48 protein-coding genes (2 of these 48 running past the window's edge) are annotated in these 57,671 nt (G+C 68.4%); 22 read left to right on the plus strand and 26 right to left on the minus strand.

The window, feature by feature from the left end; all coding sequences use genetic code 11:
- Positions 1–246: the 3' portion of a MarR family winged helix-turn-helix transcriptional regulator gene (locus tag ACGFIF_RS33115; RefSeq protein ID WP_393160020.1), read on the plus strand. Its footprint begins 171 nt before the window's first position; the window shows 246 of its 417 coding nt (coding positions 172–417); its start codon lies off the left edge, out of view; the stop codon is at positions 244–246.
- Here ACGFIF_RS33115 and ACGFIF_RS33120 read toward each other — a convergent pair whose 3' ends face one another.
- The gene (locus ACGFIF_RS33120) at positions 247–1,209 is read right to left on the minus strand and encodes a superoxide dismutase (RefSeq protein WP_393160021.1); all 963 of its coding nucleotides are present in this window, start codon (positions 1,207–1,209) and stop codon (positions 247–249) included. It lies immediately after the preceding gene.
- Positions 1,210–1,306: 97 nt separating this feature from the next.
- On the opposite strand from ACGFIF_RS33120, the gene ACGFIF_RS33125 reads away from it, so the two are divergent.
- Entirely contained in the window at positions 1,307–2,467 is a 1,161-nt protein-coding gene (locus ACGFIF_RS33125) for an ArsR/SmtB family transcription factor (protein WP_393160022.1), read from the plus strand.
- 221 nt (positions 2,468–2,688) lie between these two features.
- On the plus strand, positions 2,689–3,096 hold the full coding sequence (locus ACGFIF_RS33130) for a hypothetical protein (protein ID WP_393160023.1): 408 nt from the start codon (positions 2,689–2,691) through the stop codon (positions 3,094–3,096).
- A 453-nt stretch (positions 3,097–3,549) separates the two neighbouring features.
- On the opposite strand, the gene ACGFIF_RS33135 is transcribed toward ACGFIF_RS33130, so the two are convergent.
- From ACGFIF_RS33135 to ACGFIF_RS33185, 11 genes are all read right to left on the minus strand, one after another.
- On the minus strand, positions 3,550–7,161 hold the full coding sequence (locus ACGFIF_RS33135; RefSeq protein WP_393160024.1) for a discoidin domain-containing protein: 3,612 nt from the start codon (positions 7,159–7,161) through the stop codon (positions 3,550–3,552).
- Between the two features lie 412 nt (positions 7,162–7,573).
- Positions 7,574–9,229, minus strand: coding sequence for a cation acetate symporter (locus ACGFIF_RS33140; RefSeq protein WP_393160226.1), 1,656 nt, complete (start codon positions 9,227–9,229; stop codon positions 7,574–7,576).
- A gap of 5 nt (positions 9,230–9,234) precedes the next feature.
- A complete protein-coding gene (locus ACGFIF_RS33145) occupies positions 9,235–9,576 on the minus strand; it encodes a DUF485 domain-containing protein (protein ID WP_393160025.1) in 342 nt (113 codons plus the stop codon).
- A gap of 120 nt (positions 9,577–9,696) precedes the next feature.
- Positions 9,697–10,560, minus strand: coding sequence for a class I SAM-dependent methyltransferase (locus ACGFIF_RS33150; RefSeq protein WP_393160026.1), 864 nt, complete (start codon positions 10,558–10,560; stop codon positions 9,697–9,699).
- A 38-nt stretch (positions 10,561–10,598) separates the two neighbouring features.
- Positions 10,599–11,336 carry a cytidylyltransferase domain-containing protein gene (locus tag ACGFIF_RS33155; protein WP_393160027.1) on the minus strand — a complete coding sequence of 246 codons (738 nt, stop codon included), beginning with the start codon at positions 11,334–11,336 and terminating at the stop codon, positions 10,599–10,601.
- Positions 11,324–12,139 carry a hypothetical protein gene (locus ACGFIF_RS33160; RefSeq protein ID WP_393160028.1) on the minus strand — a complete coding sequence of 272 codons (816 nt, stop codon included), beginning with the start codon at positions 12,137–12,139 and terminating at the stop codon, positions 11,324–11,326. Before ACGFIF_RS33160 ends, ACGFIF_RS33155 begins: the two co-directional genes overlap by 13 nt.
- The gene (locus ACGFIF_RS33165) at positions 12,139–13,521 is read right to left on the minus strand and encodes a hypothetical protein (RefSeq protein ID WP_393160029.1); all 1,383 of its coding nucleotides are present in this window, start codon (positions 13,519–13,521) and stop codon (positions 12,139–12,141) included. Before ACGFIF_RS33165 ends, ACGFIF_RS33160 begins: the two co-directional genes overlap by 1 nt.
- Positions 13,522–13,531: 10 nt before the next feature.
- The gene (pseC, locus tag ACGFIF_RS33170; protein ID WP_393160030.1) at positions 13,532–14,668 is read right to left on the minus strand and encodes a UDP-4-amino-4,6-dideoxy-N-acetyl-beta-L-altrosamine transaminase; all 1,137 of its coding nucleotides are present in this window, start codon (positions 14,666–14,668) and stop codon (positions 13,532–13,534) included.
- On the minus strand, positions 14,661–15,641 hold the full coding sequence (gene pseB / locus ACGFIF_RS33175; RefSeq protein WP_393160031.1) for a UDP-N-acetylglucosamine 4,6-dehydratase (inverting): 981 nt from the start codon (positions 15,639–15,641) through the stop codon (positions 14,661–14,663). The genes pseC and pseB overlap by 8 nt, the downstream gene beginning before the upstream one ends.
- 109 nt (positions 15,642–15,750) lie before the next feature.
- Positions 15,751–16,182 (minus strand): type II toxin-antitoxin system VapC family toxin, encoded by a 432-nt coding sequence (locus ACGFIF_RS33180; RefSeq protein WP_393160032.1) that lies wholly within the window; start codon positions 16,180–16,182, stop codon positions 15,751–15,753.
- Complete coding sequence (locus tag ACGFIF_RS33185; protein ID WP_393160033.1) at positions 16,172–16,399, minus strand: AbrB/MazE/SpoVT family DNA-binding domain-containing protein; 228 nt, start codon at positions 16,397–16,399, stop codon at positions 16,172–16,174. The genes ACGFIF_RS33180 and ACGFIF_RS33185 overlap by 11 nt, the downstream gene beginning before the upstream one ends.
- 320 nt (positions 16,400–16,719) lie before the next feature.
- On the opposite strand from ACGFIF_RS33185, the gene ACGFIF_RS33190 reads away from it, so the two are divergent.
- Positions 16,720–17,787, plus strand: coding sequence for an IS110 family transposase (locus ACGFIF_RS33190; protein WP_393160034.1), 1,068 nt, complete (start codon positions 16,720–16,722; stop codon positions 17,785–17,787).
- A gap of 14 nt (positions 17,788–17,801) precedes the next feature.
- Positions 17,802–18,824 carry a PseG/SpsG family protein gene (locus ACGFIF_RS33195; protein ID WP_393160035.1) on the plus strand — a complete coding sequence of 341 codons (1,023 nt, stop codon included), beginning with the start codon at positions 17,802–17,804 and terminating at the stop codon, positions 18,822–18,824.
- Here ACGFIF_RS33195 and ACGFIF_RS33200 read toward each other — a convergent pair.
- Positions 18,817–21,060 (minus strand): hypothetical protein, encoded by a 2,244-nt coding sequence (locus ACGFIF_RS33200; protein ID WP_393160036.1) that lies wholly within the window; start codon positions 21,058–21,060, stop codon positions 18,817–18,819. The two genes, ACGFIF_RS33195 and ACGFIF_RS33200, sit on opposite strands and share 8 nt — an antisense overlap.
- Positions 21,061–21,140: 80 nt before the next feature.
- On the opposite strand from ACGFIF_RS33200, the gene ACGFIF_RS33205 reads away from it, so the two are divergent.
- The 6 genes from ACGFIF_RS33205 to ACGFIF_RS33230 are packed head-to-tail and all read left to right on the plus strand — an operon-like array spanning position 21,141 to position 30,188.
- Complete coding sequence (locus ACGFIF_RS33205; protein ID WP_393160037.1) at positions 21,141–22,115, plus strand: glycosyltransferase family 2 protein; 975 nt, start codon at positions 21,141–21,143, stop codon at positions 22,113–22,115.
- 12 nt (positions 22,116–22,127) lie between these two features.
- Positions 22,128–22,880, plus strand: coding sequence for an N-acetyltransferase (locus tag ACGFIF_RS33210; RefSeq protein ID WP_393160038.1), 753 nt, complete (start codon positions 22,128–22,130; stop codon positions 22,878–22,880).
- A gap of 52 nt (positions 22,881–22,932) precedes the next feature.
- Positions 22,933–25,215: a glycosyltransferase family 2 protein gene (locus ACGFIF_RS33215; protein ID WP_393160039.1), complete on the plus strand. Its 2,283-nt coding sequence runs from the start codon at positions 22,933–22,935 to the stop codon at positions 25,213–25,215.
- Positions 25,215–26,036: a hypothetical protein gene (locus tag ACGFIF_RS33220; RefSeq protein ID WP_393160040.1), complete on the plus strand. Its 822-nt coding sequence runs from the start codon at positions 25,215–25,217 to the stop codon at positions 26,034–26,036. Before ACGFIF_RS33215 ends, ACGFIF_RS33220 begins: the two co-directional genes overlap by 1 nt.
- Entirely contained in the window at positions 26,029–27,948 is a 1,920-nt protein-coding gene (locus ACGFIF_RS33225) for a hypothetical protein (protein WP_393160041.1), read from the plus strand. The genes ACGFIF_RS33220 and ACGFIF_RS33225 overlap by 8 nt, the downstream gene beginning before the upstream one ends.
- Positions 27,948–30,188 carry a glycosyltransferase gene (locus ACGFIF_RS33230; protein WP_393160042.1) on the plus strand — a complete coding sequence of 747 codons (2,241 nt, stop codon included), beginning with the start codon at positions 27,948–27,950 and terminating at the stop codon, positions 30,186–30,188. Before ACGFIF_RS33225 ends, ACGFIF_RS33230 begins: the two co-directional genes overlap by 1 nt.
- Here the strand turns inward: ACGFIF_RS33230 and ACGFIF_RS33235 are convergent.
- Genes ACGFIF_RS33235 through ACGFIF_RS33245 form a run of 3 tightly spaced genes read right to left on the minus strand, consistent with a single transcriptional unit; the run spans position 30,185 to position 33,248 of the window.
- The gene (locus tag ACGFIF_RS33235) at positions 30,185–31,675 is read right to left on the minus strand and encodes a class I SAM-dependent methyltransferase (RefSeq protein ID WP_393160043.1); all 1,491 of its coding nucleotides are present in this window, start codon (positions 31,673–31,675) and stop codon (positions 30,185–30,187) included. The two genes, ACGFIF_RS33230 and ACGFIF_RS33235, sit on opposite strands and share 4 nt — an antisense overlap.
- 20 nt (positions 31,676–31,695) lie before the next feature.
- A complete protein-coding gene (pseI, locus tag ACGFIF_RS33240; RefSeq protein ID WP_393160044.1) occupies positions 31,696–32,745 on the minus strand; it encodes a pseudaminic acid synthase in 1,050 nt (349 codons plus the stop codon).
- Positions 32,742–33,248, minus strand: coding sequence for a GNAT family N-acetyltransferase (locus ACGFIF_RS33245; protein ID WP_393160045.1), 507 nt, complete (start codon positions 33,246–33,248; stop codon positions 32,742–32,744). Before ACGFIF_RS33245 ends, pseI begins: the two co-directional genes overlap by 4 nt.
- Positions 33,249–33,332: 84 nt before the next feature.
- On the opposite strand from ACGFIF_RS33245, the gene ACGFIF_RS33250 reads away from it, so the two are divergent.
- Positions 33,333–34,901 carry a glycoside hydrolase family 10 protein gene (locus tag ACGFIF_RS33250; RefSeq protein ID WP_393160046.1) on the plus strand — a complete coding sequence of 523 codons (1,569 nt, stop codon included), beginning with the start codon at positions 33,333–33,335 and terminating at the stop codon, positions 34,899–34,901.
- 3 nt (positions 34,902–34,904) lie between these two features.
- On the opposite strand, the gene ACGFIF_RS33255 is transcribed toward ACGFIF_RS33250, so the two are convergent.
- Positions 34,905–37,262, minus strand: coding sequence for a hypothetical protein (locus ACGFIF_RS33255; protein WP_393160047.1), 2,358 nt, complete (start codon positions 37,260–37,262; stop codon positions 34,905–34,907).
- 108 nt (positions 37,263–37,370) lie between these two features.
- On the opposite strand from ACGFIF_RS33255, the gene ACGFIF_RS33260 reads away from it, so the two are divergent.
- Genes ACGFIF_RS33260 through ACGFIF_RS33275 form a run of 4 tightly spaced genes read left to right on the plus strand, consistent with a single transcriptional unit; the run spans position 37,371 to position 39,813 of the window.
- The gene (locus tag ACGFIF_RS33260) at positions 37,371–37,541 is read left to right on the plus strand and encodes a hypothetical protein (protein ID WP_393160048.1); all 171 of its coding nucleotides are present in this window, start codon (positions 37,371–37,373) and stop codon (positions 37,539–37,541) included.
- A gap of 32 nt (positions 37,542–37,573) precedes the next feature.
- Positions 37,574–37,825, plus strand: a complete 252-nt coding sequence (locus ACGFIF_RS33265; protein WP_393160049.1) for an acyl carrier protein — start codon at positions 37,574–37,576, stop codon at positions 37,823–37,825.
- A gap of 13 nt (positions 37,826–37,838) precedes the next feature.
- A complete protein-coding gene (locus ACGFIF_RS33270; RefSeq protein WP_393160050.1) occupies positions 37,839–39,074 on the plus strand; it encodes an AMP-binding protein in 1,236 nt (411 codons plus the stop codon).
- On the plus strand, positions 39,064–39,813 hold the full coding sequence (locus ACGFIF_RS33275) for an SDR family NAD(P)-dependent oxidoreductase (protein WP_393160051.1): 750 nt from the start codon (positions 39,064–39,066) through the stop codon (positions 39,811–39,813). The genes ACGFIF_RS33270 and ACGFIF_RS33275 overlap by 11 nt, the downstream gene beginning before the upstream one ends.
- A 42-nt stretch (positions 39,814–39,855) precedes the next feature.
- Here the strand turns inward: ACGFIF_RS33275 and ACGFIF_RS33280 are convergent, their stop codons facing one another.
- The gene (locus ACGFIF_RS33280; protein ID WP_393160052.1) at positions 39,856–41,247 is read right to left on the minus strand and encodes an FAD-binding oxidoreductase; all 1,392 of its coding nucleotides are present in this window, start codon (positions 41,245–41,247) and stop codon (positions 39,856–39,858) included.
- A gap of 178 nt (positions 41,248–41,425) precedes the next feature.
- Between ACGFIF_RS33280 and ACGFIF_RS33285 the strand changes: the two genes are divergently transcribed.
- Together ACGFIF_RS33285 and ACGFIF_RS33290 are read left to right on the plus strand one after the other, a co-directional pair.
- Complete coding sequence (locus tag ACGFIF_RS33285) at positions 41,426–42,640, plus strand: DUF2786 domain-containing protein (protein ID WP_393160053.1); 1,215 nt, start codon at positions 41,426–41,428, stop codon at positions 42,638–42,640.
- A complete protein-coding gene (locus ACGFIF_RS33290) occupies positions 42,637–43,173 on the plus strand; it encodes a dTDP-4-dehydrorhamnose 3,5-epimerase family protein (protein ID WP_393160054.1) in 537 nt (178 codons plus the stop codon). Before ACGFIF_RS33285 ends, ACGFIF_RS33290 begins: the two co-directional genes overlap by 4 nt.
- Here ACGFIF_RS33290 and ACGFIF_RS33295 read toward each other — a convergent pair.
- Positions 43,154–43,729 carry a TetR/AcrR family transcriptional regulator gene (locus ACGFIF_RS33295; protein ID WP_393160055.1) on the minus strand — a complete coding sequence of 192 codons (576 nt, stop codon included), beginning with the start codon at positions 43,727–43,729 and terminating at the stop codon, positions 43,154–43,156. The genes ACGFIF_RS33290 and ACGFIF_RS33295 overlap by 20 nt on opposite strands.
- A gap of 176 nt (positions 43,730–43,905) precedes the next feature.
- Here ACGFIF_RS33295 and ACGFIF_RS33300 point away from each other — a divergent pair, with 176 nt between their 5' ends.
- On the plus strand, positions 43,906–45,390 hold the full coding sequence (locus tag ACGFIF_RS33300; RefSeq protein ID WP_393160056.1) for an MFS transporter: 1,485 nt from the start codon (positions 43,906–43,908) through the stop codon (positions 45,388–45,390).
- 45 nt (positions 45,391–45,435) lie between these two features.
- On the opposite strand, the gene ACGFIF_RS33305 is transcribed toward ACGFIF_RS33300, so the two are convergent.
- The 4 genes from ACGFIF_RS33305 to ACGFIF_RS33320 form a co-directional block, all read right to left on the minus strand.
- Positions 45,436–46,404 carry a GNAT family N-acetyltransferase gene (locus ACGFIF_RS33305; RefSeq protein WP_393160057.1) on the minus strand — a complete coding sequence of 323 codons (969 nt, stop codon included), beginning with the start codon at positions 46,402–46,404 and terminating at the stop codon, positions 45,436–45,438.
- A gap of 42 nt (positions 46,405–46,446) precedes the next feature.
- Complete coding sequence (locus tag ACGFIF_RS33310; RefSeq protein ID WP_393160058.1) at positions 46,447–47,478, minus strand: alpha/beta hydrolase-fold protein; 1,032 nt, start codon at positions 47,476–47,478, stop codon at positions 46,447–46,449.
- A gap of 10 nt (positions 47,479–47,488) precedes the next feature.
- Entirely contained in the window at positions 47,489–49,171 is a 1,683-nt protein-coding gene (argS, locus tag ACGFIF_RS33315; RefSeq protein ID WP_393160227.1) for an arginine--tRNA ligase, read from the minus strand.
- 126 nt (positions 49,172–49,297) lie between these two features.
- Positions 49,298–51,520, minus strand: coding sequence for a CDP-glycerol glycerophosphotransferase family protein (locus ACGFIF_RS33320; RefSeq protein WP_393160059.1), 2,223 nt, complete (start codon positions 51,518–51,520; stop codon positions 49,298–49,300).
- A 24-nt stretch (positions 51,521–51,544) separates the two neighbouring features.
- Here ACGFIF_RS33320 and ACGFIF_RS33325 point away from each other — a divergent pair, with 24 nt between their 5' ends.
- Positions 51,545–52,324, plus strand: coding sequence for a cell filamentation protein Fic (locus ACGFIF_RS33325; protein ID WP_393160060.1), 780 nt, complete (start codon positions 51,545–51,547; stop codon positions 52,322–52,324).
- Between the two features lie 295 nt (positions 52,325–52,619).
- Here ACGFIF_RS33325 and ACGFIF_RS33330 read toward each other — a convergent pair whose 3' ends face one another.
- Positions 52,620–53,432, minus strand: coding sequence for an HAD family hydrolase (locus ACGFIF_RS33330; RefSeq protein WP_393160061.1), 813 nt, complete (start codon positions 53,430–53,432; stop codon positions 52,620–52,622).
- Between the two features lie 455 nt (positions 53,433–53,887).
- Here ACGFIF_RS33330 and ACGFIF_RS33335 point away from each other — a divergent pair, with 455 nt between their 5' ends.
- Together ACGFIF_RS33335 and ACGFIF_RS33340 are read left to right on the plus strand one after the other, a co-directional pair.
- Entirely contained in the window at positions 53,888–55,366 is a 1,479-nt protein-coding gene (locus ACGFIF_RS33335) for a chitinase (protein ID WP_393160062.1), read from the plus strand.
- 10 nt (positions 55,367–55,376) lie between these two features.
- On the plus strand, positions 55,377–56,291 hold the full coding sequence (locus tag ACGFIF_RS33340; RefSeq protein WP_393160063.1) for a helix-turn-helix domain-containing protein: 915 nt from the start codon (positions 55,377–55,379) through the stop codon (positions 56,289–56,291).
- A 36-nt stretch (positions 56,292–56,327) separates the two neighbouring features.
- Here ACGFIF_RS33340 and ACGFIF_RS33345 read toward each other — a convergent pair whose 3' ends face one another.
- Together ACGFIF_RS33345 and ACGFIF_RS33350 are read right to left on the minus strand one after the other, a co-directional pair.
- On the minus strand, positions 56,328–56,777 hold the full coding sequence (locus ACGFIF_RS33345; RefSeq protein WP_393160064.1) for an aminoacyl-tRNA deacylase: 450 nt from the start codon (positions 56,775–56,777) through the stop codon (positions 56,328–56,330).
- Positions 56,778–56,781: 4 nt separating this feature from the next.
- Positions 56,782–57,671, minus strand: partial view of an MFS transporter gene (locus ACGFIF_RS33350; RefSeq protein ID WP_393160065.1) — the 3' portion only. 334 nt of this gene lie beyond the right edge of the window; only the last 890 of its 1,224 coding nucleotides appear in the window; the start codon falls outside the window, past its right edge; it ends in the stop codon at positions 56,782–56,784.

Raw genomic sequence — 57,671 nt, forward strand, 5'->3', positions numbered from 1 at the left:
CAGCCCACCGCGACCACCACTGTCGCCGGCCTCGAGGACGCGGGTCTGGTCCGCCGCGAACAGGACCCGGTCGACGGCCGCGCGACCGCCGTCGTACTCACCGCGGCCGGTGCGGAGATGGTCGAGGCCTCCGGACGGCAGGCCGCGGAGGAACTGAGCAAGCTCCTCCGCCGCCTCGACGACGCCGACCGTGAGCTGGTGCTGCGGGCCGGCACCGTCCTCGCCCAGATCGCCGACGATCTCTGATCAGCGGTTGCGTTGCTCGGCGTCGTGATTGCGTTCCTCTGCGTCCATTTGGCGCAGACCAGGGACGACGGAGACGGTGTACGGCGGGGTGCCCGGAGCGACGTCCAATTGGCTGTTGACCCAGAGCAGCCGGCCGCGGTCCCGGGCGATCGTGGTCGGGGTCGAGTTGGGTGCGCCCGGTTCTGAGTCGGCGATGATGGTCGCCTTGGTCAGCTCCCGGTTGAGCACGGCCAGCCTGGTGACGTACTTGCCGCCGCCCGCGTTGTAGACCGCGTACAGGCGACGTCCTTCGAGCAGGTATCCGTCGCCGGACAGGATCCCGTTGGTCACCTCGAGGGTGCTGACCTGCTTGGTCCGCAGGTCGATCCGGTAGGTGACGTCCTGGCCTTGCTCGCCGACCAGGAGGGTGTTGCCGTCGGTGACGATGCCGTTGAGGAAGTACGGGATCGGCTGGATCTTGTCGCGGGTGAGCCAGGGTTCGAGCTCGCCCAGGCCGTGGCGGGTGAGCGGGGCACGCCAGATCTGGTTGTGGGCCGAGTCGGTCACGTAGACGGCGTCTCCGGCGAAGGTGAAGTCGTTGAGGAACGAGCCGTCGGCGGCCTTGCGCGTGGCGAGCAGTCGGCCGCGTGCGTCGTACAGGAAGAGCTTCGAGGTACTCGCGCCGGCGACAAGGACACGGCCCCAGCGGTCGACGTGGATGCCGGTCGCTGACGTCCGGCCGTCGCTGCCGGCGGGGAGGAACGGCTTCAGGTGTGGGCTGCGGGCGTTGCCGCGGTAGACCGCGCCGGTGCCGACGCTGGTCACGTAGATCGTGCCGCTGCGGGTGACCTCGATGCCTTCTGGGGTGTCACCGGGAGTCGTCGAGACGACGTACTCCGTTGGCCGCCGCGGTACGGCGTGAGCGGTGGCGGGCTGGATGGTCGCGATCAGGGCGAGGACTGTGAGGGCTGCCAGGCGTTTCATCGCGTCAGACTGCGGCGTGGGGCTGAGCTGTCGCGACCGGTTTCGGTCAGAACCGAAGTGGTCGGCGCGGTGACCTCGGCGCGGGCACAATCGGGAGATGATCCGGATCCACTTCTCCGCGGCGGACCTCGGGCGGGTGACGTTCCCCGACGAACCCGAGCCGCTGTGGGAGGCCGCACTCGCGGCCCGCGCTCTCCGGAGCCGGGCTCTAGGTGAGCGGGCTCTGGGCGAGCGGGCGCCGGGTGAGCGGGTGCCGGCTGGGCGGGCGCTGGGTGAGCGGGTGCCGGGTGAGCGGGTGCCGGCTGGGCGGGTGCCGGGGGAGCTGGCGTTGCCGCCGGTTGCGCGTCGTTGGCGGCGCGAGGCCGGTCATCTCGTCCGCCCGTCGATGCGGCCGCTCTTCAAACTGATCGCCCCGGCCGGTCAGTTCCCCGACTTCCTCACCCCACCGGTGCCGGCCCCGGGTCTGGAACCGGCCGTCGAGGCGCTGATGAACACCCCGGCGTCCGTCGTCCGCGACGAACTCGGCCCGTGGCTTCCGACCGAGGTCGACAAGTTCATGCAAGGCCTGCTCGCCGGTCGAGCCGGATCACGCCGAGCGTTGGGCAACGCCGTACGCGACTTCCACGTCCATGTACTCGCGCCGTCGTCAACCGAGCTGGAGCGACGGTACGGCGCCGACCTCGCACTCCGATCACGTGCCCTACTGCATGGCGGCGTCGACGCTCTCCTGACCTCACTCCACCCCGACATCGAGTGGTCCACCCCGGTCCTGACCACCTACGGCCTCACCGATCGCCTGCCGCATGGTCAACCCACCGCCGGCCCCACCCTCGACATCCACCTGAACGGCCGCGGCCTCCAGCTCTACCCGTCCTCGCTCACCTCGGAATGCCTGGCCCTCGACGCCCCCGACCGCCGCCCGGTCCTGGTCTACCCGTGCGCCGACCTCCCCACCGAAGACCTGGCCGAAGCAGACGCCCTGGCCGACCTCCTGGGCCGCACCCGAGCCACCGTCCTCCGAGCCCTCACCCACTCAGCCACCACCACCCAACTCTCCCGCCGCACCGGCATCTCCCTCCCCTCCACCTCAGACCACACCCGAATCCTCCGCAACGCCGGCCTGATCACCACCCACCGAACCAACGGCACAGCCCTCCACTCCCTAACCCCCACAGCCCACCACCTCCTAACCGGGGCAACCCGGGGCAGCCTGGGGCAGATCCCCAAAACAGCTGTCAGAGGCCCGACCAACAGGTAAAGTTCTTCATGCCGAGGGACACGAGTCCCCCGGAAGTGGACCCGGCAGCCTACCGGACGGTGGGTGAGCCGGGTTTCGCGATTTCATAGCTCTCTCGGTTGGCAGAACGGCTGCACAGCTCGCCTCCAGTCCCCGCCGCGTACCCAGCTCCACACAACCGCATCCGGCACCCACAGCAGTGGGTCTGCCTTCGGGACGAAGAGGTCCCACCGAAGCGTTTCGTGGCACTCGAAGAGGCGAGTTGCACCTCGGAGCACTCCACGATCGTGCTCCAGCGTCGACTCGTCGCGCTCGATCACAAGTCGCTCGGCCGATGCCGCGATATCTCGAACGATGGCTTCCAGGCAGCGACGCCGATCAGGCAGAGACTCAGTGTCCGCGCGATAGAGATCCACCAACAGGTGGAAGGAACGTATGACGTCCAGGATCTGCTTCCGGCGAGCGTGGTTCTCATGGCTGAAGTGGAGACGTTCCTGGCCGGGCAGCAGCAGGCCTCGGAGCGCCTTGCGGATGACAGCGACGTCACCTGCCTGGCACCGGGCCGCGGCCATCAGGAGGCCTCGGGACTTGTTTTCGTCGACGAACACGTGGATCGGCATTTCCCCGCCTTGTTGAGTGGCAAGGGTTGACCTTCGCACGGAGGAGAACGGGGCAGGTGCTGGAACACCGGGGCATCTCGGGGCAGCCTGGGGCAGATCGAAAATGGCGCAGACAACGCGCTGAAGAAGCCGCTAGGTTTGTGAATGCCTCGGGATAGAAGAATCCCCGGGAAGTTGGCCCGGCAGCCGACCGGCCGGTCGGTGAGCTGGGTCCGCGAAATGCCAGGGACCTGGGTTTCTGGAAGTGCGTCGGGTAGCCCTCCGGACGGTGGACGAGCCCGGGGTGCGAACTGCCGGGAGCAGGATAGGTCCCGGAAGTGGCTTCGGTAGCTCACCGGACGGTGGACGAGCCGGAGTTGCGAACGCCGGGGACAGGAGTCCTTTGGAAGTGGGCCGGGCAGTTCACCGGGCGGTGGGTGAGCTCGGTCTGCGCCCTTTGGCCAGGGGCCGCCGTGAGGATGCTCGGGCGGCCCCTGGGTGGGGTTAGTTGCGGGTGAGGGTGAAGGTTGTGGTGGTGTTTTGGATGTCGGTGTGGTTGTTGGTGAGGGTCAGGTTGTTGAAGGTGGCGGTGCCTCGGGCGGGGCCTTCGCCGGGTTCGGGGAGTTCGTTGGCCCAGATGCCGTAGCCGGACTTGGTGTCGAAGGCGTCGCCGGACTTCTTGGCGCCGGTGATGGTGGTGTTGGTGAAGATCGTGTCCGCGACCGGGAACAGTGGCTGACCGCCGACGTAGTCGGTCTGGAACATGATTCCGGAGTACGTCGGATCGACGATGTCCAGATCGGTCACCCGGATTCCCTGGAAGATCTTCGTGGCGGAATAGATCCACAGGGCGGGGAATGTCTGGTTGCCCCAGAAATGTCCACCGGAACGGACCAGGCTGACATTCTCGAAACGGGTCGGCGGGGTCGCGCCGAAACCGTTCATCGGGATCCCGAAATCGAGTGACGAGATCGTGACGCCCGGATAGGTGAGCATGTCCGCGGCGTACAGGTTGCGGAACACGTTGTTCGTGCCGCCGTACACCGCGAACCCGGCCGCCCGCCACGTCAATGTCGCGGACAGGTTCTCGAAGACGTTGTCGCGGACCTCGCCGCCGCCGGAGTCGGTGGCGTTGAAGAGCGCGAAACTGTCGTCGCCGGTGGCCCGGGCGTCGTTGTTGCTGACCAGGTTGCCGGCCGACCCGTTCGTCATGTTGATGCCGTCGGCAAACATGTTCCGGATCCGCGAGTTCTTGATCGTCGAGGTGTCGGTGTTCGCACCCCAGTACAGGCAGACCATGTGCTCGACCCAGATGCCGTCGATGGTCATGTTCGCGGTGTTGGAGAAGTCGAACACCTTGCCCGGACCGTCGATCCGGGACGTGTAGTTGCCGAAGTACGCGAACCCGGTGAACGACGACCCGTTCGACGAGGCCTCGGTGCGGAACCCGACGTCGGTGTTGTCCTGCGTCGCCGGCGCGCGGAACCGCGTGTACCAAGGCCCGGCGCCGACAACACGAACCGCCTTGCCGTACACCTGGAACTTCGAAGAGGTCTCGTAGTCACCAGCCGGCAGGTACACACCTTGCAGCGCACTGTTCTGCCGCACCTGGTCCAGCGCGTTCTGCACATCCTGGTGCGTGAAGCCCGAAGGTGTCACGAATCCCGTGCCCGGGTTGGCGATCGGCGCGACCTCCTCGGTGTCGACGAAGTCGATCGCGTACGTCGTACTGTTCGCTGGATCCTTCTGCAGTTTGATCTTCGTACCGGCCGGGAACGTCGAGTCGAGCATGATGTTCGCCTCGTCGTAGATGTGCCGGGCCGGTCCGGAGCCGGGCGAGTTGTTCGGGCTCGCCTCGGCGCCGTACAACCAGGCGTAGCGAGAGGTCAGCGGCAACGCCTTGTGGAAGCTGCCGTTCACGTACACGTTGACGGTCGAGTTGATCCCGCCGCCACCGGCCGAGTCCGGGATCGAGAAGCGGGTGACGAGGGTGTTGGTCCGGGCCCGGGTGGTGAACTCGACGAACGAGCCGTTCGAGTTGAGTGTCACCGCGCGGCGCCCGGAGGCCTCACCCGCGAGGTCGCCGATGGTCCGGTTCGGGCCGACCACGACAGCACCTCCACCGATCGAAGCGTCCTCGGCCTCCATGTGGTCGTACGGCATGTTCGCGCCTCGACCCACGAAGAACGGCCGCTCACTCGTGTTGTTCGTCCGTTTCACCGGCAGTTCGTTGGCGTCATCCGAGAGTACGACGCGCACGGTGTATCGGCCGTTGGCCGCCGTCCAGTTGCCGAGGGCAACCGCAGACGCGGTCGCGCCGGCGGCGATCGCGCCGTTGTACGAGCCGGTCAGCGTGGTCACGACCGAGCTGCCGTTCAAGATCGTCAGCGTGATGCCATGCGCACCGGATGCCGACGCCACACTTCCTTGGTTCTTCAGCGCGACCGAGAAGGCGACACTGTTCCCGGCCGACGGGTTGCCCGGCGTCCAGTTGACCGCAGCCGCGACCAGGTCGGAGCTGGCGACCGGTGTGACGATCAGCGGTCCGGCTGCGTTCGCGGTGTTGTTTGCGTCGTTCTGCTCGATCACGGCATTCGACTCGTCGACCTTTGCGCTCAGTGCGTAGCTTCCCGCGTCTCGCGCGCCGATCGATGCGCTGACCGTGCTCGACGCCCCGGCCGCGAGTGCCCCGACGGCCGCCGTACCGACCTTGGTCTCGCCGAGGTAGAAGTTCACCTCGGTCGCGGCGGAGCCCGCCGTACCGGAGTTCCCCACCGTCGCCCGGACCGTGATCGAGTCGGTTTCGACCGGCGAAGTCGGCGTCCAAGACACCCCCGACAGAGTGAGATCCGGGTTCGGCGCCGGTATGCCCATCACCTGGAGCTCGGCGACCTGACCGGCCGGCGCGCGGGTGTTGGCGGTGAAGTTGAGCCGTACGTCGGCCACCCGCGCGCTCACAGGGATCGTCACGCTGTTCCCGCTCGCCGGGCTGAAGTTGTACGACGCGCTCGGCACGATCGTGGTGAACCCGGAAGCGCTCTGCTCCCGGCCGAGGATCGAGAACGTCTGCGTCCGCGCACCCCAGGCCGAGTCCGGGTTGAGCCGGATCACGATCGAGCTGAGATCCGCGTTCGACCCGAGCTGGGTGGCCAGCGTGGCCGGGTTCGCGTTGCCTTCCCAGTACGTCGTGACGTTGTCGTCGTTGGCGTTGGTCGCGACGAAGGTATGCACGAACCCGGACGCGGTGATCGGCTTGCCGAGGGCGAGGTTGCTGCCCGGTCCCGAGCTGCCGTTCCGCGTCACCGTGTTGCTGTTCGCCGATTGGTTGCCTGCGGCATCTTTCGCGCGAACGAAGTACGAGACCGATGCGCTGGCCGGCTGGTTGTCGGTGTAGGTGAGGACGTTGCCGGCCAGGGTGGTTCGCAGCTGGCCGTTGGAATAGACGTCGTACCCGGTGACTCCGACGTTGTCGGTCGCCGCGGTCCAGGTGAGCCGGATCTGTCCGGCGGCGGGTTCGGTGAAGCCCAGGTTGCCCGGGGCGGTGGGAGCCTGGTTATCACCGGTCGCCGGGCCGTAGACCTCGAGCTCGGACAGCTGCCCGGCCGGCCAGGCGGTGTTCGCGGTGATCTGGATCCGGACGAACCGCGTGGTCGCGGTGCCGTAGTCGATCGTCACGGTGTTGGTGGGCGGATTGAAGGCGCGCGCGGCGGAGGCGGACAGGTCGATGAAGTTCTGTCCGTCCGTGCTGCCCTGCACGGCGAGGGTCTGGGTACGGGCGCCCCAGTCCGCGGTCGGCAGCTTGAGCACGACCTGGTTGGTGGTGACCGATGAGCCGAGGTCCACCTGCACCCACTGCGGGAACGCGTTGTTGGCGCTCTCCCAGTAGGTGCCCTGATTGCCGTCCGTCACGTTCGACGCGACGTAGGTCTGAGTGACGCTGCGGGCCGACGCGGTCTTGCCGGCGGCGAGGTTGGGTCCGGCCAGTACGGCGGCCGTCGCGGTGCTGCCGGGTGTCGAGCGGAGCAGCGGCCCGGTCGACAGTGCCAAGCTGCCGGCCAGCACGACGGCGAGCAGCCGGCCCGCGGGGAATCGGTATTTCGGAGACGGGATTCTCATGGCCTCTCCTGGATGGGCGGGGGTGAGGGCGCAAGGGAGCAGTCGCCGCGCGAGTGTCCAGAAGTTGCTCTACTTTGCTAGTTTCTTGCGCGGCGCTGGCTCATTGTTACGGCATGGCAACGCGAGCGTCAACGGCTCGTGACGCCGGGTCGCCGAATCGGCCGGCGACGGCGAAGCGGCCGCATACCCGTCGGGTAAGCGTTGCGGGGTGCCGCCGAGCAGACTCGTCGACGCTCCGAAGTTGTCGCTGTCATAGACGAGGTCCAGTGGTGCGGCATACGCGACGGAGCCGCGTGGCTTGACTGTCGGTGCACCGCTGAGGATCGGCACGCTTCGCGCCAGTAGCGCCGATCAGCTGCCCGCTGAGGTCGCGACCCGACGGCCGCGACCCCTCAGCGGAGAGCACAAGCAATCAGTGCTTGGCCGGACCCTCGGCGCCGGCGCCGGTGAGGGAGCGGACGGAGAGCTCGTTGTACCGGGCCTCGCTCGACCGGTCGCGGCCGAGGAAGGTGCCCAGCACACCGAACAGGAAGCCGAGCGGGATCGACACGATGCCCGGGTTCGACAGCGGGAACCACGAGAAGTCCGCATCGGGGATCATCGACGTCGGCGACCCCGACACCACCGGTGAGAAGAACACCAGGACGACGGCCGAGATCAGGCCACCGTAAATACTCCACACCGCACCGGACGTGTTGAACCGCTTCCAGAACAGGTTGAACAGCAACGCGGGCAGGTTCGCGGACGCGGCGACCGCGAACGCCAGCGCGACCAGGAACGCGATGTTCAGCTTCTGCGCCGGGATCGCCAGCCCGATCGCGACCGCACCGATGCCGACCGCGGCGAACCGGGCCACTCGCAGCTCGTCCTTCTCGGACGGCTTCGTCTTGGCGATCACGTTCGCGTACAGGTCGTGCGCGAAGGACGAGGCCGAGGTCAGCGTCAGCCCGGCGACCACCGCGAGGATGGTCGCGAACGCGACCGCGGCGATCAGCGCGAGCAGGATCGAGCCGCCGAGCGAGTCGGCACCGCCGCCGACGGACTCGGCCAGCAGCGGCGACGCGACGTTGCCCTTCGACACCTCCACCGCGGAACCCTTGCCGGTGTCCAGCAGCGCCGCGGCACCGAACCCGAGCGCCAGGGTCATCAGGTAGAACGCCCCGATCAGGCCGATCGCCCACTGCACCGAGCGGCGCGCGGACCGCGAGTCCGGCACGGTGTAGAAGCGGATCAGGATGTGCGGCAGACCCGCCGTACCGAGGACGAGGGCGAGGCCGAGCGACAGGAAGTCGATCTGACCGACCAGGTCCTTGCCGTAGAGCAGGCCAGGCTGCAGGAACGCCTCGCCCTTGCCGGAATTCTCCGCGGCCGCGCCGAGCAGCTTGGAGATGTTGAAGTCGAACTTCAGCAGCACCAGGAAGGTGATCACGATGGTGCCGGCCATCAGCAGCACGGCCTTGACGATCTGCACCCAGGTGGTGCCCTTCATCCCGCCGACCGTCACGTAGATGATCATCAGCGCGCCGACCAGGACGATCACGCCGGCCTTGATGCCCTCGCTCTTCACCCCGAGCAGCAGCGCGACCAGCGCGCCGGCGCCGACCATCTGGGCCAGCAGATAGAAGATCGACACCACGATCGTGGACGTCGCGGCGGCGGTCCGGACCGGCTTCTGCTTCATCCGGAACGCGAGCTGGTCGGCCATGGTGAACCGGCCCGACTTCCGCAGCAGCTCGGCGATCAGCAGCAGCGCCACCAACCAGGCCACCAGGAACCCGATCGAGTAGAGGAAGCCGTCGTACCCGTAGAGGGCGATCGAGCCGGAGATACCGAGGAAGGACGCCGCCGACATGTAGTCGCCGGCGACCGCGAAGCCGTTCTGGGCGCCGCTGAAGGACCGGCCGCCCGCGTAGTAGTCGGCTGCGCTCTTGTTCTGCCGGGACGCCCACCAGGTGATGTACAGCGTCACGGCGACGACCGCGGAGAACAGCGAGATGGTCAGCGCCCGGTTGCCCGGCTCGGCGTCGGCGAGCGGGACCAGGGCCGGGACGACGGCGGGGAGGGTCAGGGCGGTCACCGGCGGCGCTCCCTCTTGTACTTGGCGTTCAGCCCGCTGGCCAGCGGATCCAGTTTCCGGTTCGCGAACCGGCCGTAGAGCGCGGCGATGAAGAACGTCGACACGAACTGCAGCAGGCCGAAGATCAGCGCGACGTTGACGTGCCCGATCACCTGGGTGCCCATGAAGTCGCGGGCCCAGTTGTTACAGGCGACGTAGGCCAGGTACCAGGCCATGAACGTGATGGTCCACGGCACGACGAAGTTCCGGTAGCGCCGCTTCAGTTCGGTGAAGTCGGCCGCCTCGTGCACGGCCTCGTACGCGCGGGCGTCCCGCTCGCGCACCACTTCCTCGTCCATGAGTTCGAGTTCCCCTCGTACTTAGACACAAACACGTGCACGTTAGCCCCTGGTGGCGCATTTGTGACCTACCGCAACCAAAACGTTTCGCCCGAATCGGTGAACAGAGCCGGGCGGAATTCAGAGATGCGGCGCGATCGGGGCGTCGAGGGTACGGCGGTAGTTCGCCAGATCACTGGGCCGAGCCCGGTAACAGTCGGTGAAATACGGCATCCGCAGCGGCTCCGGCGGCCGGGCGGTGTTGTCGTAGATGTTGTCGATCTGGTCCAGCACCGCCTCGCGGCGGGACTCGGTCAGGACGGCCACCCGCGAGTGCGACAGCGCCAGTTGCCGCAGGCCCGCACGATCCAGGTCCTGCCAGTGCCGGAACCGGGCGGTCTCGATCAGCGCGAACAGGTCCGACTGCAGCAGGATCGGCATCGGATCGAACTGGTCGCCGCCGAAGTCGTCGCCCTGGATCGCGCGGTCGAACCGCCGGACCCAGGGAACCACCCGGTCGGCGTCGTTCCAGAGCAGACCGAGTACGCCGTTGGGGCGGAGCACCCGGGCGATCTCGGGCAGCGCCCGGGCGTGGTCGAACCAGTGGAAGGCCTGGCCGACGATCACCGCGTCCACCGAGCCGTGCGCCAGCGGGATCGACTCGGCCGCGCCGACCATCGTGTCGATCCCCGGCCGCCGGCGGCAGACCGAAAGCATCTCCTCGGACGGATCGACCGCGACCACGTCGTGCCCCAGCCCGGCCGCGACGGCGGCCAGCTTCCCGGTGCCGGCGCCGAGGTCGAGGACCTGCAGCCGGCCCGGGCCGAGGATCCAGGTCAGTGCGTCGGCGGGAAACGTCGGCCGGCCCGCGTCGTACGCGGCCGCGACCGCGCCGAACGACTTGGCGCGGGCCGCGTTCGGGCCCTGGTCCGCGCTGTTGGCCGGGCCGCCGTTCGGCGTGTCTCGGCCGGTCGCGGGCTCGGGTCCTGGATCATCGGTGGTCATCACCGTAAATCATGCCGTAGCGGCGGGCTGGCGCGTTGTCACTCGCCGAGCTTCTTCTGTTCGATGTGCGCGTTGAGCGTGGCCAGCTCCGGCTGAGTGTCCAAAAGGGCGACCAATTCGGCGCAGTTCAGCTTGTCCGCGGCGAAATCCTCGATCAGGGCGTGCAGCAACTGCCGGTCGTCCTCGGTGTCCAGCGTCAGCCGGTACTGCGAGCCACCGCCTGACCACGGCAGACTGACCAGCCGGATGTCGCCCGGCCGGTTCTGGTGCAGGTACGGCGTGACGTGCTCCCGGTCGGCCGGCAGCGTCGCCCGCTCGTCCGCCTCGAAGAGCCGGGCCGCCGAGAACACCTCGTAGTCCATCCCGCGCGGATGGGTCCGCTCGAGGCAGTTCGACAGGTAGACGCTCTCGTCGCCCTCGGCCCGCCACCGTTCGACGCCGGAGGCAACGATCTCGGGGTCGATCAGCGGGCAGTCCGACGTCACCCGGACGATGCCGTCCAGCCCGTACTCGCGGGCCGCCCCGGCGAACCGGCTCAGCACGTCGTCCTCGCTACCGCGGAAGTACGGGATCCCGGCGCGCTCGGACAGCTCGACGATCGGGTCGTCGTTGCTGTTCGTGGTCGTTGCCACGATCACCGGAAGCCCGGTGCGCCGCAACCGGTCCACGTGGTGCTCGAGATAGGTGCGGCCGCCGGCCTCCAGCAGGACCTTGGCAGGCAGTCGCGTGCTCGTCGCCCGCGCTTGGGTGACGACGGCAATCTTCAGAAATTCCACCGGAACATCTCCCGGATCTCGGCCGGGCAGGCGACATGGTCGACTCCCAGCTCGGTGTCGGTGAACTCGCGGGCAATCGCGGGCGGTACGAAGGGTTGGTCCAGCTCGGGCCACAGCCGCTTGATCCGGGCCTGGCCGCCGAACGAGGGGTGTTCGTTCTCCAGCACCATCGGGTCGCCGTACACCCCGGGCTGCAGGCCGAGCGAGGCGCCGTACAGGACGGCGGAGCTGAGCCGGTTGGACGCGACGCGCCGATGTTTGCGGAGCTCACGCAGTTGTTTGACCAGGAACTGGGCGTCGGTCCGCCGCCAGTGCAGGCCGCGGTAGCCATGGGTGATCACCCGGAACCCGGCGTCCTTGTAGACGTTGCGGATCGCGGGTTTCTCGTACTCGTTCCAGTACAGGCAGACCGTCACCGGTCCGGTCTCGTGCTCGTTGATGGAGGCAACGATACGGCCGTGGTCGCCGAGCACGTGCTGGCCCTCCCAGCCGTGGAACGGGTAGAAGATGGTGCCCTCGGCATGTTTCGCCGGCGTCGCCAGCTCCGGCCGCGTCTCGAGCAGGTACAGCCAGACCGAGCCGATCACCGAGTAGTTGCGCAACCCCATCGACCAGCCGCGCCGCCGGACACTGTCCGACCAGACGTACTTCGGCATCCCCGGCGCGAACGCGGTGCCGTGGGCGAACCCGTCCAGGATGTTCCAGCCGTGCTGGAGGTAGCCCCAGATCCGCGGCGGCTTCGCGAGTCCGGCGTACGTCGCCATGATGTTCGCGTGGCCGTAGAAGTGGTTGGCGTGGTGCATCAGCGCCGCCGGACCTTCCGCAGCACGCGGCGGACCCGTCGCCGGATCACCCGGGCCGGGTTCAGCACCGCATGGCCGACCCGGTAGGGGAGGGACCGGCGGATCCCGCTGACCGTGCCCTCGAACAGGATCGCCCGCGCACTCGCCGCGGCCAGCTCCTCGGACAGCCGCGCCACCGTCGTCAACTGTTCCGCGCTACCCAGCGGCCTGACCAGCTCGGCGGACGCCGGAAGCTCTTCCGGCACGGTGATTCCGGCCATCGAGGCGAGCCGTGCCGTCATCGCGTGCACATCCCCACCGGCCGGCCATGGTTGCCGTGAGCCACTTTCCATCGAGCGCCGGACGAACCGCGCCAGATGCGCGATGACATCCAGGTCCTGGCCTTCCCCGAAGAGCCGGTACGACGTCCCGTCGAGAATCACGTTGTCCGGGGACCCGTTCCCGCCGGCATCGAGCCAAGCCACGTACTCGGGGATGATCCGGCGCACCGTCGCCTGGTCGTCGACCCGCAGCGCGGCGAGCAGATGCTCCTCGAGCAGCACACCCGGGCCGGCGGGCACGGCGTCAGCCGGGAGAACGGCGGGCAGATCGCCGGTCACGAAGTACCAGGCGGGCGCGAGTTCGATCGCGAGGCCCGCCTCGGCTGCGTCGAGGACGAGTCGATACGGATCCATCAGCGTCGTACCGGCGTTGCGTGCGGCAACTGTCCTCGCGGCGGTGACGGCGGCCAACCCTTCGACGGCCTCGAGAGCGACCTGTGCCTCGACCAACGAGGGGAAGACCGCGTAGGTCTGCGAGAGGCCGGCGTCCCGCAACGCCGCCTGCAGCGGCTTGAGGCCCGCGGGTGCGCTGTCGGCGACATCGCGAGCCCAGTCCTCGTCGCGAGGAAGTGCCGCGGTGATGCCGGGCTGGATCAAACGTTCGACACCGAAGGAGTTCGTTGCTCCCAGCAGCAGTCGGGCCGACGGTGCGAGCCGTTCCTGCAGGCGGGCCAAGGCGTCTGCCCAGGTCAGCTTGGCCGTGTCGGGTCCGACGAGCCGTTCCAATCCGTCGAGCGCGACGATCACGTCGTACCTCTCGTCGCCTCGGAAGCGGTCGAGGGAGCCGCAGTAGACGTCGCCCTTGGTGTCGACGAGCAGTTCGGCGATCTCCTCGGCGTCCGGCGCGGACCGGACCAGGACGTCGACGGACGTGACCCGCCCGGCGACGTCGGTGATCAGGTCGAGGGCGTGCGGGCCGGCGATCAGCACGGAGTCGCCGGGGTGGAGGGCAGCGGTGAGCAGCGCCGCAGCGGCGGGTCCGGCGGCCGCGGGGCGGGCGTCGACCGGGTGCAGATCCGACCAGTTGAGCATCTCGCCGCCGACCAGAATCGATCGGGTCACAGCAATCACGTTAACGAACCAGTTTCACGAGGGTCTCGATCACCCGGTCGACGTCGGCGTCGGTCAGGTCCGGGAAGAGGGGAAGGGACAGTTCTTCGGCGTAGAACGCCTCGGCGTTCGGGCAGAGGCCGCGGCGGTAGCCCTGTCGTGCGAAGACCGGGTGCCAGTAGACAGGAATGTAGTTCACCTGGACGCCGATTCCGGCCGCGCGCATCCCCTCGAAGACCTCGCGCCGGCGCCCACCGAGGACGCGGACCGGGTAGAGGTGCCAGGCCGGGTCCACACCGGCGCGCTGGACCGGCGTACGGAGTCCGTCCACGTCCCGCAGTGCGTCGTTGTAGCGCGCGGTGATCTCGGTCCGTCGGCGTTTGAAGCCGGCCAGCCGTTTGAGCTGGGACAACCCGAGGGCGCTCGCGATGTCGGTGAGCCGGTAGTTCACGCCGTACTCATGGACCTCCTGGTGCCAGGGCCCCTCGTCGGTGATCTCGAAGCGGTCCGGATCGCGGACCAGCCCGATGAAGTGGAACTCGTGGGCGCGTTGACCTATCGGCGGGTCCTTGCAGACGACCGCGCCGCCTTCGCCGGTGGTCAGGTTCTTGGTCGGGAAGAACGACAGCGTGGTCACGTCGGCCAGGTCGCCGATCGGGCGGCCGTCGGCGGTCCCGCCGATCGAATGGGCCGCGTCCGCGAGAGTGCGGGCACCGACGCGATCGGCCAGCGGCTGCAGAGCTGCGTAGTCCGCGGCCTGGCCGGCGTAGTCGACGGCGGCGATCACCTTGGTGCGGTCGGTCACCGCTGCCTCGACCGCCGAAGGGTCGATCAGCGCGGTGTCCGCGTCGACGTCCGCGAAGACCACCGTTGCCCCGAGCATCGCCGCGCACGAGGCGGTCGCGACGAACGTCATCGGTGTGGTGACGACCTCGTCGCCAGGCCCCACACCCAGAGCGGCGTACGCGATGTGCAGCGCTGCGGTGCCCGACGTGCAGCTGACGACGCGGTGCCCGCCGGTCAGCTCGGAGACCGCGGTCTCGAAGGCCGCGACAGCAGGCCCGGTGGTCAGCCAGTCACCGCGCAGCACCGCGGTGACCGCCTCGATGTCCTCCTGGGAGATGGACTGACGTCCGTACGGCAACATCGAGCTAGTCACTCTCGAGGATCTTGCGGATCTGGTCGATCGAGTACCACTGGTCGTTGGTGTCCGAGGCGTAGTGGAAGCCGTCCACGACCGGGATGCCGTCCGACGGCGGCAGGTAGCCCCAGGTGGCGAGGTCGGGCTGCAGCACGAAGCGGTTGCCGATCGCGAGCGCGCGCCGGCCTTCCTCCGGGCTGATCATCTCCTCGTGCAGCTTCTCGCCCGGGCGCAGGCCGACGTCGTGCATCTTCGCGCCGGGGGCGATCGCCTCGGCCAGATCGGTGACCTTCATCGACGGGATCCGCGGCACGTACAGCTCGCCACCGGTCATCAGCTCGAACGAGTCGACCACGAACTCGACCGCCTGCGGCAGCGTGATCAGGAACCGGGTGCAGCGCAGGTCGGTGATCGGCAGCGACTCGCCGGCCGCGTGCAGCGCCTTGAACTTGGGGATGATCGAGCCCCGGCTGCCCATCACGTTGCCGTATCGGACCACGCTGAAGCGGGTGTCGTACGCCGCCGCGTAGTGGTTGCCGTTGATGAACAGCTTGTCCGCGGTCAGCTTGGTCGCGCCGTACAGGTTGATCGGGCTGGACGCCTTGTCGGTGGACAGCGCCACCACCCGCTTGACGCCGGAGTCGATCGCAGCCTCGATCACGTTCTGCGAGCCGATCACGTTGGTCTGGACGAACTCCCACGGGTTGTACTCACCGCTGTCGACCTGCTTCAGCGCGGCCGCGTGGACGACGTAGTCGACCCGGTGCATGGCCCGCACCAGCCGGGATCGGTCCCGGACGTCACCGAGGAAGAAACGCAGCCGCGGGTCGTCGCCGAACAGCTGCCGGACCTCCCACTGCTTCAGCTCGTCGCGGCTGAACACGATGATCCGGCGCGGGTTCAGTTGGTCGAGGGCATGCCGCACGAACGCCCGGCCGAAGGACCCGGTGCCGCCGGTGACGAGAATGTCGGAGCCGGTGAGGATGGACACGTCGGCGGACCCTTCTGACGGACAGTTCCGAACACCGCACGCGCAGTGCAGACTCGAACAATAGCTGCCCGGTTCCAAGCCCACTCAATCGCGCGTCTCACGTCGGGACTCAAGAGATCGCTTCAATCGGGGTGATCAGACCGACCCGTGGGAAGTAGGTCCGGAAGCGTTTGGCGTCCCGGGTGATCACCTGGTAGCGCTGCACCGCGGCGTGCGCGCCGATGTAGAAATCCGGCAGTGGTGAGGTCTTCGCGCCGCCCCGCCGCCGGTAGGTCACGAAGGCGTGGGCGGCGAGGAAGCCGGCGTGGAAGGGCAGCGGCTCACGCCGGAAGTCCATCACCGGGAGGGCGGCGTCGACGTCCTCGATCCGGTCGAAGCCGGCGCAGACCTCGGCGTAGACGATCGGGTTGATCACCAGCTCGCCCTTGTCCCGGGCCTGGGCGACCGCCTCCGCGGACCAGCCGCCCCACTCCCGGTCGTCGGTCAGGATGTCCAGCAGCACACAGGTGTCGACCAGTACGGCGGGCAGCTCACTCGCCACGCAGGAGCTCCATCAACTCCTCCGTGCTCATCCCGGTCGTCGCCCGGCCGCGCATCTCCCGCACCAGCCGCTGGCCACGGGTCTCGGCGTCAGCCACCCGGACAATCCGCAGTCCGTCCGCCGCCTCGATCACTGCCACTTCGTCCCCCTCGTGGAGATGGTGCTTCCGTCGGAGCTCGGCCGGGATGGTCACCTGGCCTTTGCTGTTCAGTCGCATCGTAGCCTCCTACGTAGTACGCATCCTACGTATTACATCGTATCCACAAGTGCGGATTCTCACCCCGGCCCGCGCCCGGAAACCGGATAGGCACCGATACGGTCGGACTCAGTGTCAGGGTGATGCTGCCGCTCACGCGGTGGTTGGATCCTGAGCACCTGCTGTCTGGCTCTTACGGTCGGTGTCGCTTTCGGGCTGACGGGCATGCGTTTTGCCGGCAGTGGGTGTGAAGGAGCCGGCCGGCGTGACTTGATAGGAGCGTGGCGACGCCCCCACTGAGATGTGTCCGCCGACCGGCCCGACCGTCCGATCACTGACCAGTGAAGGAGGCAACCTCCATGGTTGTCGTTGGGGCCGATGTGCACAAGCGGACGCACACGTTCGTCGCGGTCGACGAGGTCGGCCGCGAGCTCGGCACGAAGACGTTTGACGCGATCACCCCGGGCCATCAGGCCGCGGTCCGGTGGGCCCGGGAGCGGTTCGGCGCCGACCTGGTGTGGGCCATCGAGGACTGCCGCCACCTGTCCACCCGCCTTGAGCGTGACCTTCTCACGGCCGGCCAGTCGGTGGTGCGAGTCCCGCCGAAGATGATGGCCGAGCAGCGCCGCATCGCCCGCACGCGCGGGAAGTCGGACCCGATCGACGCCGCCGCGGTCGCCCGGGCCGCTCTGCGTGAGCCCGGCCTGCCGGTCGCGACCCACGACGAGACCTCGCGGGAGCTGAAGCTGTTGGTCGACAGGCGTGATGACCTGGTGAAACGACGCACCGCGACGATCAACCAGCTGCTGTGGCGAGTCCACGAGCTCGACCCGGCCTGGGCGCCCAAGGCGCGGTCGCTGGACCTTGCCAAGCACCAGCAGATCCTCGCGGACCGGCTGGCCGAGGAGCCGGGGATCGTGGCCGAGCTGGCCCGTGAGGAACTCGCCGACGTCGTCGAGTACACCGCCAAGATCAACGCCTATGCCAAGCGCATCGGAACGCTCGTGGGCACCGTCGCGCCGACGCTGCTGGCCATGGCCGGTGTCGGCGCTCTGACCGCCGCGAAGATCGTCGGAGAGGCCGCTGGCGTGTCCCGGTTCAAGTCCGAAGCCGCATTCGCCCGGCACGCCGGGATCGCACCGATCCCGGTCTGGTCGGGCAACACCAAAGGCCGCGTCCGGCTCACCAGGTCCGGCAACCGGCAGCTCAACGCCGCGATCCACCGCATCGCCGTCACCCAGATCCGCCTCCACGGGCTGGGCAAGAGCTACTACGAGAAGAAGAAGGCCGAAGGCATGTCCACCCCCGAAGCACTGCGCTGCCTCAAACGACGCCTCGCCCGCATCGTCTTCAACCACCTGACCACCGACCAGCCCACCGCGAGAACCACCCTCGCAGCCGCGGCTTGACATAGGAGAAACGCGTGGAGCGCGTCGGGATTCGGTGTGATGTGGGGCCGGGGCGGGGGATCGGGCACGTGATGCGCTGCCTCGCGCTGGCGGAGGAACTGCTGCGCCGCGGGCTCGGGGTGGTGTTCGTGTGCGACGCGCACACGGTGCCGTGGGCCGAGGCGCAGATCGCGGCGCGCGGGATCGCGGTGGAGCCGGCGGTGTGGACGCCCGCCGAACACGTCGAGCTGTTCGAGCGGCTGCGGCTGGACGCGGTCGTCTTCGACTCGTACGACCTCGACGCGTCCGTGTACCCGGCGGTCCGCGCGACCGGAATCCCCACCCTCGCCATCGTCGATGGTGACCTCCGCGGCGCCGAGGCGGACGTCCTGGTGGATCAGAACCTGGCGGCGGAGCTGGATTACCCGCAGCTCCCCGACAACACGATCAGGCTGGCAGGGCTGGCCTATGTGATGATCCGCGACGAGATCCTGGCCCTCCGGCCGATCGATCCACCGGTACGGCACTCAACCGCCGTACCGAAGGTGTTCGCGTTCTTCGGCGGAACCGATGCGTTCGGGGCCGGTCCGTACGTCGTTCAGGCGCTCGCGGCGACCGGCGTGCCGTTCGAAGCCACCGTGGTCGCGCCTCGACCAGAGCTGGCGGACCGGATCGGAAGCGTCGAGCTCCAGCCGCAACAACGAGTCGACGTGATCGGCCCGACGGATCGCCTGGCGGCCGAGGTGCGTGAGGCCGATCTGACCATCAGTGCGTCGGGTACGTCGACCTGGGAGCTGCTGTGTCTCGGCGCGACGGCCGGGCTGGTGTGTGTGGTCGACAACCAGGTGATGGGCTACGAACGCGCGATCGCCACCGGTACGGCGGCCGGAGTCGGTGTCCTGTCCGACCTCAGCGCGGATCCGTCGACTGCGGCCGCCGTACTGAAGCGACTGCTCACCGATCCGGCCGAGCGGGCCCGGCTGGCCAGTGCCGGCTGGGAACTTGTCGACGGCAACGGTCGGAACCGGGTCGCGGACGCGCTGCTCGCCCTCACCTGAGTTCGTAGATCGTCGCGTCCAGGGTCGCGTGCCGGAGCCGGACGTAGTTCCGCAACGCGGGTGACACCTTCCCGGCCTGGTTGTCGGCGTACAGCCAGCGGACGCCGGCCTTGCGCAATCGCTCGATCGCCACTGTCGTCGGTGTCGTGAAGGCCATGTCGTTGGCGGCGAGCTCCTCGCGATTCCAGTAAGGGATCAGGCTCGGATTCGCATCGGTGGTGAGGGCGATCCGGTTGGCCTGGTTGGAATAGGACCAGCCCTCGATCAGCACCGGCCGCTCGGACAGCGCCGCGATCCAGAAGTGCCGGCTGTCGCACATCCCGTCGCGCTGGATGATGCAGTGCGCGTTGGTCGCGACCAGGTCACCCGGCCGGCTGTTCCGCCGCAACCACATCGCCGCACCGGCCTCTGCGGCCGTCGCCCCACCCCGGCCAGGACGCGCGAAGACCAGGTCCGACGCCTTGTCCGAACCGAACGCCTGCAACGGAACCAGCGCAGCACCGATCATGCTCGCCGCGACCGCACCCGCGAGGAACGCAACGAGAATGCTGCCCGGCCGCCGCAACGCCTTCCACGCCACGGCTACCACCACAGCGACGACCCCAAGCGCAGCGGCCGCCCACAGCCACGGACCCTTGATCCCCCGCAGGTCAGCCGATTCGACCCGGGCAAACCCAAGCGCCACCAGCCCTAACAACCCAGCCGCACCCACGAGCACCACGCCGCGCCGGTCGCCGAGCCGCCCGACCAGATTCGCCAACCCGACACACGCCAGTACGGCGACCACCGGGAAAGCCGTCCGCAGGAAGTACAGCTGGCTGATCCCCGACTGTGTCGTCAACAGCGTGCCGAGCAACCCCGCGACCGCGAACCCGACCAGGAAGACCGTTGCCGGATCGCGCCCCGTCCTTCCGGAACAACGCGGTCGGCCGAGGAACAACAGCCCCGACGCCGCGAGGCCCCAGCTCAGCAAGGTTGTCGCCGCCGACAACAACTGCGCATGCGGCTCGGCCACGAGCATCGGGTACGGCGCCAACTGCACGAACGTCTGGAACGGCTTCACCTCCGTCCCCCACGTGCTGCCGCCGAAGATGGCCACCAGCGCGGCCAGGAAGATCGCGAACGACAGCACGCCGCCGATCAACGCCGTACGCGTGCTCCGACGCGCCATCGCCAGGTGCACGAACGCGAAGCCGAAGCCGAACCCCAGCAACGGAAGGATCGTCGACTTCGCGCCGGCGGCGACCAAGGCGAGCAGCACCAGCAACACCCATCGGCTGCGAGGCCGGTCGGACCTGAGCAGGTCGACCACCACGAGGCAGAGCGCCAGCGCGATCAGGACACCGAGATTCTGTGTCGGACTCAGGTACGCCGCGACGGCGGTCGAGATCCCGCCCAGACCGACATCGGCCAACGGCTGCACGGCCCCACCGAGTCCGGCGATCAGTACGGCGAGTGGCCCGGCCCAGGTCGCACCCGACTCGGCGGTCGGCGTGAAGCGAGTGGTCAACGCGAAGACGAGTCCACAACCGGCCAGGAACAACGGCAACCACGTCAGCGAGTGGATCAGGTCGGTGAGGTCGATCCGCGTCGCCCACGCCGTCGCGGCCGTCGCCTGGTGGTAGAAGGAGTGGTACTTCATCGGCTCGCCGCCGAGCCACAGCGTCGAGATCGGTACGTCGTACTTCGCGCTGGCCGCGAGGGCCTGCTGGAAGGCGAGATCCGGGTACGACCGCAGCGGGTCCGTGTACGCCGGCAGGAACTGACCCGGACCGCGTCGATCGACCACCAGGACGACGACCGCCGTCGCCGCGGCCAGCAACCACGCCTGCACCGGCCGGATCGGGTGGTCGACCCGGCGCCAGACCCGTGCCCGTACGTCGCTGTCCGCGAACGAGATCACCAGCACGACCGGCACCCAGACCCACGACCACGCCTGCAGACCGATCGACGCGCTGGCCAGGTACACCACGATCTGCGCCGCGGTCCCGACCGCGAACCCGGCCGCGAAATCCTCGACCAGGTTGCGTCCGTAGCTGCCGATCAGCCGCCACAACGCGAACCCGGGCAGCGCGATCCCGAGCCCGGTGAACAGCACGAACCGGCCGACCTCGGTGAGGGTCGAGTGCTGGAAGAGCAGCGCGATCGCCAGGACCAGGACGGCGACGCCCGCCAGTAGACCGGAAAGGGAAGGCCCAGCCGTTCTCGGCCCCCGCCGCCTCGCCCGTGCGCGCATGGCCGTAACACTAATGTGAAATCTGTTGCGTCACGAATGCGGAGTGTCACCACGAGTAATGTCCCGGATCGGAGGTCTTGATGCGAACCGATCAGCCCGTGCTCTCCGTCGTCGTACCGATGTACGACGAGGAGGAAGTGCTGCCGATGTTCTTCGAGCGGATGCATCCGGTGCTGGACGGGCTCGGGATCTCCTACGAGCTGGTCGTGGTGGACGACGGCAGCCGGGACAAGACGGCCGAGCTGCTGCTGGACGCGACCAAGGACTGGAAGCAGTTGCGCGTCGTACGACTGTTGCGGAACAGCGGGCATCAGGCTGCGCAGTCGGCCGGCTTCCGCCGGGCGCGAGGCGAGTACGTCGTGACGATCGACGCCGATCTGCAGGATCCGCCGGAGGTGATCGCGGACTTCCTGAAGGCTGTGCGGGACGAGGACGTCGATGTCGTGTACGGCGTGCGGTCGGACCGGTCGAGCGATTCGTGGCTGAAGCGGACGACGGCGCGGATGTACTACCGGCTGATGTGCCGGCTGGTCGGCAAGCAGATCCCGTTCGACGCGGGCGACTTCCGGCTCGTGTCGCGCCGGGTGGTCGATGCGGTGAACGCGCTGCCCGAGGACGGCCGGGTGTTCCGGCTGGTCATCCCGTGGCTCGGGTTTCCCAGCACCGAAGTTGCCTACGTCCGGGCCGAGCGGGCTGCCGGTACGACGAAGTACAACCTGACGAAGATGCTTCGGCTCGCCTTCGACAGCGTGACCGCGTTCTCGGCCGCGCCGCTGCGGCTGGCGACCTGGCTCGGGCTGCTCGGCGGCGTGATGTCGGGGCTGTTCGTCGTCGGTGCGCTGATCATCAAGCTGACCGGCCGGAGCATCCCCGGTTGGACGTCGACCGTCCTGGCGGTGAGCGTGATCGGCGCGATCCAACTGCTGTGTCTCGGCCTGCTGGGCGAGTACGTCGCCCGCCTCTTCCAATCAAGTCAGCGCCGCCCACAGTTCCTCGTCGGCTACGACAGCCTCGAAGACCCAGGACACCACACCTACTCGGAAGACACCGACTAAGCTCCCTCCCCTATGAGTTGGTACGACGCGCTCGAGGCCGGTGAGCTGACCGTGCGACCGTCGGTGGACGCGGCGAAGCGGTTCGGGGTCTCGATCGACCGGATGTCGGTGTCCGCCTCGGCCGGTACGCCGCTCGCCGAGGTGCTGGCCGCAATGGAGAAGTCGACCGCCGACGTGGTCGTGCTGCGCTACCCGGCGCGGGAGACGACCTGGTTCGCCGCGTTGGTGAACGGACCCCGGCAGGCGTTGCTGGCGGACACGGTCGTGTACTGGTCCCTCCCGGTCGGCAAGGGCCGCCGGCCGGCCCCGTTGGCGGGGTTCAGCGCACAGCAGGAGCCGGGGGCGGACGACGAACTCGTGGACGATCTGGTCGCCGATGTCTTCGGCGACTCGGGGAACCACTACTGCGCCAACCCCGTGTTCGACCGTTCTCTCGCGCTGGCCGGCCGGCAGGAGTGGGCCCGCCGGCGGATCGCCGACGCGGGCGCGGTGGTGCTGCGCGGCCCTGACCGGCGGATGCTCGCGCTGGCCACCATCGACCAGCAGCGCTCCTGGACCGAGATCCAGCTGGCCGGCGTCGTACCGGCCGAACAGGGCCGCGGCCGGTACGGTCACCTGCTCGCCGCGGTCGAGGACGCCTGCACGACCAGGCGGCTGGTCGTGTCGACTCAGTCACACCACACCGGCATCCAGCGGGTCTGGGCCCGGTACGGATTCGAGCCCGTGCATAACCTTCTGACGGTTCACCTCGTTGCCGCTTCGTAGAGAGTGCTTTGGGGGGCACACCTGAGCGACAGCCGAGGGGAGTTTTGCCGGAGTGACGCCGCGGCTGAGCGTGGTGGTGCCCTTCTACAACGTCGGTGAGTACATCGGGGCCTGTCTGGACTCGATCCGGCGGCAGACCTGGACCGATTTCGAGGCGATCCTGGTCGACGACGGCTCGCCCGACGACAGCGCGGTGGTCGCGAAGGAGTTCTGCGCCCAGGATTCCCGGTTCCGGATCGTCCAGCAGGACAACGCCGGCCCCGGGCCGGCCCGGGACACCGGGATCCGCGAGGCGTCGGGCGAGTACCTGGCCTTCGTCGACGGCGACGACCTGGTCTCGCGGCACGGGTTCGCGGCGCTGATCCGGACCCTGGACCGGACCGGTTCGGACTTCGCCGGCGGGAACGCGCGGCGGTTCAACAACAGCTTCGGGGTCCGGCCGTCGTGGCTGCACCGGCAGCCGTTCGCCCGCGTCCGGCACGCCACCCACGTGTCGGAGTTCGCCGACCTGGTGCTGGACCGGATGCTCTGGAACAAGGTCTACCGGCGGTCGTTCTGGACCGAGTACGGCTACTCCTTCCCGCCGATCCGCTACGAGGACTACCCCGTCGCGCTGAAGGCGCACCTGGACGCGGTCACCGTGGACACGATCCCGCAGGCGGTCTACTACTGGCGCGAGCGCGAGTCCGGTGAGTCCATCACCCAGCAGAAGTTCCAGCTCGGCAACATCCGCGACCGGGTCGTCTCGGCCGGGATGGTGATGGACCTGGTCGAGGACGCCGTGCCGATGGTCCGCCGGCGGGTGCACGCACACCTGGCCCAGATCGACCTGCTCACCCTGATGTCCGCGTTCGGTTCGGTGCCCGTCGAGGAGGAGCAGCATCTCGTCGAGCTGTCCCACGAGCTGCTCGATCGGCTCGACGACTCGGTCCTGGCGGCCACCCACCGGTACGACCGGATCCAGCACGCGGCGCTCCGGGCCAGGGATGTCGAGCTGCTCCGGCGGCTCGCGATCTTCCGCAACGACGGCGGACTCCGGGGCGGTGCTCGGGCGGTTCCCCGCCCACGACGGCCGCGGCAGCTCGACTACAACTACCCGGGCCTGCGTGAGGCCGCCGTACCCGAGGAGCTGTACCGGGTCTCGGAGCGGGATCTGACCCTGGCGACGAGTGTGCGCGAGGTGGTGTGGGTCGACGGCGCGTTGTCGGTCAAGGGCACCGCCGAGATCCGTCATCTGCAGAGCGAACCCTCGTCGAGCCTGCAGATCTCTCTGGTCATCGCGGAGACTCCGCATCCGCTTGAGGTACGCCGGTTTCCCGCGCTGGACCTGCACGGTGACACGACGATGGTCGGGTTCGAGGTCCGGCTGGATCGCGAGTTGCTCGCCCACTGCATGGCTGCTCCGGCGCACTTCGACGTACAAATGAAGTCCGGGCGACGGCATCGGCGGGGACTTCTGCGTGGGCAGGGACCGGGAAGTCCTGGCTGGCCGCCCGGTGCGTGGATCGACGAGACCAGCTGGATCCAGCCCGGGCCGGGTCAGGGCGGATGCTTCTCCGTCCGGCGGTTGGTGGACCCGGGCCGGCTGACCTCGGTCGAGCGGACCCCGGATGCGCTCGTGCTGCACGGCCGGTCGCCGTTCGACGAACCGTCGTTGTTCGTCACCCGGCCGATCCTCGGTGGCGAGGACGAGATTCCGGTGCAGGTCGAGGGCCGTGACTTCACCGCCCGGCTGGCGATCCGGGACGTTCTGGCGCAGGCGAATCCGGACGATCCCTTCGGTCAGCGAACGACGCGATCGTTCCGGCTCCGCGGTCCCGAGGGGGAGCAGCGAGTGCTGTTGTGGACGGCCGGCGAATCCGCGGTCTCGCAGTCCGCGGATGGCCGGGTGGTGACACTGACGCGGTCGACCGGTGGGTATGTGAACCTGCACGAATCCCCGATCCGGCGGACGGCCACCTCTGCTGTTGCTGACGGCAACATGTTGGTGGTGCGCGGCTCCGACGGCGGTGACGTCGACTTCAGCTGGCGGCGGTACCTGGCCGACTCCGACGACCACCTGGACGTGGTGTGCCGTCGGACGTTGTCCGCCGACGGCTGGTCGGCGGCCGCCGACGTGGACGCGTTGATCCCGGCGTCGGCGGTGCAGGCGTCGGTGGACCCGTTGGCCTCGCTGGCGGACTGGATTCTGTTCGCGACGACGCCGGACGGTTCGTCGCATGCCGTGCAGTGCGAGCCGTTCTTGTGCACGCGGTTGCCGTTGACGATCTCGCGCGGTGCACACGCTCTCGCCGTACGGCCGCATGCCGGCACGCTGCACGTGGAGGTCCGCTGATGCATCACCACAACCACTACTACGGTCAGGCGCACATCCTGGCGCGCTACGCGGGTCTGGACTTCGATCACCCGCCCCGGCTGCGTGGCTATCTGCAGCACGGCTGGAACATCGGCTGCGGGTGGAACCCGGTGCACGAGTTCTACGACGGCGCCTGGCGGTTCACCTGGAGCGACGCGCCGCGGCGGCGCGGACATGCGCTGGGGCGGCGGAACTACCACAGCATCGGCGCCCCCTTCCTCTACCTGCTGGAGCAGGAGCAGCCGGCCGAGCCGGCCGAACGCGAGGGCACGCTGTGGTTCCTCTTCCACGGTTGGGAGGGTGGCAAGATCCACGGCGACCATCAGCGCCTGATCGACGAGATCCGCGACACCGAACCCGGCCCGGTCACCTTCAGCCTCTACTACACGGAGTACGACCGCCCTGAGGTCCGCGGGTACTACGAGGACGCGGGCTTCCGCGTGGTGTCGTTCGGGCGCCGCGGATTCTCCTACGAGGGAACGGATCGGCGCTTCCTGTTCAAGCAACTGGACGAGCTGCGGCGGCACAAGCGGGTCGCCGCCAACCGGTTGTCGACGGCAATCTTCTACGGCGTCGCGGCCGGCTGCGAACCGGCGGTGTACGGCGACCCGATGGAGATGGACGGTGAGAACCCCCTGTTCGGCGGGCAGAGCCGGATCGAGCGGCTCTGGCCGGAGATGCTCGGGACCTCGATCGACCTGGAAGCGGCCCGGGCGACAACCGACCTGGAACTCGGCAAGCCCTGGATGTTGCCACCCGCGGAGCTGCGAATGCTGTTCGATTGGAGAGAGCGTGTCTGAGGTGCAGGTGGTTCGCGGCGAGATGCAACCGTGGACCGATCAGACGACCCATCAGCCGGCCCTGGCGGCGCTGCTGACCGACGTCGTTCCGGCCAACCGCCGGACGCTGATCGTCGGGCCACACTCCCCACTCCTGATCGAGTCGGTCCTGGAGCACTCCGCCGACGTCACCATCCTGGTGCGCTCCGTCTCCGACGGGCAGCAGTTGGCCGAGGACTTCGGCCCCTGCCTCCAGGTCGTCGCCGGCGCTCTGGACGGCTTGACGTCGTCGCAACCGTTCGAGGTGGTCGTCGCCGCTGATGGCCTCGACCGGGTGCTCGGGTACGACAGCGGTGATCTCAGCTGGACCGAACGGCTGCGGGCTCTGGCGGCGCTCGCTGCTCCGGACGCCGTGGTCGTGCTGGGTCTGGAGAACGAGTTCTCCCTGGTGAATCTGCTCGACAGTCGTCCGGCCGACGAGCGCCACGGTGACGACGAGTGGCGGCCGCTGCACGACGACCCGACCCGCCCGGTGTCGGTCGATCAGCTCGCGTCCGCCCTGCCGTGGACCGCGCAGGTGTACGCGGACTTCGGCTCTCGGGCTTTCGTCTCCGCCGAAGTCGCCGCGGCGGCACGTCCGGGGGAACTGCCTACCCGGCTGGCCGCGGCGGCACTGGAGGCTCTGGACGTTCCGTTGCTGTCGCCCAGCGCGGAGGGTGTCGACGCTGCCGCGCGGGCCGGTCTGTTGTCGGCCATTCCGACCGGCTGGCTAGCGATCTCCGGTATCCCGGTCGCCCGTGCCGTCTACGCCGAGACAGGCCCGGCGGTTCTCACGGCAGACCAGGTGGAGGGCGGATGGCGCACGACCATCACCCCGGAGTCCACTGCTGCTGCGGCATCCACGAGCACAGCCGACGCTGCATCCACGAGCACAGCCGACGCTGCATCCACGAGCACAGCCGACGCTGCATCCACGAGCACAGCCGACGCTGCATCCACGAGCACAGCCGAGGCTGCATCCACGAGCACGGCCGACGCTGCGTCCGCGAGCACGGCCGACGCTGCGTCCGCCAGCACGGCCGACGCTGCGTCCGCGAGCTCGGCCGGCGCTCCGGGTTCCGATGCCCCACCTCCTCCTGCGATCACGCTGGCGTTTGATGCCGGCGTCGTACCTGCGCAGGTTCCTCGTGGCGTGACTGTCGAGTCCGTGCTCGTCCGGCTGGCTGCCGCCGAAGACGTGCCCGCCTTTCGCAAACTCGCCGCCCGCCTCGGCGAATGGGCGACTGAATCCCAGGTCGTGCTCCGGTGGGACGACGTCGTGGTGGACGGAGACACCTTCGCTCACGGGGTTTCGCCGTGGGTGACCGCGGAGCCGAGGGGTAAAGAGGACCTGCTGGCAGCCGCCTGGAGCCGGTTCCACGAAAGGCTGATCGGTCAGCACCGCCGCCACCCGTGGCCGCCGTGGATGGTGGGTGACGATCTCGTGTCCGCCTGGCTGGGGATGTCCGGGGTCGAACTCCCGGAGCCAGTCCAGGCGACCTCCCCCGACACCCCACCGGCCTCCGCCGAACATGTGGCTCGAGGCAAAGAATTGGCCGCCGCCCTGGCCGGCGTACTCCAGACCCGTGACCGGCAAGCTGCCGACGTACGAACCGCGCTGGCGGACGCGGAGCGGGCGCGGCAGGAGCTGTTCGAGCTGAAGGGGCACGTGTACGGCCTCGAGCGCACGCTCGGGTTCCGGAACAAGGCGATGAAGACGCGGGAAAATCGCATTCGCGAGCTCCGCACCCAGTTGCAGAAGCTGACGGTGGACCACGATCGCATCCGCGGATCGCGCACGTACGCCGTCTCCCGAGTGATCTTCCACGCCGCCCAGATCCGCAGGCCGCGCGTCGTCGCCCGCAAGTTGTCTCGCCGCCTGCGCAGCCGATGATGACGCCGCGGCTGAGCGTGGTGGTGCCGTTCTACAACGTCGGCGAGTACATCGGGGACTGCCTGGACTCGATCGCGCGGCAGACCTGGACCGATTTCGAGGCGATCCTGGTCGACGACGGTTCCCTCGACGACAGCACCGTCGTGGCGAAGGAGTTCTGCACCAACGATGCCCGGTTCCGGCTCGTCCAGCAGGACAACGCCGGACTCGGGCCGGCCCGCAACACCGGTGTCGATCACGCCGTGGGGGATTACGTCGCCTTTGTCGACAGCGACGACCTGGTCACCCGGCACGGGTTCGGGATGCTGGTCCGATCGCTTGACCGGACCGGTTCGGACTTCGCCGGCGGCAACGCACGGCGGTTCAACAACAGTTACGGGGTCCGGCCGTCCTGGCTGCACGGCCAGGCGTTCACCACCGACCGGCTCGCCACCCACGTGTCGGAGACGCCCGAGCTCGTGCTGGACCGGATGGTCTGGAACAAGGTCTACCGGCGGTCGTTCTGGAACGAGTACGGGTACCGCTTCCCGGCCATCCGTTACGAGGACTACCCGGTCACCCTCAAGGCGCACCTGGACGCGGTCACGGTCGACACTCTCGCCGCCCCGGTCTACTACTGGCGCGAGCGGGAGTCGGGTGACTCGATCACCCAACAGAAGTTCCAGCTCGGCAACCTCCGCGACCGGATCGTCTCGGCCGGGATGGTGATGGACCTGATCGAGGATGCCGAGCCGTCGATCCGCCGGGGCGTGCACACGCACTTCACCCAGATCGACCTGCTGGCCGTGCTGACGGCGTTCGCGACGGTTCCCGAGCAGGACGAGCAGCAGCTCCTCGAGCTCGCCCACGACCTTCTCGATCGTCTCGACGAGCCGGTGCTCGATGCGGCACCTCGTTTCGACCGGCTGCAGTACGCGGCGCTTCGTACCGGTGACGTCGAGCTGCTCCGGCGGCTCGCGTTGTTCCGCAACGAGGGCGGACTCCGTCACGTGCGCGCGGTGCCCGGCCCGCGGCGGCGGTGGCAGCTCGACTATCCAGGTGTCCGCGAGACCGCCGTACCGCAGGAGTTGTACCAGGCGTCGGACGACGATCTGACCCTGGCGACGAGTGTGCGCGAGGTGGCGTGGGTCGACGGCGAGCTCTCGGTCCGCGGTACGGCCGAGATCCGGCACCTGGAGACCGACCGGTCCTCGAGCCTCCGGATCGCGCTCGTCATCGCCGGGCGGCATCACCCGCTGCAGGTACGGCGGTACGCCGCGACGGACCTGCGCGGCGACGAGTCGCTGGTCGGGTTCGAAGTACGGCTGGATCGCGAGCTGCTCGCCCAGTGCACGGCCGGGCCGGCGCACTTCGATGTACGGATGAAGTCCGGGCGGGTCCGACGGCGGGACCTGTTGCGCGGGCAGCGGGCAGGTAGCCCGGGATGGCCGCCGGGGGCCTGGATCGACGACACGAGCTGGATTCAGCCCGGTCCGGGTCAGGACGGCTGTTTCGCGGTCCGGCGACTGACAGATCCTTGCCGGTTGACCTCGGTCGAGCAGACCCCGGATGCGCTGGTGCTGCACGGGCGGTCCTCGTTCGAGGAGCCGTCGTTGTTCGTCACCCGGCCGGTGGCGGGCGGCGCGGAAGAGGTTCCGCTGGAGATCGACGGGCGCGACTTCACCGCGCGGTTGCCGATCCGGCCGATCATCGAGGAGACGAACCCGGACGACCCGTTCAGTCAGCGGACGACGCGGGCGTTCCGGCTGCGCGGTCCCGAGGGGCAGGAACAGGTGCTGTTGTGGACGGCCGGCGACCGGCTGGTCTCGCATGCCGAGGGTGGCCGGGTGGTGATGCTGACCCGCTCCACCGGTGGATACGTGAACCTGCACGAGTCCCCGATCCGGACCACGGCCACCGCTGCTGTTGCTGCTGGCAACATGCTGGTGGTGCGTGGACCCGATTGGGGCGGCGTCGAGTTCGGGTGGCGGCGGTACTTGGCCGACTCCGACGACCATGTGGACGTGGCGTGCCGCCGTACCATTTCGGACGACGGGTGGGCCGCGGTCGTTGGGGTGGACGCGTTGGCGGTCTGCGCACCGGCGGACTGGGTCCTGTTCGCGACCGCGCCGGACGGTTCCTCACATGCCGTGCAATGCGAGCCGTTCCTGTCCAGCCGATTGCCGTTGAGGATCGCGCGTGGTGCGCACACCCTCGCCGTCCAGCCGCACGCGGGGACTCTGCACGTTGAGGTGCGTTAGCGCCGAGCGACGAGAAGCTGGTGGGTGTCGGGCCAGTCGATCGGGTCCCCGTCCGGGGTGGTGATGGAGGCGACCGGAGCGATCCGGTTGTCGATCACCCAGTCGTTGCGCCACGCCTTCGACGCCGGGTCGATGGTGAACCCGGCCCGCTCGGCGACCGCGGACCAGCCGGCGAAGTCGAGTCCGCAGAACTGTTCGTGCGTCTCGCTCAGCCAGTTGTCGACGTAATCCTTCCGGGTCAGGAAGTCCATCGCGTCGGCCAGGCGAAGTACCAGGTCGCCTTGACGTACGTCGTACTCGAAGGGGACCTTCGCGTTGCGCCGGAAGTCGTGCGCGAACTGGAAGAAGCGCGCCCGGGTGGAGAGTTGGCGCACGTACGACGCCGGATCGTCGAGCGACTCGAGTTCGGTGACGCCGTCCGGGTTGGTGCCGTCGCTGTCGTCCAGCCGCAGTACGACGGGACGGTCGGGCTCGGCCGGTCCGCACACGTCGGAGTTGATCCAGACACCGTCGGGTGCCGTGTGGGCGAAGAGCGCGTCGGCGAATCGCTGGACTGTCTCCGGTCGCGACCCGTCGGCGTACGACCAGATCTCGTGGGTGAGGGCGAGGGGCAGCGTGCTGTGGATCGACCGCGGTGGGAAGACGGCCGAGCCGAGCATGCTGCGCTGGTAGAAGTAGACGTTCGGATTGTCGAAGAGGCCCTGCTCCTTCTTGTGCACGCATTCGGCGTACAGGTGCCGGGCGACCTCGACCCCGATCAGGTCCGACTCGTGGAAGCGCGGGTCCGCGTCGACCAGTTGCAGCGTCGCGCCGGTCGCGCAGCCGATGTCGAGAATCCGGCCGGGGCGGACGAAGTCCTTGATCTGCTGCCATTTCCGGTCGGCCGCGTCCTCGAACGCGTCGGCGTACGTCTTGTAGTCCCGTGTCGTGGTCAGTCCGCCGTCGTCGCCGACGACCGGATCGTTCACACACCGGGTGATCTGCGCGTCCAGCCCGTACCGCTCGAACACGTCCACCGTCGCCGGATGGGCCGGCTGCCGCCACTGATCGTTGCCCTCAGCAATCTTCAGCAGCACGTCCCAGGGGCGGGCGACGCCTGGTGGCTCGACCCCGATCACGTCGTACCCGAGCTGCTCGTACAACTTACTCACCTCAGGCGTGGAGCAGGCCACCATCGTGTTCGCCGGCGTCAGCCGGACGAGATCATCGGTCCCCGCCTCGATGGCCTTGACCGTCACCTCGGCGAAGTCGTCCGTCGGCCGGGTGTCCACCACCCCGACGACGATCGACCGGATCCCCTCCAGCACACTGAACCGCTCGATCGCGGCCTGCCGGCGGTCGAACCCGACCGGATTCCGCTTGGTCATATGGTGATTCGCCGACGTCACCGCCCACACCACGGTCTCGTCCGCGAACCGCCGCAGAAACTCGCCCTGGAACCGGGTCAAGACATGATGCCGCCCCGGAAACAACAAGTACTCGGTCATTCCCAACCCTTCCCGACCGGTCAGAGCAGATCCCAGGTCAGGGGAGTGCCGGCTGTGGCGTCGGCTCGGAAGGGGCGGCCGGCTATCGAGGTGAAGGTGTCCGGGGGGAGTCCGCCGGCGGGACGGATGGAGCGGACGTTCTCGGCGGTGACCGGGTCGCCCGCGCGGACGTCCTTGGTGACGTAGAGGGAGCGGCGGAAGCGGAGGACGTTCTGTTCGGCTTGTTTGGGGCCGATGACGGGTTCGCCCAGGGCCAGGCGGGCGATGCGGGTGTTCTCGACCAGTGATTCCAGCTCGGACGGTTCCAGCGAGAAGGCGGCATCGACGCCGCCGTCGACGCGCTTGAGGGTGACGTGCTTCTCGATGACGGTGGCACCCAGGGCCACCGCGGCGATGGCTGCTCCGATGCCCATGGTGTGGTCCGACAAGCCGACCTGTACGCCGAGGGCGTCGCGCAGGACCGGGATGGCGCGGAGGTTCGACTGCTCCGGCGGGGCCGGGTAGCTCGCCGTACAGGACAGCACAATGATCTGCTCGTTGCCGGTGGAGCGGGCCGCGCGGACCGCGGCGTCGATGTCGGTCAGCGTGGCCGAACCGGTGGAGATGATGATCGGCTTGCCGGTCTCCGCCATGCCACGGACCAGCGGCAGGTCGCCGATCTCGTTCGAGGCGACCTTGTACGCCGGGACGTTCAGCTTCTCCAGGAAGTCGATCGCGGACTGGTCGAACGCGGAGGAGAACGCCACCAACCCGAGCGAGGAAGCCAGGTCGAACAGCGGCTCGTGCCAAGCCCACGGGGTGTGCGCCTCCGCGTAGAGGTCGTACAGCCGGGCGTCACTCCACAGTTCGTGCTCCGAGGGCAGGCGGAACGCGGGCAGATCGACGTCGAGCGTCATCGTGTCCGCGGTGTACGTCTGCAGTTTCAGTGCCTGCGCACCCGACTCCGCCACCGCCCGGACGATGTCCTTCGCCCGCTCGAGATCGCCGTTGTGGTTTCCCGACATCTCTGCGATGACGAACGGCTGGTGGTCCGGCCCGACCGGCACTCCGCCGATCTGGATGGTGCTCATGCTTTCCCCTGTCGTCGGTCCTGTGTGCGCAGGCTGATCGGAATCACGGTGAGCTCGCGACCGTCGGCGTACCGGATCTCGGGCGTCCCCTCGGTGAAGCGGAACCGCCGGTTCATCTGCCGGACCACGGCGTTGTGCGCCAGCACCTCGCCGGTGAGCACCTCGAGGCCGAGGTCGTCGAACGCGTACGCCGTCGCCTCGCGCATCACCTCGATCCACGCCGGCAACGTCTCACCCCGCTCGGCAAGCCCGTCCGCGTCGAGGAAGAAACCCCAGGCGCCGGTCGACCCTTCGAGGTCGAAGAAGTTCACCACTCCGGCCGTCGTACCATCGCGCTCGTAGATCAGCACCCGGCGGGCCGGGTCGGCCGAAGCCTTCGCCCACCACGCGGCGTGCTCGTCGGCACTGATCTCGTGGGACGTGATGCTCACGTCGCGATTGGCCTGCTGGTTCCGCAGTCGCCGGATCGTGTCGACATCCTGTTCGGTGGCACTGCGCAGCATGGACCTAACCTAGCGTCTTCTCTACAACCGCCTTCATGTGTAAACATCTTTCGAGTTCACCTGCAAAGATGGTCGGAGAGTGACATGAGAGTCTGGCGAGTCATGGGCGTCCTTGGTGTGACGGCAGGTCTGTTGCTGAGCGGCTTGTCCGGTACGGCGTCCGCCGCGCCGGCGCCGGCGGACGACGCACGCTGTGCGCCGAACGCGTCGACACCGCTCCGGCAGTTCCGCGCCTCCTGGGTGGCGTCGGTGGTGAACATCGACTGGCCGTCCAAGACCGGTTTGTCCGCGGCCCAGCAGCAGGCCGAGCTGATCGGCTGGCTCGACGACGCGGTCCGGCAGCGCCACAACGCCGTGATCCTCCAGGTCCGTCCGACCGCGGACGCGTTCTGGCCGTCCAAGGTCGAGCCCTGGTCGCAGTACCTGACCGGCACGCAAGGCGGCAACCCCGGCTACGACCCGCTCGCCTTCGCCGTCGCCGAGGCGCACAAGCGCAACCTCGAGCTGCACGCCTGGTTCAACCCGTACCGGCTCTCGATGGGCACGGACATCAACGCCCTCGTCCCGACGCACCCGGCGCGGCAGCACCCGGACTGGGTCGTCACGTACGGCGGGAAGCTGTACTACAACCCCGGGATCCCGGCGGCCCGCAAGCTGGTCGAGGACGCGATCATGGACGCGGTCTCGAACTACGACATCGACGGCGTCCACTTCGACGACTACTTCTACCCGTACCCGGTGGCCGGCCAGGTCTTCGACGACGCCGCGACGTACGCGCAGTACGGCGCCGGCTTCCCGACGCTGGCCGACTGGCGGCGGAACAACATCGACCTGCTGATCCAGGAGCTCGGTGACCGGATCAAGGCGGCGAAGCCGTGGGTGAAGTTCGGCATCTCGCCGTTCGCGGTCTGGCGCAACAAGGCCACCGACCAGGAGGGCTCGGACACGACCGCCGGAGTGCAGACGTACGACGACCTGGCTGCGGACACCCGGAAGTGGGTCCGCGAGGAGTGGATCGACTACATCGTCCCGCAGGTCTACTGGGCCGGTGGGTTCGCTCCGGCCGACTACAACAAGATCGTCCCGTGGTGGGCCGACCAGGTCCGCGGCACCGACGTCCACCTGTACATCGGTGAGGCGACGTACAAGGTCGGTACGTCGACCCAGTCGCCGGACTGGGCCGACCCGGCCGAGCTGAGCGACCACCTGGCCTTCGACAGCACGATCCCCGAGGTGAAGGGCAACATCTACTTCTCCGCCAAGGACGTGCGCGCCGACCGCCTCGGTGCGACCAGCCTGCTCAACAGCACCTGGTACACCCGGCCCGCGCTCATCCCGGCCATGCCTTCGCTGGACTCTCGTCCGCCCCTTCCGGTGCACGCAGTCCGCGCCACTCGCACTACGGACGGCGTGCAGCTCACGTGGCGTCGTACGTCGTCCGACACCACGTCGTACGCCGTCTACCGTCGTGAGCTCACCGGTGGCGACCATTGCCCCGACAACGACGCCCGCAACCTGATTGCCACGGTGCGCTCGACCGAGTCCTACCTGGACACGACGGCAACGCCGGGCAAGGCGTACCTCTACGCGGTGACCGCCCTCGACCGTCTCTCCAACCAGAGCGTGCCGATCCCGGCCGTGTCCCTGCGCTGACGGTCAGCGGCTCGGGACTCCCGGCGTAGTGGTGATCTGCGTCGGGAGGGTGCCGGTGGGCGCGCCCGTCGGCAGGCCCGGCGACGGCGAAGGTGACACTGTCGGCGAACCTGTCAGCGTGGGCGACGGGAACGGGTTGCTCGACGGCCGTGGGTAGAGCTGGTAGACGCGCACGGTGCCGTAGTGGAAGCGCAGCTCGGTGAGCCGGTCCAGGTTCTTCGGCGGTGCACTGACGCGTTCGTCGAGCAGCAGCCACTGAACGCCGTACCGAGTCCGCAGTGTCTCCAGTACGTCGCGGGTCGGGTTGGTGAAGGCTTCGTCGTTGAGGCGGAGCTTCTCCTCGTCCCAATAGCTGCTCTGCACCCCGTCCGGGTACGTGTCGTCGACTCTGGCCTTGTAGGCCCAGCCCTGCACGAGTACGCGCCGTTCGGCGTACCCGGCGATCCAGTACGAGCCGGTCAGGCAGTGCGAGGCGCGGGCGCGGTGGCAGTGCAGGTTGGTGGCGATCCGGTCGCCCGACCCCGAGTTCCGCCGGATGAACCGCGCCGCCTCGATCCCACCGGGCGCGATCGACTCGTACTCCGTCAACGAGGGCTGGGCGAACTCACGCAACGACACCGCCGTCGGCGAGACCGTCGTACCCAGCAAGACAGCCACAGCAATGACAGCCCAGGTACGAGGTGAGCCGCGCAGGACGAGCCCGAAGACGCCGATGCCGAGTACTGCGATGACCAGAGCCACCGCCAGAGGCTGGGCGAAGCACTCCGCAGCAGTGCACGAGTCGGGCGACCGGTAGCGACCCCAGTAGATGGCAGCAACGCCGATGAGCAGCGCGATCGCCGCCACAGAGAACTGACGACGCTCGAGCGACCCGAGGCCCCAGGTGGCCAGCAGAACGCCGTAGATGAAGCCAGTGCGGACGAAGAAGAGCTGGGCCTGTCCGTCGTCGTACAACAACGATGCGGCCGTCAGAGCGGCCAGGAAGCCGGCGACGAGGAACACCGGCATCGGATCGCGTGGCAGCCGGCGCCGGATCAACAACGCGCCGACGGCAGGCATCAGCCAGCCGATCGCCACCACTGCGGCGATTACAGCGACTGCAGAGCCGCTGCCACCCATCTGGTCAGCCATGTACTCGAACGTCGCACCCGGGTCGAACATCACACTGGACTGGGTGCCCCCCAGTACGAGGAAGAACGTCAGTGCGTAGGCAGCCGCAACGCCGACACCAAGGACCAGCGCACGCAGATTGAGCCGACCGGCTCGGACCGTCAGGTAGATCCACGCCGCAGCGAGACCAGCGGCGTACACAGGCAGTGTGGTCGCCTTCGTCAGTGCGAGTGCGGCAATGAGCACTCCGGCCGCGACGAACAGGCCAAACAGCTGTGCGCGGGTCTGACCGGGCTTTCGCCGCAGAAGCAACGCAGTGACCGCGATGAGCGGCAGCAACAGCAGAGTCGAGAACGCCTGGGGCGGATTGGTCAGTTGGCCGAGCGAGAACGGGCTCTCAGCGAACAGCCGATCCGACACCGTCCACGGCCACGCAGTCAGGTCGCCCGCGAGCACAGTGAGTCCCGCGGCGATCGGTGCGGCGACAGCCCGACCAGTGAGCAGCATGCCGACCGCAGCGGCTCCCAGCACAGTCAGCAGAAGCAGTGCGAACGGCACCACCCGATACGTCAGTACGTCGAGCGGGATGCTCGTGACCCAGTGCGACGAGGCGATGTGGTCGTACGCGGCCCAGTGGCTGGTCACCCACTTGCCATCGGCGTACGGGACCCTCGGCGGGAAGTGGTGCGTCAGCTCAGCGGCCAAAGCGAGGCTGTGCGGTGCATCCGAGTTCGGCCGCAACGCACTCGGGCCGGCCAGCGGGATGAGCTGCGACCCGACCCGCACGAACCATGCGGCCACGACACCTACCGCCACCATCACGCCGGCCGTCGCCCACCACGGGGTCGGCCGTTCGGGCAGCTTCCGGCGCGGCAACGCGCGATACATCCCGAAGGCGAGCGCCGGCATCAGCAGCGCCGCGAACGGCATGCTGAACACCATCCCGATCGGGTAGAGCAGCGCCTCGACAGCCAGTCCGAACGCCGTACCCAGGACGACGTCGGTCGTGAACCAGCCGGTGCCCCCGGTGAGTCGCCGCCAGAACATCGTGCCCGGTACGACGATGACGACCAGGAGGTACCCGAGATACGCGCCCGGCATCCAGGGCGGTTGCTCCTGCAGTCCGACGAACCACGCCAGCGGCAGCACCGGCAGACTCACCATCGCCGCCAATCGTGCGCCGCGGCCCGGCGCCACCCGCCTACCCCGGCCGCCGGACATGCGCTTCGCCCGACGGCCTGGTGTGATCACCGGTGAAGTCTATGAGTCGGCGGAGTCGTACTCGCAGGCGGCGAGCCGTTTACTGCATGGAAGATCCCTCTTACACTCGGTAACCTCCCAGGTCAGCCGGGAGGTCTTATGATCGCCGTCCACATCGCCGGGCTGCCGGTCGAGGAGATTCTGCTCGCTGCGATCACGGCCGCGTCACCGCTGATCGCCCTGATCGGCTGGGAGATCTCCAGCCGGGTCAAGCGGCTCAGGTCCCTGGTCCGGCGTCGCGCCGTGGCCCCTCCACCGGAACCACCGTGAGCCGGCCGGCGCACAAGCTAGGCTTTGGCGTCATGGGTTCGGTAGCACGTGGCAGGGTCAGGGAGTTGATGGGCGAGGTGATGACGGCGCAGGGAAGGAAGTTGCCAGGCGACGACACCGCCGATCTCCGCGAGATCGGGTTCCGGTCGCTGGACTTCTCCGAGCTGGCCCTCCGGGTGGAGGACGAGCTCGGTGACGAGCTGAACTTCGATGCCCCCGGGCTGCGCCGGATCGCCACTGTCGGCGACGTGCTGGATTTCATCGAGCAACTCCAGTCGGCGTGACAGCGGCGTGAGCATGCGACGCCGGACCACCGCTCTCATCGGTGACGACAACACTGTGGTCGTCGCCGGGAAGAGTCTGACCTGGCGGACCCTGCACAAGCTTCCGCAACTGCCCTCACCCGCCGCCGTCCTGGTCGACAACGGCGCGGACGCGCTGGCGGCGCTGCGCCACCACGCGGTCCACGGCACCGAGCTCCTGGTCGCGACGAGATCCCGCGTCGACGAGCGGATGCGCGAGGAACTGGGCGAGTCCGGGTTCGCCATCGTCCTGCCCGAGGGTGACGTGACGCCGGCCAAGCTCAAGCGAGTCGAGGAATCCGGCCGCGCCTGGTTGCTCACCTCGGGATCGACCGGCCGCCCCAAGCGCATCGGGCACACCCTCGAGACCCTCACCACGGTCACCGGCGAGCAGCCGCCGCGCACCTGGCTGCTCCCGTACTCCCCAGGCACCTACGCCTGGTGGCAGGTCGTCACGCTCTCGCTGACCCACGCCGACCAGGGCCTGGTCGCGATCGAGCCGGACGAGCTCGAGGACTGGCCGTCCATCGCCGCAGTGCACGGTGTCACCGCAGCCTCCGGTACGCCGACCTTCTGGCGCCAGGCGATCTACCGCGATGCCGACGCGTTGGCCGCCGTACCGCTGGAGCAGATCACGCTCGGTGGCGAACCCGTCGACCAAACGATCCTCGATCAGTTGCGCGAGATCTTCCCGACGGCCCGGATCTCCTGGATCTATGCGTCCTCCGAGGTCGGCGCGTCGATTGTGGTCCATGACGGCAAGGCCGGGTTCCCGCGCGAGTGGCTGGATCGCAAGCCCGATCCGGATCGCCCGATGCTGTCGGTGGACGGCGACGAGTTGGTGATCCGCTCGCCCCATCACGGTGCCGGACTGGTCGGGGCGGTGCACACCGGCGACCGGGTCGAGTTCGCCGACGGCCGGGTGCTGATCACCGGCCGGATCGACAGCGACGAGATCAACGTCGGCGGTTCGAAGGTGTCCGCCGGCATCGTCCGCAACGTGCTGATGGGTCATCCGGGCGTGTCCTGGGCGCGGGTGTTCGCGCGCAAGGCGCCACTGGTCGGCCGGATGGTCGCCGCCGAGGTGGTGCCGAACCGGGCGCTCGGCCCGATCACCCACGCCGATTTGGTCCAGTGGTGCTCGAGCCGGCTGCCGGACTACGGCGTACCGCGGCGGATCCGGTTCCTCGACGAGATCCCGCAGAAAGAGACGCTCAAGAGTGAAGTCTGAGTCCACCGGGGTCCCGCCCGCGTCGGTCGTCCTGGTGTCCGGTGGTTCCCGCGGCCTCGGGCTGGCGATCGTCGCCGATCTGCTCGTCGCCGGGCTGAAGGTGGCCGCGTTCGCCCGGACCGTGACACCGGAGCTGACCGCACTCGGCGAGAAGTACCCGGACCACCTGTACTACGGCTCCGTCGACGTCAACGACGCCGAGGCCGGACAGGCGTTCGTCCGTACGGTGGAAACGACCCTCGGCCCGATCGACGGCCTGGTCAACAACGCGGCGATCGGCCAGGACTCGCTGCACGTCCACACCTCGGCCGACCAGCTCGCGCAGATCATCCAGACCAACCTGACGTCACCGCTGATCCTGACCCGGTTCGTGCTGCGCCGGATGCTCGCGAAGGGTCTCAAGGGCCGGATCGTCAACGTCACCTCGATCTGCGCCCAGCGCGGCTACCCGGGCCTGGTCGCCTACTCCGCCACCAAGGGCGGGATGGACGCGGCGACCCGGTCCCTGGCCCGCGAGCTCGGCGGCCGGGTGCTGGCCAACGCGGTCGCCCCCGGATTCTTCGCCTCGGAGATGTCCGCGGTCCTCGGCCAGACCCAGCTCGACCAGATCGTCCGGCGGACGCCGACCGGACACCTGACCGAGCCGGACGACGTCGTACCGGTGGTCCGGATGCTCCTGCTCGACAACACCAACATCAACGGCCAGGTCCTGGTCATCGACGGCGCCGCCTCGATCTGACCATGTCTCCGGGTACGCCGACGCGCACCCGGAGACAGTCCGTCAGGCCGGCTTGATGTTCTGGTTGCGGTGGAACACGTTGTCCGGGTCGTACTTCCGCTTGAGCTCCGCCAACCGGTCGTATTTGGGGCCGAACGACGCCCGCAGCCGGTCCTCGTCGTAGTCGGCCATCCCGTTGATGTAGCTGCCGATGTTGACCGCGTGCGGCTGCAGGGCGTCCCAGAACCCCCGCACCCAGTCGCGCTCGGCGTCCTGCATCTCCGGTACCGGGCTCTGCGCGATCGCGAACACCGCATACCGGTCGGTCCGTCCGCCGCCGAACGCGGTGGCGTCGTCGGCGACCGCGGAGTAGGCGTGGTCGAGCCGGTAGAACAGCACGGCCGACATCGGTGACGTCTTCTTCGGCACGTGCTCGGTGATCACCTCGATGGCCCCGTCGGTCAGGTCCTCGAGGTAGGTGCCCTTCTCGTAGCAGTAGTGGCCCCAGTCGTTCGCCTCGTCCAGCGACTGCTGCAATGCGACGTACGGCATCGGCGACGCGAACTCGAACAGCGGCGGCAGCGTGGTGCGGATCCGCTCCAGCACCTCCGCGTGGTCCTCGGGCGAACCGAACCCGACCACCACGAGGCCGTAGCCCGGCTGGAAGTGGTGCTGCTCCGGTACGAACGGCGCCGGCGGCGCGTTCAGGCAGGCGGGCACCACGGTGAACGTCGGCGGCAGGCTCGGGATCAGGTCGCGGGCCAGCCGGAGCACATCACCACCCTGCTCCAGACCCCAGAACAGCAGGCCGTAGTTGATCATCGGTCCGGCCTCGTGCAGCCGGAACTCGAACTCGGTCACCACACCGAAGTTCCCGCCGCCGCCACGGACCGCCCAGAACAGGTCGGCGTTCTCGTCCTCGGCGGCGCGCAGGATGCTGCCGTCCGCGGTGACGATCCGGACCGACTCCAGGTTGTCGATGCTGAGGCCGTGCCGGCGGGTCAGCCAGCCCATCCCGCCGCCGAGTGTGAGCCCGCCGACACCGGTGTGGCTGATCATCCCGGCCGGTACGGCGAGACCGTGCGGCTGGGTCGCGGCGTCGAGGTCACGCAGCAGCGCGCCGCCGCCGACCCGGGCCCGGCGGGCCTCCGGGTCGACCGTGACCTGGTTCATCGCGCTCAGGTCGATCATCAGGCCGTCGTCGACCGACGACGCGCCGGACATGCTGTGCGAGCCACCGCGGACGGCGATCTCCAGTCCCTGGTCCACCCCGAACCGGACCGCGGCCGAGACGTCCTCGGCGGTCCGGACCTGGGCGATCACCGCCGGTCGGCGGTCGTGCTGTGCGTTCCACAGCCGCCGGGCGTCGTCGTACCCGTCCTCGCCCGGTCCGAGTACGGTCCCCTCCAAGGCTGTGCGTAGTTCGTCGAAGTCGGCTTCCGCAAGCTGAGTCATTACTTCCCCTCCCCGATTTCGGTGCTGCCAGGCTAGGTGCCGGTGCTCCCGCCGACAGCGCCCTTTAGGGCAGATCTTCGTGCGCTGTCTTCAGCCAGGCTTAAGAAACGCCTGGTTTTCCACAAGGCCTGTCCATCGCGTTTGGGTGTCAACTTCGTTGAGTGTCAGACTCGACCGCGTGAGTGACGAGGAAATCCTGCGACTGTTGCCGATCGCGGCGACGATAGTTGCCGTGCGCGACGACCGTGCGGACCAGCAGTTGGCCCGGCTGGGTGCGTACGACGAGCGCGACCAAGCGCAGGTGGACCGCTGCCTGCAGGGGTTTCTGACCGCTCTGGTCCGGGCCACCTGGGAGCGCGGCTGGACGCCGGCCGATGTCGTCCAGCACGGCCGCCGGCAGTTGGACCCTGGGATCGAGCCGTTGCTGCTGGCCGCGATCTCCGCGGAACACAAGGCTTATCGACACACCACCATCGATCCACGTTGGCTCGATCAGTTGACGGACTTGGGAGTCTCGCAACCCTTCACCGAGCTGAGCCTGACCAGGTGGGCTGCCGCAGCGCGCGTCGGCCGCTACTTAACGCTCCACCACGCCCTCTCACTGGCCGGCTTCCTCCAAGCCCTACCGATCCTCGCCCGGCTCTATCCCCTGCCAGGTGCCTCCTCGGTACGGCGCCACGCGCCCGCCGTACCGGCGAACGGGAAGATGCTCGCGCGGATCCGGGGACTGCTGGCGAAGGCCGAGGCGACCGAGTTCCCCGACGAGGCGGAAGCCCTGTCCGGCAAGGCGCAGGAGTTGATGGCGAAGTTCTCGCTCGATCGCGCCCTGGTCGAGGCCGACCCGGCGGTGGAGATCCCGGACGACTCCGCCGCCCGCCGGCTCTGGGTCGATACGCCGTACGTCTCGGCCAAGGCGCAGCTGGTCGGCGCGGTCGCGTCGGCGAACCGCTGCCGGACGGTCGTGATCGATCAGCTGGCCGTGGTCACCATCGTCGGCGAGGAGCTGGACCTGCAGCTGACCGAGATCCTCAGTACCTCCCTGCTGGTGCAGGCGAATCGGGCGATGCTTGCCGCAGGCAAACACATCGGCCGGCGCGGCGAGTCCCTGACCCGCTCGTTCCGGCAGTCGTTCCTGATGGCGTACGCGCAGCGGATCGGCGAGCGGCTGCAGGCGGCCTCGGCCGCCACCCAGGCCGCCGTACCGGAGGCGGATGCGGACCGGCTGCTGCCGGTGCTGACGAAGCGGGAGGAGCAGGTGGACGCTTTGTTCACCAAGCTGTTCCCGAACACCACGACCCGGCGGACCAGGATCACCAACGGCGCCGGCTGGGAAGCGGGCCTGACCGCGGCCGACCAGGCGCAGCTCGACGCCCGCCGGCAGGTCCGCCGATGACGACCGGTATCCCTGGTGTGCAACGGATCGAGCTGGACGTGCAGCCGAACGACGACGGCTGGTTCAAGGAGAGCTTCCATGCCGCCAAGCTCGAAGCCGCCGGGATGCCGCTCTTCGAGGTGCGCCAGCACAACGTGCTGTACCTGGCCGAGCCGGGCATCACGCGAGGGATTCACGCCGAGCCGTGGGACAAGTACCTGTCGCCGTCCAACGGCCGGGTGTTCGCGGCGATCGTCGATCTGCGCGACGGCGAGACCTTCGGCCGGGTGGAGACGTTCGAGCTCGGCACCGGGCAGGCGCTCTATGTGCCGCGCGGCTGCGGCAACTCCTTCTGCACCCTGGAACCGCACACCGTCTACAACTTCCTGGTGAACGAGTACTGGTCGCCGGAGCGCGTGACGGTCGACCTGTTCGACCCCGAGCTCGCGATCGAGTGGCCGTTCCCGCGGGAGCGGCTCAGCCACACCGAGCGGGACGCCGCGAACCCGTCGCTGGACAGCATCAGAAGCGCGGTCAGGAGCTCGCCGGCCTGAGGCCGCACAGGACGATGTCGAGCAGGCGGTTGGCCTGGTCGGGCTCCATGTCGCGGCCCATGTTGATACCGCCGACCAGCCGCATGATGTCCATCAGTTCGAGCTCGGGCCGGACGTCACCGGTCGCCTTCGCCTTGTCCAGCAGGAGTTGGCCGGCCTCCTGGACGTTCACCTTGCAGGACTGGAAGAACGGCGAGTCCTTGCCCAGGGCCACCGTCAGCTCACTGGCCAGCGTCTTCTTGGACAGGCCGTACCCGACGAAACTGCGCAGCCAGGCGGCCAGTGCCTCGAACGGCTCCAACTGCTCGGCGAAGTCGTAGGCCCGGTCGCAAACGGACTGGATCTCGTCGACATAGACCGCTTCGAGCAGGGCGACCCGGTTCGGGAACCGCCGGTACAGCGTGCCGATGCCGACTCCGGCCCGCCGGGCGATCTCCTCCAGCGAAGTATCGGTGCCGTGCTCGGCGAACGCCTCCCGGGCGGCCGTGACGAGCAGGTCGTAGTTCCGGGCCGCGTCCGCGCGGGTGGGCCGAGTGGACGGCAGCGGTGTCGGCATTCCCAGCCTCCTCACCTTCCGTAGCGGCAGCACCGCGCAAAGTTCCAGAACAAATCACTTGATTAAGCGGAGGGGGCCTCCGTATCGTATCCGGAGGAGCGCTCCGCTTTCCTCGAACCCAACTGTAGCGCCCCGGGCCCAACTGCGCGCGGGGAGCTTTTCGCTCAAGGAGCAGTATGTCGGCAACAACCTCAGCCCCGGCCGGCGCCGGTAGCGGCACGCCCGCGCGGCGGCCGGGGGTCGTCCTCGCAGTCATCCTGATCACGCAGCTGATGGTGATCCTCGACGGCACCGTGGTGAACATCGCGATGCCGAAGATCCAGCAAGCACTGGACTTCAGTCCGGCCAGTCTGTCCTGGGTGCAGAACGCCTACGCGCTCGCGTTCGGTGGTCTGCTCCTGCTCGGCGCACGCGCCGGTGACCTGCTCGGTCGCCGCCGCGTGTTCGTCACCGGTGTCACCGTCTTCACCCTCGCCTCGCTGCTCGGCGGTCTCGCGCCGACCGCGGAGCTGCTGCTCGCCGCCCGGGTCCTGCAGGGCGTCGGTGGTGCCATCGCGGCGCCGGCGGCCCTGACCCTGCTGATGCTCACCTACCGGGAAGGTCCGGAGCGGATGAAGGCACTCGGCTACTACAGCCTGGTGTCGTCCGGCGGCGGCAGTGTCGGCCTGGTGCTCGGGGGCATGCTGACGGACTGGGTGTCGTGGCGCTGGGGTCTGTTCATCAACGTGCCGATCGGTATCGGCCTCGTCATCGCGGCCCGGCAGGTGCTGACCGAGACCGAGCCGGAGACCGGCCGGTTCGACGTGGCCGGTGCGCTCACCTCGACACTCGGCATCACCTCGCTCGTCTACGGTTTCATCCGGGTCGCCGAGGTCGGTTGGACGTCCGCCGAGGTGCTGGCCTCGTTCACGGCCGGCGTGGTGCTGCTGGTCGCGTTCGTCCTGATCGAGCGCCGGGTCAGCCACCCGATCGTGCCGCTGCGGCTGTTCCGGTCGGCTGACCGCTCGGCGTCGTACCTGACCATGTTGCTGGTGGTCGGGACGATGTTCGGGATGTTCTTCTTCCTCACGCAGTACCTGCAGGGCGTGCTCGAGCTCAGCCCGCTGGCGGCCGGACTTGCCTTCCTGCCGCTGACCGGTCTGCTGTTCGCCTCGTCGCGGATCGTGCCGAAGCTGGTCGCCCGGGTCGACGGCGGCAAGCTGATGCTGGCCGGGTCCACCCTGGTCACCGCGGGCACGGTGTGGCTGACCCAGCTCGACGCGCGCAGCACCTACCTGGCCGACGTGGTCGGGCCGATGCTGCTGTTCGGTCTGGGTGCCGGGATGATCTTCATCCCGCTGGTCGGCCGGGCCATCTCGGGCGTCGCACCGGAGGACTCGGGGGCCGCGTCGGGCATGCTGAACGTGGTCCAGCAGGTCGGCGGCGCGCTCGGGCTCGGCATCCTGGTCACCATCTTCGGTACGGCGAGCCGCAACTCCACCTCGACCGGTCCCCGTGAGGTGCTGACCGACGGCGTCCACGCGGCCTTCATCGGGTCCCTCGTGTACGCCGCGCTGAGCCTGACGATGATCATCGTCAGTGTCCGCCCGTGGAAGTGGTTCCGGCGCACGCCGATCGAGCCGACCTCCGAACCTGTGGCGGTCGTCGACTCACACATCTGAGTACTGATTCAGCGGTACGCCGGTCGTCGGCGTACCGCTGAACTGTCAGAGCGGCAGTCCGTAGCTGACCCACTTGGACGAGACCGAGTACCCGAGCTTCTCGTACAGGCCGAGCGCTCCGGTCGGGTTGTCCGCATCGACGCCGAGGCCCGAGCGCTGGTAGCCCGTCTCGGCCGCCTTGGCCAGGACCTTCGCGAGCGTCACCCGGGCCAGCCCGCGGCCGCGGTAGGACTTCAAGGTCCCGACCTGGCCGATGTACAGCTCCCGGATCCCGGTGGCCTCGGTGTCGGCCTCGTACTCGTAACCGAGCACGTAGGCGGCGATCGTGTCACCGTCCAGGAGGACGTACGACGATCCGCCGCGGAACGCCCGGGCACCGGTGAACCAGGTCCTCCAGCTGTCCGGGTCCCTCGGCGTCGACCCCCAGTGGTCCCGGAACACCTCGTTGTGGACCAGCCGCAACGCCTCGTCCATCGACGTGTCGTAGGGCACCAGCCGCAGCCCGTTCTCGAGCGGAACCTTCGGCACCGGCTGGTCCAGTGGACGCTTCATGTCGAAGAAGTACCGGCGTTCCTCGAAGCCGAACCGCTGGAACAGCCGCTCGGCGCCGACGTTCGTGCTGATCCGGTTGCTGGTGACCTCCCCGGGCGCGTCGGGGTGCTTGGCCGCGTGCAGCTCGGCGGCCCGGTTCATCAGCCAGGGCATCAGCGCCGTGCCGACACCGCGACGGCGCCATTCCGGATGGACCGTGCCCTCGGTGCCGACCCGATCGAGGTCGACCACCGCCTCGGAGGCGTGCAGCTTGCCGTAGCCGATCATCCGGCCGTCGGCCCACAGACCGATGGTGTCCAGCGCCGGATCCAGGTGTGGATCCTCCAGTTCGTCGATCAGATCCTGGGCGTCGTAGTTCTCGCCCTCGTGGTCGACCAGCTCCTTGGCGGCCAGCAACTCCGCCCACGCGTCCGCGTCACCCTTGTCGATCGGGCGCGCTTCGATCCCCTCCGGCCAGCTCATGGTTCCGAAGGTACGGCGTACGCCGCGATCGCGGCACCCGAATTAGCCGGCGAGTTGTTCGGCCAGCCATCGCACCGCGAGCGGGTACCGGTAATCGATCCCGCCGTGTGTGCCCTCGAACAGCTCGAAGTGCAGACGCTCGTCCGGAAAGCCTGCCTTCTGGGCTGCCCGATGGAATGCGGTGGCGCCGAGGTCGAGGTAAAACTCGTCCTGTTTGCCCGCGTCGATCCACACCGCCCGCAGCGAACGCAGCGCGTCGGCGTACTGCGGTTCGCGGACCATCTCGACCGGGTCGCGGGACAGCCAGCGCGCCCAGATCTCCGGGATGATCGCGCCCAGATCGTCGAACGGCAGCAGCACCGTGCCGTCCGGCTCGGCGGAGTAGGCCGACGAGTAGCCGTAGACCTCGAGCAGGTGCAGGTCCTCGTTCGTGGTCTGGCCGGCCCGGGTCGCGACGGACTCGAAGAACTTGTCGTAGCTGCCGTCGTACTTGTCCCGGAGCGTCCGTGCGAGCTCCGGGAACTCCGGCCGGTAGCAGAGGTCGAATGCCGCGTCGCCGGCGTGCGTCGCGAGCGCGCCGAACACGTCCGGCCGCAGCAGCGGCGTCACCATGGCCGCATAGCCACCGCTGGACTTGCCGGTGATGGCGCGGTGATCGCGGTCGGCGATGGTCCGGTAGGTCGCGTCGACCCAGGGGACGATCTCCTCGCACAGGTAGGAGTGGTACTGCCCGGTGCCGGGCGAGTCGAGGCACTGGCTGCCGCCGTACCGCGTCCACGAGTCGACGAACACGACGATCGCGGGCGGTACGTCGCCGGTCGCGAACAGCGCGTCGAGAAGCTCCGGATAGGGCTGCCGGAACGGCATCCGGTTGAACCACATCCCGACGTGACCGGTGTACCCCATCGTCACGTAGATCGCGGGGTAGCGCTGGTCCGACTCGTCGTACCCGGGCGGCAGGTAGACGAGCACCGGCCGCTGATGCGGATCACCCAGCGGGTTCCCGCGCAGCAACTCGCTCTCGTACGTCGTCTGCTCGAGCCGTCCGGCAAGGTCAGCGGACCACGGCAACATGGGCAACCTCCTACATGGCGTCTGGGGCCTGCATGCCCAGCAGACCCAGCCCATCCTGCAACACCTTCCGGGTCGCCGCGCAGAGTGCGATCCGGCTGGCTCTGGTCTCACCTTCGCTCGTCAGCACCGGGCACTGCTCGTAGAACGCGGACAGTGCGGTCGCGACGTCGTACAGGTAGGTGCACAGCCGGTGCGGCTGCAGCGTCTCGGCCACCTGCTCGACGACGGCCGCGAAGCCGGTCAGCAACAGCGCCAGCCGCTCCTCGGTGGGCTCCTTGAGCTCCGTGATCTGGTCAGGGTCGGCGCCGGCCTTGGAGAGCAGCCGGGTCAGCCGAGCGTGGGCGTACTGCAGGTACGGCCCGGTGTTACCCGTCATCGCGACCATCCGGTCCAGGTCGAAGACGTAGTCGTTGCCCCGGTCGCTGGACAGGTCGGCGTACTTGACCGCTCCGATCCCGACCGCCTTCGCCGTGGCCTGCCGGTCGATGCCTTCGCGACCGTCGAGCAATGAGTCCGCCCGCGCCACTGCCTCGTTGAGCAGGGTGGTCAGCTTGACCGTGCCGCCGGCTCTTGTTTTGAAGGGTTTCCCGTTCGGTCCGAGGACGGTGCCGAAGCCGACATGCGCGGCAGTTGTTGTCGGCGGCAACCAGCCCGCGGTCTCAGCGAGTGCGAAGATCTGCTCGAAGTGGAGCGCTTGCCGATGGTCGACGACGTACACGATCCGGTCGGCGTGCAGGGTTGCTACCCGGTGCCGGACGGCGGCGAGATCGGTCGCGCTGTAGCCGAAGCCGCCGTCGGACTTCCGCACGATCACCGGCAGCGGCTGACCGTCCCGGCCGGTGAATCCGGGCAGGAACGCGCACAACGCGCCGTCCGACTCGGTGAGCAGACCGGCGGCAGACAGTTCGTCGACGATCCGCGGCAGATCATCGTTGTACGCGCTCTCGCCGACGACATCGTCCCGCGTCAGCTGGGAGTCGAGGAGTGCGTAGACCTGCTCGAAGTCGTCCAGCGAGACGTCGACCATCCGCCGCCAGATCGCCCGCGTCTCCGGATCGCCGGACTGCAGCAGTACGACCCTCGCCCGGGACTTGTCGGCGAAGGCCCCATCGGCGTCGAAGTGCTTCCGACTCCGCTCGTAGAGCAGCTGCAAACCCTGTAGATCAAGGGTTTCCGCGTCGAGGTCCTCGCTGCGCAGCTGCTCGATCATCATGCCGTACTGCGTGCCCCAGTCGCCGACGTGGTTCTGCCGGATCACGTCGTACCCGACGAACTGCAACACGTTGCAGAGCGCGTCACCGATGACGGTCGACCGGAGGTGACCGACGTGCATCTGCTTGGCGACGTTCGGCTGGGAGTAGTCGACGACTACGCGTTGGTGTCTTTCGGTGAAGGTTTGCGGTTCGTTGACCGCGGCCGCCAGCGTGGACGGGAGCAGGGTCAGGTTGATGAATCCCGGTCCGGCGATCTTCACGGGCTCGCAGAGATCGGTCAGATCGAGCGCTTCGACCAGCCGTGCGGCAACGTCCCTAGGCGGTTGGCCCAGGGCATTGCCGAGCCGAAGCGCGAGGTTGCTCTGATAGTGGCCGAACTCGGGCTTGGTCGCCGACCGCAGCTCAGGGTCGAGTTCGCCGTACGACGAACCGAAGGCGGCCGCGGCGGCGGTGGACAGTCTGGTGGCGAGGACAGGCAGAACAGCGGACATGAAAGGTCCTTCGGAGTAGACGCACTGGAACGACGAGGTGTTCAGACAGTGCGTCGTCGTCGCAGGCCGGACCGCAGGCGCAGCGCGCTCACGGACTCCAGGCTGATCGACATGTCAGTCATTATGCATGAAGTGCGGCGAGGGTGCCGGTTTGCGGTCCGCCAGCGGCTCGATCGGCGGGACCTCTGTCTCGCCCAGGAACACCCGCCGGACCACCCGCTCGGCCGCGCGTCCGTCGTCGTACTCGCAGAACTTCTCCCGGTACAGCTGCCGGTGTTTGGCCGCCTCCGCCGACGCGAACGCGCCGGTCTGCAGGATGGTCAGCAGCTCCTCGGGTGACCGCGCGACCAGCCCGGGCGGGAACTCGGTGATGTCGAAGTAGGTGCCGCGCCGTCCGTCGTAGAAGCTCTGGTCCTCGACCAGCAGCACGATCGGGCGATCCAGGTTCGCGTAGTCGAAGGTGATCGACGAGTAGTCCGAGATCAGGACGTCGGCCGCCAGCATCAGATCCTCGACCCGCGGATGATGGGACACGTCGGTCACCCGGCCGGAGTGCGCCTCCGGTGCCTTCGACAACGAATAGTGCGTCCGCACCAGCACCCGGCCGTGCTCGCCGACGGAAGCGGCCAGCCGGTCCAGGTCGAGGTGGATCCCGTCCCCGCCGAGGTCGATCAGCCCGGCCGGGGTCCGGACCGAGTCCACGCCGTCGCGGAACGTCGGCGCGTACAGCACCACCAGGTGCGAGTCGTCGAAACCGAACCCGGCCCGGATCGCGCGGACCTCGTCGAGGGTCGCGTTGATCAGCCGGTCGTTGCGCGGGAAGCCGTACTCGAGCTCCTCGAAGTACGCCGGGTAGGTCCGCTCCCAGATCTCCGAGGAGTACCGGTTCGAGGAGATGTTGAAGTCCCACCGGTCGGTCTGCCGCATCAGCTCGTCGAGGTCCAGGTCCTTCGCGGCCAGCGGGAAGTGCCGCAGGTCGGTCCCCATCGTCTTGAGCGGCGTACCGTGCTGGGTCTGCAGGTGGATCTGCCCATCCCGCTTCACCAGCTCCTTCGGCCAGTTCATGTTGCTGATGAAGTACGTCGCCCGGTCCAGCAGCTTCTGGTACGCCGGTGAGCCCGCGACGACGTACTCGACACCCTCGGGCACCACTGTGACGTGGTCGGCGTCGACGACCCACACGCCGCGCAGATGCGGCGCCAGCTCGGCCGCCTTCTCGTAGATCGCCCGCGGGTTGCAGGCGTACTGCTTGAACCAGTAGGAGCAGTACGCGGCCAGGTTCGGGTCGAGCTTGCTGCGGTGCAGGAGTTTGCCGACGGTCTTGCGCGGGCTCGGGACGTGCAGCACCTTGGCACTCAGCTTGAGGGTGGAGTAGGTCGCGTAGTCGTCGTGGATCAGCAACCACCGCTTGAACCCACGGCTGGTGCGGTCGGCGCCGTACCCCTCCGGCTTCCAGCGCTTGGCGAACGCATGCGCCGCGTGGAAGAACTCGGCCCGGTCGTCCGGGTCGATCCGCTCCGGCTTCGCCAGTACGGCGAGGATGTGGTCCAGGGACCGGTCGAACGCGAACCGGCGCCAGCCGGCCAGCTCCGGGTCGGACTGGATGAACGCATGCACCCGGTCGTACTGGTCGAAGATGTCCCACTGCCTGCGGCCGCCGGTGGCGTGGATGTTCCCGCCGGTCCGGTGCTGGCGGTAGTGCACGACCACCCGGTCCAGGGTGGCGATCCGCTCCGCGGTCAGCATCGTCGAGTACGTCCAGGGCGCGTCCTCGTAGAAGCCGGCCGTGAACGCGAACCCGTGCCGGGTCAGGAAGTCCCGCCGGCAGGCCTTGTTCCAGACCACCTCGAGGAAGGTCAGGAAGATCGGCCGCTCCGCCGCGGTGAACACCCCCGCGCCTTGCCCGGCGAAGGCGTCGTGCCGCTGGTTGCGGACCACCCGGCCGTCCCAGAAGATCCGCTCGTAGTCGAACAGCAGGATGTCCGGCCGGTCGGTCGCGTCGATCCGGGTCGCGATCGCCTCCAGCGAGCCGGGCAGGTACTGGTCGTCGGCGTCGAGGAACAGCACGTAGTCGCCGCGGCACTCCTTCAGCCCGGCGTTCCGGGCCAGCCCCAGGCCGACGTTCTCGTCCAGGTGCAGCACCCGGACCCGCGGATCGGCCGCCGCGTACTCGTCCAGGATCCGGCCGGACCCGTCCCGGTCGGCATCATCCACCCCGATGATCTCGAAGTCGGTGAACGACTGCCCGAGCACCGAGTCCAGGCACGACCGCAGCCACGCCCGGGAGGCATGGCAGGGAACCACGATGCTGAATTTGGGGACGATGCCGAGCGCCATGCCACGTCATCCTAGGGTGAAGGCATGAGTACAGATGTGTTCGAGCCACTGGGTGGGCTGGAGGGCGTCGGGTCGGCGGCCCGGGCGGCCCGGGACGCGGTCGACGTGCTGTTGCGGGACCGTGGGCTGCGCAAGGTCGGCTCGGACGTGACCGCCGAGGCCCTGCTGCGTGGCGCCCACGCCTCCGCCGCACTGGCCGGCAGCCCGGCGACCCTCGACGAGGTACGACGGGGTGGCGTCGACGGACTGGCCACCGGCGCGGTCCGGATCACCGGTGAGCTGATGCGGCTCGCTCCCCAGATCGACACCGCCCCGGTGCAGGTCTGGACCAGACTGCACCAGTTGGCCGCGGCCGATCTGGGCCCGGAAGACCAGTTGGGCCATCTGCGGACCAGTCGGGAGCCGGTGCCGGACGACATCCCGGGGCTGCCGCCGGCGCCCGGTGCCGAGGAGATGTGGGACCGGCTGAGCGCGCTGGCGCAGAATCTGACCCGCCCGACCGCGGCGCCCGGTCTCGTGGTCGCGGCGATCGTGCATGCCGAGCTCGCCATCCTGCGCCCCTTCCCGACCGCCAACGGTCTGGTCGCCCGGGCCGCCGAACGCTGCCTATTAGTTGCCCGAGGCATCGACCCGGTCGCGGTCACGGTCCCGGAGGTCGGTCACTATGAGTTGGCGGGAACCTATCCGTCCGGGCTCGGCGACTACGCAGCGCGAGGGCTGACCGGGGTTCGTGACTGGTTGCTGCGGACCTGCGAGGTCGTGGCACTGGGTGCCGAGCGGTCGCCGCTGGCCCACGTCGGCTGACATGCGAACGGCGTTCTCAGCTGAGAACGCCGTCGCTGGCACGCCATCCTGGTTACCATGCGTGCACCTGTCTGCCGCCACAGGACTAGGCCTGGGTCGCGCTGCCCGGTTGGGATGGGCTGGTCGCCGCGTGGGTGCCTGGCTGCCGTGCAATCTCTACCGGACCCGAAGGTCCTTTGTGCTTCCTTTGTACTCCTGAAAACCCTTTCTGTGAAGGGCTTACGCGACCTTCATGGAGTTGAGAACAATGAAGCAGCCTTCAGCTTTCGGGCCGGCGACCGGCCCGGCTCCCGGGTCAGCTTTCGGTGCGGCGGGCGCGTCGGCGGGCGGCCAGGAACAGTGCCCCGGCGGCCAGTCCGGCGACCGCCACGGTGGCCACGGCAGGCCGTCGTACCTCGCGAAAACGGCCTTGCTCGGCCAGGCCGACCGGCTCGCTGAAGTCCAGCACCGGCCAGTCCCGGGCCACCGCGAGCCGGCGTAACGCCTTGTCCGGGTTGACCGCGAAGGGGTGACCCACCGCAGCCAGCATCGGCTCGTCGGTGACGGAATCCGAATAGGCGTAGGAGTTCTCCAGGTCGTAGCCCTCGGCCTCGGCCAGCGCCAGGATCGCGGTCGCCTTGTGCGGGCCGTACGCGTACTCCTCGATCTCACCCGTGTACTTGCCATCGGCAACTACCATCCGGGTGGCGATCACCTTGTCGGCGCCGAGCATCGCGCCGATCGGCTCGACCACCTCGGCCCCGGACGACGACACGATCACCACGTCCCGGCCGGCCGCGTGGTGCTCGTCGATCAGCTCGACGGCTTCCTCGTGGATCATCGGGGTCACGATGTGGTGCAGGGTGTCGGCGACGATCGCCTTCACCGTGTCCACGTCCCAGCCGGTGCACATCGCGGACAGGTACTCCCGCATCCGTTCCATCTGGTCGTGGTCGGCGCCGCCGAGCAGGTACACGAACTGGGCATAGGCACTGCGCAAGACGGTCCGGCGGTTGATCAGCCCGCCGGCGTAGAACGGCCGGGAGAACGCCAACGTGCTGGAACGGGCGATTATGGTCTTGTCCAGATCGAAGAAGGCGGCCGTTCTGGCCGTCCCGGAGTGCGCCATGGGGTCGAGCATAGGCATCGGGGAGAAACGCCGAGGGACCCGGGCTTTTGTGTGGGCCGGTCTCCCGTTAGACTGTTTGCCAGTGTGACAGTGACACTGGCTCGAGAGCGCCTGATCGGTGAACTCGGCGCCTGGATGACATCGTCCAGTTTGCAACCGAACTGAGATGTGTGGAGTCCAGACTTGGGGGGTACATACCTCCTGACAGTGGCAGACTGTCGCCTCCTGATCGGCCCCCGGCTCCTCCCCCCGAGCCCGTGGCCGAAGACGGCCCCCGGTCACCCCCCCCGCCGGGGGCCGTCGCCTTTCCTCCTCCAGGTGGAGTGGCCTTCCTCCCGCTGCTGCGGAGTTTCCCGTCGCGAATGTAAAAGCCTCCTCAGTTTTCTGCCCGTGGGAGCGCTTTCAAATTATGCAGGGTCTTGACAATGTAGTTGCGCAGTCACAGTTTGTAAGCCATGAACCCGCGTGCACTCCGCCCCCAGGCCGCGATCATTCCCGCCCTGATCACGCTTCTCGTTGCCCTCACGGGCCTGCTTCTGGTCCCCGCGACCGGATCCGCCGCCACCAACCTCGTCACGAACGGAACCTTCGAGACCGGCAACCTGTCCGGCTGGACCTGTTCCGCCGGCGCCACCACCACGTCGGCCCGCACTGGCAGCTATGCGCTCCAGGGCAGCCCGGCGGCGTCCGACAACGCCCGCTGCACCCAGTCGATTCCGGTCAAGGCCAGTACGACGTACACCTTGTCCGCCTGGGTCAAAGGCTCGAACGTCTACCTGGGCTTCGAGGGAGGTACGTCGACCTGGAGCACCAGCACCACCTGGAACCAGCTGACGACCACCTTCACCACCGGCGCGTCCGCGACCAGGGTGACGATCTACCTGCACGGTTGGTACGGGCTACCGCCGTACCAGGCTGACGACGTCGTACTGGATGGTCCGGGTGGTACGCCGGACCCGACCACTCCGCCCACCACTCCGCCGACGACACCTCCCACCACTCCGCCCACCACTCCGCCCACGACTCCGCCTCCGACGAACGGCTCGCTGCCCAAGCACGTTCTCACCGGCTACTGGCAGAACTTCAACAACGGCGCCACGGTCCAGCGCATCTCGGACGTGCACGCCGCGTACGACCTGATCGCGGTAGCCTTCGCCGATGCTGACCCGGCCCGGCCGGGTGCCATCACCTTCAACCTGGACTCCGCCGGGCTGGGTGGTTACACGGTCGCCCAGTTCAAGGCCGACATCGCGGCCAAGCAGACGGCCGGCAAGCGGGTCATCCTGTCGGTCGGCGGTCAGAACGGCACCATCTCGGTCGGCAGCTCCGAGGCCGCGACCAACTTCGCCAGCAGTGCTCTGACAGTGCTTCGCGAGTACGGCTTCGACGGGATCGACATCGACCTGGAGAACGGGGTCAACGCGCAGTACATGGGTCAGGCGCTGCGCAGCCTGCACGGCCAGTTCGGCAGCGGCCTGATCATCGCGATGGCGCCGCAGACGATCGACATGCAGAGCACGTCGTTCGAGTACTTCAAGCTCGCGCTGGCGATCAAGGACATCCTGACGGTGGTCAACGTGCAGTACTACAACTCCGGCTCGATGAACGGCTGCGACGGACAGGTGTACTCGCAGGGCACGGTCGACTTCATCACCGCGCAGGCCTGCATCATGCTGCAGAACGGCCTCCGCCCCGACCAGGTCGGCCTCGGCCTGCCGGCGTCGTCGCGCGCGGCCGGTAGTGGCTACGTCTCGCCGCAGATCGTCAACAACGCGCTGGACTGCCTCACCCGGGGCACGAACTGCGGCAACTTCAAGCCGAGCACCACGTGGCCGTCGCTGCGCGGTGCGATGACCTGGTCGACCAACTGGGACGCGCTGAACGGCAACGCGTTCGCCAACCAGGTCGGCGCCCACGTCCACTCACTGCCCTGATGTCCTGACCATGCACAGCTACCGACCGGCTCCGGTGCTGGAAGCGCTCGGTGTCTGCTCGGAGGACGAGCAGCTCTACCGGGCGCTTCTGGCCCGACCGGAGTCCACTACGACCGACCTGTCACGTGACACCGGGTGGCCTGCCAACCGCGTCGGCAGACACCTGAAGTCGCTGCTGTCCCTCGGCCTTGCCTCGCGGACGACGGGCCGCCCGGCCAGATACCTGCCGGCTGTACCCGAGGCGGCTGTTGAGCTCCTGGCGCTGCGGAAGCAGGCTGCGATTGTCGAGGCCAGGCTGGGTGCGTCTGTGCTGACCACGGAGTTCCGCCGGCCGGACTCGTTCACCGTGATCCGAGGGGCCGAGGCGGTCGCGCAGCGGTTTTACCAGGCCCAGCAGAGCGCCCAGACCGAAGTGCTCATCCTCGACCGGTCGCCGTACGTCGTACTGCCGATCGAGCCGCGGCGTGCTCATGGAGTGGCCTATCGGACGATCTACGACATGGCGTCGCTGTCCGAGCCAGGTGACTTGGTGGCTGCCCAGTCTGCCGGTTGCCGGATCCTGCGCGACGTACCACTCAAGCTGGTTGTGGTGGATCGTCGTACCGGGCTGCTTCCGACGAGTCCGGACGTGGTGGTGGAGCTGGGGCCATCGAGCCTGCTGGACGCGTTGCTGCGGCTGTTCGAGCTGTTGTGGCAGCAGGCGAGTCCGCTGTCTCCTTCTGCTTCGGAGGGACCGCTGAGTGGTGAGGACCAGCAGTTGCTGGCGCTGGCCGCGGCAGGGCTGACGGATCAGGCGATCGCTCGACGGCTGGGAGTGGCGCAGCGGACGGTCGAGCGGCGGATGCAGCGGATCCTGAAGGCACTGGACGCGACCACCCGCTTCCAGGCCGGCCTCCGGGCCGGTCAACGCGGGCTGCTCGTCTAGTCGGTGAGGTCGGCCACCGACCCTCCACTCGCTCCTTCAGTCCGTCACATCGGCGACCGTGGCGTTGAGGGCCTTGAAGAGGTCCTCGGCGGTCACGGTGATGCCGACGCCGTGGTCGCCGCCGCCGATGGAGATCGTGCCGGTGATTCGTTCGTCGGCGACGACCGGCCAGGCGTGCGTGCTGCCGAGCGGTGTGATCGTGCCGCGGACGTACCCGGTGACGGCGAACGCCGTGTCCTTGTCCGGCATCGAGATCCGGTTGACGCCGAGCAGCGTGCGCAGCTTCGGCCACGCGATCTCCCGGTCACCGGGGACCAGCACGAAGCGGTAGTCGTCGTTGGACAGCCGGACGACGATCGTCTTGATCAGGTCGGCCGGCTCGATGCCCCGGGCGGCCGCGGCTTCCTCCAGCGAGTTGACGCGTCCATGCCTGGTCACCTCGTAGCTCAGCCCCAACTGGTCGGCTGCCTCGATCGCTTTGGTCACCCGGCTAGTTTCGCACCTTGCTGGGAACGTTCTTGAGGAGAACGGCCAGCACGAGAGTGATGAGGTACAGCACGCCCGCCTCAAGCGCCACGCCGCTCCAGCCGCCGTGACTCCACGCTGCTCCAGCCAGACCACCGAAGACCGACGACCCCAGGTAGAACGAGAACAGGTAGAGGCTGGCAGCCTGTCCGGTACCCCCACCGCCGGCGTGTGCTCGAGCGGCCACCCATCCGCTGGCCACACCATGTACGGCGAAGAAGCCCGCCGTCATCACCGCAAGCCCGACGACGATCAGCGGAAGCGGTGCCGCCAAGGAGATGGCCACTCCGGCGAGTGTGACCAGACACCCGACCGGGACGACCGTACGACGCCCGCACCGGTCAGCCAGCCACCCAGCCGTCGCCGAACCAGCCGACCCGAGCAGATAGACGGTGAACACCAGGCCCGCAGCGCCAGCGCTCAAGTCGTACGGCGCTCCGGAGAGCCGGAAGACGGACCCGTTGTAGATGGCGACGAACGCGCCTACCGCGGTGGCGGCTATTCCGTAGAGGGCGAGCAGGGCTGGATCACGCAGTACACGACCTGTCTGTGTCATGAGCTGCCGGGGTCTCGCTGAGGTCGGGTGGAAGTTCTGCGACGCGGGGAGCAACAGCCAGACCACAGCGGCGCACAGCACGCCCACGAGGGCGATGCCGCCAGACGCGACCCGCCAGCCGCCGAGGTCTGCGAGCCCGCCCGCGATCAGGCGACCCGCCATGCCGCCGACCGCCGTACCGGCGATGTAGAGACCGCTGGCGCGCGCATGGCTGTCCTGATGCACCTCCTCCCGCAGGTAGGCCATCGCGACCGCGGGCAGCCCGGCCATGGCGACGCCTTGGAGACCGCGGAGAGCGA

The sequence above is a fragment of the Kribbella sp. NPDC049174 genome (assembly GCF_043197365.1).
In the GTDB taxonomy this organism is placed as follows: Bacteria; Actinomycetota; Actinomycetes; order Propionibacteriales; family Kribbellaceae; genus Kribbella.

Bases quoted from the DNA above. Each gene is read 5' to 3' on its own strand.
- ACGFIF_RS33120 (WP_393160021.1), bottom strand. From the start codon at position 1,209: ATGAAACGCCTGGCAGCCCTCACAGTCCTCGCCCTGATCGCGACCATC.
- ACGFIF_RS33125 (WP_393160022.1), top strand. From the start codon at position 1,307: ATGATCCGGATCCACTTCTCCGCGGCGGACCTCGGGCGGGTGACGTTC.
- ACGFIF_RS33135 (WP_393160024.1), bottom strand. From the start codon at position 7,161: ATGAGAATCCCGTCTCCGAAATACCGATTCCCCGCGGGCCGGCTGCTC.
- ACGFIF_RS33145 (WP_393160025.1), bottom strand. From the start codon at position 9,576: ATGGACGAGGAAGTGGTGCGCGAGCGGGACGCCCGCGCGTACGAGGCC.
- ACGFIF_RS33150 (WP_393160026.1), bottom strand. From the start codon at position 10,560: ATGACCACCGATGATCCAGGACCCGAGCCCGCGACCGGCCGAGACACG.
- ACGFIF_RS33160 (WP_393160028.1), bottom strand. From the start codon at position 12,139: ATGCACCACGCCAACCACTTCTACGGCCACGCGAACATCATGGCGACG.
- ACGFIF_RS33185 (WP_393160033.1), bottom strand. From the start codon at position 16,399: ATGCGACTGAACAGCAAAGGCCAGGTGACCATCCCGGCCGAGCTCCGA.
- ACGFIF_RS33200 (WP_393160036.1), bottom strand. From the start codon at position 21,060: ATGCGCGCACGGGCGAGGCGGCGGGGGCCGAGAACGGCTGGGCCTTCC.
- ACGFIF_RS33205 (WP_393160037.1), top strand. From the start codon at position 21,141: ATGCGAACCGATCAGCCCGTGCTCTCCGTCGTCGTACCGATGTACGAC.
- ACGFIF_RS33210 (WP_393160038.1), top strand. From the start codon at position 22,128: ATGAGTTGGTACGACGCGCTCGAGGCCGGTGAGCTGACCGTGCGACCG.
- ACGFIF_RS33220 (WP_393160040.1), top strand. From the start codon at position 25,215: ATGCATCACCACAACCACTACTACGGTCAGGCGCACATCCTGGCGCGC.
- ACGFIF_RS33230 (WP_393160042.1), top strand. From the start codon at position 27,948: ATGACGCCGCGGCTGAGCGTGGTGGTGCCGTTCTACAACGTCGGCGAG.
- ACGFIF_RS33235 (WP_393160043.1), bottom strand. From the start codon at position 31,675: ATGACCGAGTACTTGTTGTTTCCGGGGCGGCATCATGTCTTGACCCGG.
- pseI (WP_393160044.1), bottom strand. From the start codon at position 32,745: ATGAGCACCATCCAGATCGGCGGAGTGCCGGTCGGGCCGGACCACCAG.
- ACGFIF_RS33245 (WP_393160045.1), bottom strand. From the start codon at position 33,248: ATGCTGCGCAGTGCCACCGAACAGGATGTCGACACGATCCGGCGACTG.
- ACGFIF_RS33250 (WP_393160046.1), top strand. From the start codon at position 33,333: ATGAGAGTCTGGCGAGTCATGGGCGTCCTTGGTGTGACGGCAGGTCTG.
- ACGFIF_RS33260 (WP_393160048.1), top strand. From the start codon at position 37,371: ATGATCGCCGTCCACATCGCCGGGCTGCCGGTCGAGGAGATTCTGCTC.
- ACGFIF_RS33265 (WP_393160049.1), top strand. From the start codon at position 37,574: ATGGGTTCGGTAGCACGTGGCAGGGTCAGGGAGTTGATGGGCGAGGTG.
- ACGFIF_RS33270 (WP_393160050.1), top strand. From the start codon at position 37,839: ATGCGACGCCGGACCACCGCTCTCATCGGTGACGACAACACTGTGGTC.
- ACGFIF_RS33280 (WP_393160052.1), bottom strand. From the start codon at position 41,247: ATGACTCAGCTTGCGGAAGCCGACTTCGACGAACTACGCACAGCCTTG.
- ACGFIF_RS33290 (WP_393160054.1), top strand. From the start codon at position 42,637: ATGACGACCGGTATCCCTGGTGTGCAACGGATCGAGCTGGACGTGCAG.
- ACGFIF_RS33295 (WP_393160055.1), bottom strand. From the start codon at position 43,729: ATGCCGACACCGCTGCCGTCCACTCGGCCCACCCGCGCGGACGCGGCC.
- ACGFIF_RS33300 (WP_393160056.1), top strand. From the start codon at position 43,906: ATGTCGGCAACAACCTCAGCCCCGGCCGGCGCCGGTAGCGGCACGCCC.
- ACGFIF_RS33305 (WP_393160057.1), bottom strand. From the start codon at position 46,404: ATGAGCTGGCCGGAGGGGATCGAAGCGCGCCCGATCGACAAGGGTGAC.
- ACGFIF_RS33310 (WP_393160058.1), bottom strand. From the start codon at position 47,478: ATGTTGCCGTGGTCCGCTGACCTTGCCGGACGGCTCGAGCAGACGACG.
- ACGFIF_RS33320 (WP_393160059.1), bottom strand. From the start codon at position 51,520: ATGGCGCTCGGCATCGTCCCCAAATTCAGCATCGTGGTTCCCTGCCAT.
- ACGFIF_RS33325 (WP_393160060.1), top strand. From the start codon at position 51,545: ATGAGTACAGATGTGTTCGAGCCACTGGGTGGGCTGGAGGGCGTCGGG.
- ACGFIF_RS33330 (WP_393160061.1), bottom strand. From the start codon at position 53,432: ATGGCGCACTCCGGGACGGCCAGAACGGCCGCCTTCTTCGATCTGGAC.
- ACGFIF_RS33335 (WP_393160062.1), top strand. From the start codon at position 53,888: ATGAACCCGCGTGCACTCCGCCCCCAGGCCGCGATCATTCCCGCCCTG.
- ACGFIF_RS33340 (WP_393160063.1), top strand. From the start codon at position 55,377: ATGCACAGCTACCGACCGGCTCCGGTGCTGGAAGCGCTCGGTGTCTGC.